The following is a 42,380-nucleotide window of genomic DNA, read 5'->3' as shown; positions in this document are numbered from 1 at the left end:
GCCAAGGCCCAGTTCGCCGTCTGGCGGACATCGCGCAGGCCGTCGGCGGCAAGCCGATAGAGGTCTGGTTCTGCGACGAGGCTCGTGTCGGCCAGAAGAACACCCTGACCCGGCGCTGGGCCGAGCGCGGAACGCGACCCTCGGCCCCCAAGGACCAGCGCACGGCCTCGGCCTACGTCTTCGGGGCGATCTGCCCGGCCCGGGGCGTCGGCGCAGGCTTGGTCACGCCCCGCTGCACCACGTCAGCCATGGCTCATCACCTCGAAGAAATCGCAACGACCATCGCTCCTGGCGCCCACGCCGTGCTCCTGCTCGACCAGGCCGGCTGGCACACCACCAGGAAGCTGCCGGTTCCCGACGACATCACCCTCCTGCCCCTGCCGGCGCGCTCACCCGAACTCAACCCGGTCGAGAACCTCCGGCAGTTCCTTCGCGACAACTGGCTCGGAAACCGGGTCTTCCCATCCTACGACGACATCATCGATCATGGCTGTGACGCCTGGAAAAAGCTCATCGCCCAACCCTGGCGCATCCTGCCCATCGGACTGCGCCAATGGGCCCATGCGTTCTGATCAATGAGAGTTGGTATCAAACCTGCGACGACGCGCACGGCCCGGCACGAAAAAGGCCCGGCTGCTGCAGCCGGGCCTCGATCGTGCCGTGGGTCTCTCGAAGCCCCTCGTCGCGCGGTTCCCTCGGGGACCGCGCGATGTCTCTGCCTGACTTAGAAGTCGCGCTGGACGCGGATACGGACCTGCGAGACGCCGTCGGAAGTCGCGGTGCGGACGAAGCCACCGGCGTTGATGGCGGCGATGCGAGCGGCCGAGTAGGCGGTCGGATCCTTGTCGTTGTCGATCACGCGGCCGTTCTTGACGCCGATCTGGGTGTAGAAGCCTTCCACACCGATATCGAGGTCCTTGACCGGCGACCAGATGATGCTTGCGCCGCCGACGAACTGGTAGGTGTCGCGGAGCGCCTGGCTGAGGTTGTAGAACCGGGTGCCGGGCGCACCAACGGCGTTGCTGCCGAAGGTGTTGGTACTACCGTTGACAAGCGAGAAGGCGTCGCCCTGCCCGGCGCGGGCGCCTGCCGAGAACGACTGCTCGCCGTAGGAGCCGAAGAAGGCCGAACGCCACTCGGGTGCCCAGTAGTGCAGATAGGCGCCGGAGACGGTGAAGCTCTCGGACAGGCTCAGCTGACCCGTGAACGGGTTGATCGTCGCGTCGGAGAAGTACTGCGAGAACTTCTGACCCTGGATCGTCGCCGCAGACTGAGCGTAGGAGCCCGAGTACGAGGAGTAGCCGGTGTAGAGCTGCGCGCCGACGCCGTAGGCGCCCTGGAGGTACAGCGTGTCGCCGGGGGCGATGAAGGGCATGTTGATCTTCAGGCCGCCCTGGACGGCGTAGCCGTACTCGCTGCTGGTGTGCGGAATGCTGACGTTGCTCCCTGTCGCAGCGGTAGCGGCCGTGACACCACCGACAGTGGCGAACGTACCGCTGCCGTTACCGTTGGCGACGTTGCCGACGTTGATCTCGTGCACGGCGGCGGAGATCTGTGCCGAACCCCAGGCGGCGTCGTAGCGCAGGGCACCGACGAAGTCGGGCATCCGGTTGCGCTCGATCGCGTCAATGTTCGAGAAGCGCGTCGGGAAACCAGCAGCGTTGACGCCGATGACGACGGGCACGGGCGATACGGTGAGGCCGAAGTTCGCGACGGCTCCGTTAACTGTCACGCCGGCCGCGTTGACGGTGGGCGAGAAGATCGGCGAGCGGCGGAAGGTCGGGTCTTCGGCCGAGATCGTGGCCGAGAAGCCGTTGCCGAGCGTTGCGGTGTAGGCGAGCAGGTTGGTCGAGGCGAGGTCGGAGCCGGCGGTGGCGCCGCCCATCTCGAAGTCGTGGGCGTAGAAGTCGAAGAACGACGAGGCGCGGCCCGCGGTGAAGCCGGCGAACTGCACGAACGCCTTGTCGGTGTTCACGTATTGCTGGGCGCGGCCGAACTGGTCGACGCCGAGGCCCGGGAAAGCCTGACCGATGCGCTGCTGCGTGCCGGAGGTGCCGCCGGCGTAGGCGCCGCCGGTGCGGGAGCCGGTCTCGAGGCGCAGGAAGGCGCGGAGCGTGCCGTAGCCGGTCTGGGTGCGGGCGTCGACGTTGATGCGTAGGCGGGTGCCGTAGCCGGTGGTATCACCGCCGTTGCCGCTCTGACGGGAGTAAGGGGTCTGGTAGCCGGCCTCGAGGCGGGCGCGGCCCGAGAGGCGGATGCAGGTGTCGGTGCCCGGGATGTAGAAGAAGCCGGCGCCGTAGGCGGTGCAGACGCGGACGTATTCGATCGGGGCGGCCTTCTTGACCGGCAGATCGGCAGCCTGGGCGCCGGCGACGGCGGCGAAGCCGGCGGCCGAAGCGAGCAGGGTGCTCTTCAAGAGCGACATAGATATCTCCAAAAGCTTCGAGACCCGAGGATCGTACGGTCGCGCGGCCGGGGCCGATCGCGACGTACGTTTCTTGTGCGGCCCGCTTTTTGGGTGCGGGCTCATCGGGCCCGCTTTTGCGATGCCCCCAGTGCCCGATCACTGTGTGCGAACCGGTTCCCCCGAGCAATGTCGAATCGTCCGCCAAGACCTTGTGCGACGCCGCTGTTGCATGACGGCAACGAATCGACTGGCCTTTAGCCAGCTTGCTGACGGATGTAGCAATCTGTTTCGCCCATCCCGTCGCGGAACGCGTCGAAACACAGATCCGGACGGCACTTCGCATTCCGATTGTGCGCAATGTCGTTCTTTCACTCTGCGGCATGCTTCGGATCGTGATCTTGCACGTCGCGTCGTGGCCTCACCGCGTTTGGCCCTCGTGGCGTATGGCGGCGAATACCTGATTTCAGCGAGTTAGATACCATAACTCAGGCATTTACTAATAATTAAGTTAACTTTATTGTCGAGTAAGAATTGACGATCATAGTCTAGGCCGGCATCTTGGATTCGGTTCAGATGGTGTTGCGTATGATGATTTCCTCTCAAGACATCCGCGAGACCCTCGGCGGGATCGAGTCCCTCTCCGGCCAAGTGGACCGGCTCTCGGACGACGACGATCTGTTCGACAAGGGGCTGTGCTCCTTCGGATCCGTGCAGCTGATGCTGGCGCTCGAGGAGCGCTTCAACATCGAGTTCCCCGATCATCTGCTGAACCGCACCTCGTTCGCGACGATCCGGGCGATCCGCAGCACCGTCACGACGATCGTCGAGCCGGTGGACGCATGAACGCGCTCGCCCAGATGAGCGCGCTCGCCGAACGCATCGCCGCCGACCCCGCCCCGGGCGAAACGATTCCTCCCGAGCCGATTCTCGCCGAATCGCGCCTTCCCGCGCCGACCTTCGCCGAGCGCATGCGCCGGGTGGCGCAGGTGGCGGCGCTCCATGCCGACGCGGTCGACCGCGACGGGCGGTTCCCCGCCGAGGCGGTGGCGGCCCTGCGCGCGGAGCGGCTGCTCGGGATCCAGATCCCCGAGGCCCTGGGCGGCGAGGGCGCCGACATGAGCCGGATGGCCGAGGTGTGCTTCAGCCTGGGGCAGGCCTGCGCCGCCACCGGGATGGTGTTCGCGATGCACCAGATCAAGGTCGCGAGCCTGGTCACCCACGGGGCCGAGAGCCCCTGGCACCGCGCGCTGATGCAGCGGGTGGCGGAGCGGCAGCTGCTCGTCGCCTCGGCGACCACCGAGGGCGGCATCGGCGGCGACCTGCGCAACAGCCTCTGCGCCGTCGAGGCCGAGGGCGACGTGTTCGCCTTCCGCAAGGACGCCACCGTGATCTCCTACGGCGCCCACGCCGACGTGATCCTCGCCACCGGCCGGCGCCATCCCGAGGCCGCCTCCTCCGACCAGGTCCTGGTCGCGTTGACGTCCGACCAGTTCACCCTGGAGCGCACCAGCCGCTGGGACACGCTCGGCATGCGCGGCACCTGCAGCGACGGCTTCGTGCTCGCCGCCCGCGACGTGCCGGTCGCCCAGATCCTGCCCAAGCCCTTCGCCGAGATCGCGGCCCAGTCGATGCTGGCCGCCTCGCACCTCCTGTGGAGCAGCGTCTGGTTCGGGATCGCGAGCCATGCGCTCGACCGGGCGCGGACCTTCGTGCAGGCCGAGGCCCGCCGCCGGCCGGGCACGGTGCCCCCCGGCGCCCTGCGCCTGGCCGAGGCGACGAGTTCGCTGCAGGCGATGAAGGGGACGATCCAGGGCGGCCTGCGCCACTACGAAGAGGCGCAAGGGTCGCCTGCGGCGCTCGGTTCGATCGGCTTCGCGATCGCCCTGAACAACGTCAAGACCACCGCCTCGACCATGGCGGTGTCCATCGTGCAGGTGGCGCTCGGGATCGTCGGCATCGCCGGCTACAAGAATGGCACCCCGTTCAGCCTCGGCCGGGCGCTGCGCGACGTGCTCTCGGCGCCGCTGATGATCAGCAACGACCGTATCCACAGCAACACGGCCAACCTTCTGCTGGTGCAGAAGGGCGGCGGCACATTCCTGGGCGCGTGATGGACAGCTTGGCCGATCCCACCTCCACGCCGTTCGAGGCGCTGCCGTCCGCCGGGGACGAGGCGGAACCGCGTTCCTTCCTCGACCGCCTGTTCGACCGGGGCCACCTGGTACGCACCGGGATCGACGGCCTCTATGGCCGCGGCGGCGACTTCGAGAGCGTGGTCGAGGCGCTGGACGCCCTCGTCTCCCGCCTCGGCGCGGCCGACGGGGCCGAGCGGATACGCTTCCCGCCGGGGATGAGCCGCCCGGCCTTCGAGCGCAGCGGCTACCTCAAGGGCTTCCCCAACCTGGCCGGCACCGTGCACAGCTTCTGCGGCGACGAGGCCGCCCATGCGCGCCTCCTCGCCTGCGTCGAGGCCGGAAAGGACTGGACCGAGGACCAGGCCTGCACCGACATCGTGCTGACGCCGGCCGCCTGCTACCCGCTCTATCCGGTGGCCGCCGCCCGCGGTCCCCTCCCCGCCGAAGGCCTGCTGTTCGACCTGCAATCCTACTGCTTCCGCCACGAGCCCTCGGTCGAGCCGACCCGGATGCAGATGTTCCGCATGCGCGAATACGTCCGCATGGGCTCGCCCGAGCAGGTGCTGGCCTTCCGCGAGGTCTGGCTGGAGCGCGGCACCGCGATGATGCGCGACCTCGGCCTGCCGCTGGCGGTCGACCCGGCCAACGACCCGTTCTTCGGGCGCGCCGGGCGGATGCTGGCCAACAACCAGCGCATGCAGGGGCTGAAGTTCGAGCTCAACGTGCCGGTCAACAGCACGGAGCAGCCCACCGCCTGCCTGAGCTTCAACTACCACCAGGACCATTTCGGCAGCACCTGGGAGATCGGCCAGGCCGACGGCGCGGTCGCCCACACGGCTTGCGTCGGGTTCGGCCTGGAGCGGATCACGCTGGCGCTGCTGCGCCACCACGGCCTCGACCTCGCCGCCTGGCCGGCGGACGTGCGCAAGCAGCTCTGGGGCTAGGATCGGTGTCGGCCGCCCTCGCCCTCGTCCACGATGCCGCCCCGGCGCCCGCCTCGCATCCGCTCCACGCCCAGGACCGGGCGTGGCCGGAGACCAACTGCTACGTCGACCTCTGGATCGAGCTGCTGCACGGGCGCGGGCTCGAGCCGGAGGCGATGCTCGGCTTCACCCTGCGGCAGGACTTCGAGGGCGACCAGTTCACCTTCTTCAAGCCGTCCATGGCCGACATCGAGGCGCTGTACGGCCTGCGCCTCGAGGAACTCGCCGTCTACGGCGGGCTCGAGCGCCACGCCGCAATCCAGGCCACCCGCGGCTGCCCGGTGCTCGTCGAGGTCGACGCGATCCACCTGCCCGACACCGCCGGCACCACCTACGGCCGCGACCACGCCAAGACGACGATCGCGATCCTCGCGCTCGATGCGCGGCGTCGCACCCTCGACTACCTTCACAATGCCGGCCGCTTCCAGCTCTCCGGCGCCGACTACGACGGGATCTTCGGCCCCACCCTGCTGCCGCCCTACGCCGAGTTCGTGAAGGTGGTGGCCCCGCCCCTGCCACCCGGCGCCCTGCGGACGGCCGCCCGCACGATGCTGAACGCGCACCGCGCGCGCGCGCCGAAGACGAACCCCGTGCGCGCCTTCCGCGACGCGCTGGCGGGGACCGGAGAGGATCTGGTGCGCCAGCCCCTGTCGGTGTTCCACAGCTACGCCTTCAACACCACGCGCCAGCTCGGGGCGAACTTCGAGCTCCTCGGCAGCCACCTCGCTTGGCTCGACGCCTCGGGCCTCGCCGAACTCGGCGCGACCGCCGAGGCGGCGACGCGCCTGGCGCAGGAGACCAAGGCGTTCCAGTTCCAGCTCGCCCGCGCCTTCGGCCGCCGCAACGCCGCGCCGCTCGCGGCCGCCCTCGAACGCCCGGCCGCGAGCTACGACGCCGTCTTCGCCGCCCTCGACCGCGCCCTGCGCTGAGGGCACGGCGCCGTGGCCCGCCTCCACGCCGTCGACGGCGTCCCGCCCCGCCGGGTCGACGGCCCGTGGCAGCTCGTCGTCACGGCGCCCGGCGCCTGCGCCGGTCCCGGCGACGCGGCGAGTCTTTCGGGCTGGATCCCGGCCGAGGTTCCCGGCACCGCGGCGGCGGCGCTCCGCGCGGCCGGCCTTTGGTCCGAGGCCGCGCCGACGCCGCTCCACGGGTCGGACGTCTGGTACCGCACGACGCTGTCGCTCGACGGCCGCGAATCCCTGCGCTTCGAGGGGCTGGCGACGCTCGCCGAGATCTGGGTCGACGGCACGCTCCGCCTAGAGACGCGCTCGATGTTCCTTGCCTACGCCGTCGAGGTGGACGGCGCCGGCACGGTCGAGCTGGCCCTGTGCTTTCGCGCCCTCCAGGTCGCGCTCGCCCGGCCCAACCGCCGCGGGCGCTGGCGACCGAGGCTGGCGACGCCCGGATCGCTGCGCCACGTCCGCACCAGCCTCCTCGGCTTCATGCCCGGCTGGTGCCCGGCGGTCGACGCCGTCGGCCCCTACCGCCCCGTCACCCGGACCGCGCTCGGCGCCGGCGTCCCGCGCGTGCTGTCGGCCGACCTGCGCGCCGAGCTCGACGGCGGGACCGGCCGGCTGCGGCTCCGCCTCGCCCTGGCCGACGTTCGAGGCTCCCGGCTGACGCTCCGCTGCGCCGGCGCCGCGGCGGTGATCGAGGCCGACGCCGCGGGCTGCTTCGCCGGCGAGGTCCTGATCCCGGATGTCGCCCCGTGGTGGCCGCACACGCACGGCGAGCCCCGGCTCCATCCGGTCGAGGCCGAGATCGACGGCCACGTGCTGGCGCTCGGCCGCGTCGGCTTTCGCACGATCGCGCTCGGCCGTCCGTTCGCCGAGGGCTTGAGCCTGACGGTCAACGGCGTGCCGGTGTTCTGCCGCGGCGCGTGCTGGACGCCGGCCGACCTCGTCGGCCATTCCGCCGAGGCTTGCCGCCCGCTGCTGGCGCTGGCGCAGGAAGCCGGCATGAACATGCTGCGGGTGTCCGGCATCACCCTCTACGAGGCGGACGCCTTCTACGACCTGTGCGACGAGCGCGGCATCCTGGTGTTCCAGGACCTGATGCTCGCCAACTTCGACTATCCGATCGACGACCCGGCCTTCCGGGACCGGCTGCTCGCCGAGATCGACGGCTTCCTCGACCGGACGCAGGCCTCGCCCGCGCTCTGCGTCCTGTGCGGCGGCAGCGAGGTCGCGCAGCAGGCGGCGATGCTGGGCTTCCCCCGCGACGCCTGGACCGGCGGGTTGTCGGACGACGTGCTCGCCGCCCGCGTCGCCCGCCTGCGGCCGGACCTCGTGGTGGTGCCGAACTCGCCGTCGGGCGGGGACCTGCCGTTCTCGACCGATGCCGGGCTCGCCCACTATTACGGCGTCGGCGCCTACCGCCGGCCGCTGGAGGATGCGCGCCGCGCCGAGGTCGGCTTCGCCTCGGAATGCCTGGCCTTCGCCAACGTCCCCGACGCCGCGACCCTGCGGGAGGCGGATCTCTGCGACCCCGCGAGCCCGGGCTGGGCCGCCACGGTCCCGCGCGACCGCGGCGCCGACTGGGAGTTCGAGCAGGTCCGCGACCACTACATCCAAGACCTGTTCGGGCTCGATCCCGAGACCCTGCGCCGCGACGACCCGGATCGCTACTGCGCGCTCGCCCGCGCGGCCAGCGCCGAGGTGATGGAGGCGGTGTTCGCCGAGTGGCGCCGGGCGCGCTCGCCCACCGCCGGCGGGCTGGTGTGGTTCTTCCGCGACCTCGCCCCCGGCATCGGCTGGGGCGTCGTCGACGCGGCCGGCCGGCCGAAGTCGGCGTGGTACGCCCTCAAGCGCGCCTTCCGCCCCGTCCAGGTGACGATCTCGGACGAGGGCCTGAACGGCCTCCATCTCCACGTCCACAACGAGACGGCCGCGCCGCTCTCCGCCGTCCTGCGCCTCGTCTTCAGCGACGCCGAGGGGCGCGCCGTGGCGAAGGCAGAGCGTGCGGTCGCAGTCGCGCCGCGCAGCTCCGGCACATGGTCGAGCGCGACGCTGCTCGGGCGCTTCTTCGACGCCACCGGGAGCTACCGCTTCGGCCCGATGGCGCACGCCCTCGCCCATGCGAGCCTGGTCGATGCGGACGCCGACGCCGTCCTCGCCGAGAGCTTCCACTTCCCGCAAGGGCGCGATCCCGCGCCGCGCCCAGTCGGCCTCGCCGCCGCGATCGAACCGGGTGCTGCCGGTCCCGTCCTCCGGGTCTCGGCGGACCGCCACGCGCTCTGCGTGCGCATCGAGACCGAGGCGGGCGCCCGGCCCGCCGACGACGGCTTCCACCTCGCCCCCGGCGCGTCCCGCCGCATCGCCCTCGTCGGCGGCGGGAATCCGCACGGGATCGTTCGCGCCGTGAACACAAACGAGATCGTGAAGTTCTAAGGCCTCGATGATGCACGCGCCGCCGCCCCCACATCCGTCGCCCGTCGAAGCGGAACCGGTCGTCGTCGACGGCCTGTTCGGCTGGTTCAGCCCGGGCACCGCCCGGCGCGGCGTGATCCTGTGCGGGGCGACCGGATTCGAGCAGCTTTCGGCGCACCGCCCGTGGCGGGACCTCGCCGGGCGGATCGCCGCCACCGGCTGCGCGACCCTGCGCTTCGACTATCCGGGCGAGGGCGATTCCACGGATGCCGGCGCCGGCACGCTGGAGGCGTGGCTCGGGGCGATCCGCCGGGCGGTGCGCGTCCTGCGCGAGGAGGCCGGTGCGACGGAGGTCGTCCTCGTCGGCCTGCGGCTCGGGGGAACCCTGGCGGCGCTCGCCGCCGAGGAGGGCGGGATCGACCGGCTCGCGCTGCTGGCGCCGTGCCGGACCGGGCGCGGCTACCTGCGCGAGATGAAGCTGCGGGCGCCCGCGGTGAACCAGCTCTCGGACGGCACCGTGCCGACCGAGCCGCCCGGACACCTGTCGCTCGGCGGCTTCCCGATCGGCCCCGACCTCGCGGCCGACCTCGCGCGGATCGACCTCGCTTCGGCGACGATGCGCCCGGCGCCCGAAATCCTGATCCTCGGCGCGGAGACCGACGCCCTCGCCAAGCGCTACGCCGCGCTCGGCGCGCATGTGACCTCGGGCGCCCTGCCCGGCCTGGCCCAGCTCGTCGGCAACCCGCTGTTCTCCGAGACGCCGGAGGCGGCTTTCGCCGACGTGGTCGGCTTCGCGACCGCCGGCGCCCTGCCCCGCCCGACGGCGGCGCCCCCGGTCGCGTCGCCGGCAAAGCTCGCCGGCGACGGCTGGCTGGAGGAGGCGGTCCGGTTCGGGCCGGGCCTGTTCGGCGTCCACGCCCGTCCGGCCGGCTCGGCGACCGGCGCGCCGACGATCCTGTTCGTCGCCGCCGGCCTCAGCGCGCATTCCGGCTGGGGCCGGCAGGCGACGCGGATGGCCCGCGCCCTCGCGGCCGAGGGCGTGCCGTCGCTGCGCATGGACCTCGCCGGCATCGGCGACAGCGCGGACCGGCCGGGCGGCGCCTCGCCGCTGTTCTCGCCCGACACCCTCCACGACTTCCGCCACGCCCTCGATTACCTGGAGGCGCGGGGCGCCGGACGGGTCGTCCTCGTCGGCAGTTGCAGCGGCGCCTACGCAGCGTTCCAAGCGGCCTGGCGCGACCCGCGCGTCGCCGGGGCGCTCCTGGCCAACCTCTACTGCTTCGACTGGCACCCGGAGGACGACGTCGACGCCGTGGTGCGCCAGACGGTGGGAAGCGCCGCGACCTATGCCGCCCTGCTCCGTCACGGCAGCACGTGGCGTCGCCTGCTCACGGGCCAGGTCGGCGTGCGGGCGATCGGCCGCGTGCTCCTGCGCCGCGGCCTCCGCCTGGCCGACCGCCGCTTGAAGGCCCTGTTTCGTCCGAGGCCCGCCGGCGGCAGCGTCCTGCGACGGATCGGGACGATGCGGAAACGGGGCGCGCATCTGCGCCTCGTCTACACCGCGGGCGATCCGGGCCTGCCCGCCCTGCGCCGCCATGTCGGGCGCACGCCCGAGCGCGCCGCCCGTCGCCTCGGCGCCCCGGTCGCGATCGTCGCGGGCACCGACCACAACCTGTCCACCCCCGCCGCGCAGGCGGAGCTGACCCAGATCCTGAACGACCTCGTCGCCGTCGTCGCGGGCCGCCCCTGACGCCCGATCGGCGTCGCGAAGGCGGCCGAGGAGCCTGCCACGGGGGGCGGCGAGACAACGCAGGCGGGGGGCTTCACAGGGGCCGTCCCGCCACCTACCTTGGGGATCCCAGCAACGAACGAAAGGAGGTGATCCAGTGTCTCATTGTCATCAGCCGCTGTCTTCGGCTTACCGGACCTGGACCGTCGCCTCCGGCGCCTCCTTCTAAGGGCGCCCGGGCACTCTCGGGACAGTTTCGGCCGGACCGCGGTTCGGCAATGGAAGGGCCGCCCTCACGGGCGGCCCTTCGGCTTTTCAAAAGGGGCCGGCTGCGAGGGCGGCCCTTCGTCGTGTCCGACGACCGCGGCTCGCCGCGATCGACGCGCCTCAGCGCTTCTGGAACAGCGGCTGGGCCAGCGCCTCGGTGCGGGCGCGCCAGAGGTCGCGCTCCTCGCGCATCGCATCGAGCTCGTCGCGGATCTGGTCGCGCTCGACCCGGAAGTGGTCGCGCTCGGCCCGGATTTCGTGAAGGGCGTTCATCTCGATCTGCACGTGGTTGCGCAGCTCGCGGATCTCCTGGGCGAGCAGGGTCTGCAACTCGCCGTGGCGGTCGGATTCGATCCGAAGCTTCGCCTTCAGCATCAGGTTTTCGGCCATCAGCTCGGAGATGTCCTCGGCCTCCGGGTTCGAACGCGGGGCCTCGACCGGCTGCTGCACGATCCGGGGCGACCACGCCGTCTCGGCGGCGCGGGGCTCGGGGCGCGGCGGCTGGCGCGTCTCGGCCTGCGGCTGGAAGGGGGCCTGAGCTTGGGCCTGGGCGGCGGGCGCCTGGGCCTTCATGGCGGCAAGCCAGTCGCGCAGCGGACCCGGGGTCGGGCGTCCACCGGACTCGTACGGGGGCAGGTTGCGGGCGGGGTCCGACATCGGTGTGTCCTCAACGATCGAGGCCATTCAGTGCCGAACATGCTTAACGATCGGTAAAAGTTAACGCTGCGTCTGCGTTCGATCGCGAGAATGTGGGCCGGATCCCGCCCTCCTCCGTCAGGCCTTGCCGGTGTCGACGCCTGGCTCGACCCCTGGCTCGACCTCGCGGTCGACGTTCTGCTCGCGCTCGTCGAAGGTGTAGCCTTCGAGCCAGTCGGCGCTGTCCTGGGAGCCGGCGGGATACGGGTCGGCCGAGAGCGGCGCGCCCTGCGTCTTGGCGGCCCTGCCCTCGTCCCTGATCTTGGCCGAGACGTATGCCATGCGGTCGTCCTCCTTCAAGCTTCGTCGGATCATCGAAGGTGGGAGAGGCAGGCGAAAAGGCGAGCCCGGCCGTAGGGGCGGCTGCCGGGGAAGCTGCCGGGGCGTGCAAAAATTGACTTTCGGCGCCGGCTTCCGTATCGCCCGGCGCATCCGACGTTCGTCGTCGATTCCGAAGCCGACCGGTCCATCGAGGCCGGAGGTCAACGCCCGACAGCGCGTTCGCGCCCTCGGGCGTGCTCGGCGTTGGCGGCAGGCGTCCTCACGAAGGCCGTCCTTGACCCACGCCATGACCTTTACGCCATGACACCATCCGCCGCCTTGCGCATCGAGGATGCCGTGAACGAGCTCTGCCCCTGGTCGGGCAAGCCGATCGCAGCCGATTCCCTGACGCTCTACAACGGCGCCGTGGTCGGCTTCTGCAATCCCGAGTGCCGGGACAAGTTCGCCCGCGCGCTCAGTGCCTTCGAGGACGCGTTCCAGGCGCGCCGCGCCGCCGCGTCCGGCCTGGACGAGTAGCGCCATGTTCGAGGGCCTTTCCGACCGCCTGTCCGGCATCCTCTCCGGCCTCACCCGTCGGGGCGCGCTGACCGAGGCCGACGTCACCGCCGCGATGCGCGAGGTCCGCCGCGCCCTGCTCGAGGCCGACGTGGCCCTCGAAGTGGTGCGCGGCTTCACCGACGCGGTGCGCGAGAAGGCCGTCGGCGCCGTCGTGCTGAAGTCGGTCACGCCCGGCCAGATGGTCGTGAAGATCGTCAACGACGAGCTCGTGGCCATGCTCGGCACCGACGCCGGCGTGATCGACCTGAACGCCCCCGCCCCGGTGCCGATCCTGATGGTCGGCCTGCAGGGCTCGGGCAAGACCACCACCACCGCCAAGATCGCCCGGCGCCTGTCCGACCGCGAGAAGCGCAAGGTGCTGCTCGCCTCCCTCGACACCCGCCGCCCGGCGGCGATGGAGCAGCTGGCGATCCTCGCGGCCCAGGTCGGCGTCGCCTGCCTGCCGATCGTCGCCGGCCAGTCGGCGGTGCAGATCGCCAAGCGCGCCATGGACGCCGCCCGGCTCGGCGGCTTCGACGTGGTGATGCTCGACACCGCCGGCCGCACCACGGTCGACGAGGCCCTGATGCAGGAAGCCGCCGAGGTGAAGGCGGCGACGAACCCCCACGAGGTGCTGCTCGTCGCCGACGCGCTCACCGGCCAGGACGCGGTCAACACCGCGCGCGCCTTCGACCAGCGGCTCGGCGTCACCGGCATCGTGCTCACCCGCATGGACGGCGATTCGCGCGGCGGCGCGGCGCTCTCGATGCGCGCCGTCACCGGCAAACCGATCAAGCTCGTCGGCACCGGCGAGAAGGTCGACGCGCTGGAGGAGTTCCATCCCTCCCGCGTCGCCAACCGCATCCTCGGCATGGGCGACATCGTCTCGCTCGTCGAGAAGGCGGCCGAGACCATCGACCACGAGCAGGCGCTCCGCACCGCGGAGAAGATGCGCAAGGGCAAGTTCGACCTCGACGACTTGTCGATGCAGCTCGGACAGATGGAGAAGATGGGCGGCATCGGCGGCCTGATGGGCATGCTGCCCGGCATGGGCGCGATGAAGAAGCAGGTCGAGGGCGCCAACCTCGACGAGAACATGTTCAAGCGCCAGCGCGCGATCATCTCCTCGATGACCGCGCAGGAGCGCAAGAACCCCGACCTGCTCAAGAACTCCCGCAAGAAGCGCATCGCGGCGGGTTCGGGCACCAAGGTCGAGGAGCTGAACAAGCTCCTGAAGATGCACCGGACCATGGCCGACATGATGAAGGCCATGGGTTCGGGCAAGCGCGGCATCGGCCAGGCTTTGGGCTCGATGTTCGGCCTCGGCGGCGGCGGGATGCCGGGCGGCATGGGCGGGATGCCCGGCCTGCCCCCGGGGATGCCCGAGCCGACGCCGGAGCAGATCGAGGCGATGCAGAAGCAGTTCGGCGGCAAGCTGCCGCCGATGCCCCCCGGCCTCGGGGGGGCTGGCAAGATGCCGAGCCTTCCGGGCCTCGGAGGCTCGAAGATGCCGGGTCTCGGCGGCTTCCCGTTCGGGAAGAAGAAGTAGGGCGAAGGGGGAGTAGCGAATAGCGAATGCGGCTTTCGGCCTTCCATTCGCTACTCACTACTCACCATTCGTTGATCGATCGAAGCACATCAGGAGTTGAAGACATGTCCCTCAAGATCCGCCTCACCCGTGGCGGCGCCAAGAAGCGCCCGTACTACCGCATCGTCGTCGCCGACGCCCGCGCCCCCCGCGACGGCCGTTTCATCGAGAAGGTCGGCGCCTACGACCCGATGAAGGCCAAGGACGACCCGGCCCGCATCGTGCTCGAGGCCGAGAAGATCACGGCCTGGCTCGCCAAGGGCGCGCAGCCGACCGACCGCGTGCTACGCTTCCTCGACGCCGCGGGGCTCGCCAAGCGCCCGACCCGCAACAACCCGCAGAAGGCGGAGCCGGGCGAGAAGGCCAAGGAGCGCGCCGCCAAGCGCGCCGAGAAGGCCGCCAAGCCCGCCGAGGACGCGGCCGCCTGAGGAGCCAGAGCATGCGTCGTCCCGCAGGCCCATCCCGCGGCGACGGCGCGCGCCGCGGCGCCATCGCGCCCGACACCCAGACTTCGCCGCGGCCCAAGCCCGCGGCGAAGCCGGCCCCCGTCTCGGTCGACCCGAACCTCGTCGTGATGGGCGAGTTCGGCCGGGCGCAGGGGCTCAACGGCGAGATCCGCCTGAAATCCTATACCGGCGACCCGCAGGCCATCGCCGGCTACGGCCCGCTCGTTTCGGCCGACGGCCGGACGTTCGAACTTACGAGCGTGCGCCCGGCTCCCGGGTCGTCGCCCGACCTCCTGGTCGCGCGCGTCCGCGGCGTCTCCGACCGGACCGGCGCCGAGGCCCTGAACCGCACCCTCCTCTACGTCCCCCGCGAGCGACTCGGCGAGCCGGATGCGGACGAGGTCTTCACCGCCGACCTCGTTGGGCTGCCGGCGATCGACGCCGCCGGCACGGTGATCGGGACCGTCGTCGCGGTGCCGAACTACGGCGGCGGCGACCTCCTGGAGATCAAGCCCGTACAGGGGGGCGCCACGGCGCTCCTGCCCTTCACAAAGGCCTTCGTCCCCGACCTCGACGTCGCGGCGCGGCGCGTCGTGGTGGCGCCGCCGGAGGATTTCTTCGCGCCCGCCGGGCCGAAGCCCGCGGACGATCCGGGCTGAGCGAGACCGGCGTCCAGCTTACGATTCGAGCAGCCCGCTCAAGGGGGCCGTGACCGTGCAGGTGACCCCGCTTTTTGGGTAGGCGAGCCTTACCGTGCCGCCGATCGCGCCGACGAGGCCGCGCTCGATCAGGCGGGTGCCGAACCCCTTGCGGGTCGGCTCGAGCACGGACGGACCGCCCTGCTCGCGCCAGAGCAGGTGGATGACGGCGCTCCCGTCCGCGCGGTCGCGGCCCTCGACCTCCCAGCGCAGGACGACGCTGCCGTCCGGCACCGAGAGCGCGCCGTACTTGACCGCGTTGGTGGCCAGCTCGTGCGCCATCAGCGCCAGCGACAGCGCCGCCTTCGGGCCGACCGCGAGGTCGGGCCCCGAGAGCCGGAACCGCTGCGGCCCGCCGTCGTCGTGGATGCTCAGGGCGCCGCGCAGCACCGCCTCCATGCCTGCGCTCTCGCTCTCGCCGGAGAGCAGGATGTCGTGGGCCTTGCCCATGGCCACGAGGCGGGCCGACAGGGCCTCGCGGGCGGCGTCGAGGTCGGTGACGTTGCGCAGGGTCTGCGTCGCGATCGCCTGCACCAGGGCGAGGGTGTTCTTCAGGCGGTGCCCGAGCTCGTGGTGGAGGATGTCCTGCTGCTGCGCGGCGCGCTTGCGGTCCTCTATGTCGCCGACCGCCACCACCGCGCCGATGGTGACGCCGTTGGAATCCTTCACGGCCTCGCCGATGATCTCGATCCAGCGACGCGACCCGTCGGGCCGCTGGTAATGCGCCTCCAGCTCGGCGTGGTCGACCTCGCCGGCGGTGATGCGGGCGAGCGGGTAGTCCCCGGGCGGCACCGGCGACCCGTCGGCCCGGTAGGCGCGGTAGGCGCCGTACCCGTCCCGGTCTTCGGCCTGCACGGTCGGGTGGCCGAGGATGCGCTCCAGGCGCGGGTTGCCGAACACGATCCGTCCGCTCGGCGCCTCCGCCAGCAGGATGCCCACCGGCATGGTCTGCAGGACGGTGTCCAGCTGCGCCTGGTTCTGGCGCAGGCGCCGCTCGGTCTCGTTGCGGCGGGTGATGTCGAGCATCGCCCCGATCATCCGCACCGCCCGGCCGGCGTCGTCGCGGATGATGTAGCCGCGGTCGATCACGGCGGCGTAGCTGTCGTCGCCGCGCCGGAAGCGGTACTCGTCGGTCCAGGTCTCCACGGTGCCGTCGATCGCCGCGTGGATGCTGCGGGCGATCCGGTCGCGGTCCTCCGAATGGATCTGGGCGAGCCACCACGCGCCCTGCGGCACCACCGCGCCGAGGTCATGGCCGTGGGCGAGCGTCAGCGCCTCGTTCCAGCGGACCTGGTCGGCGACGAGGTCCCAGTCCCAGATCGCGTCGGTGGTGGCGCGCGCCGCCAGGCGGTAGCGCTCCTCGGTCGCCTTCAGGGCGAGGTCGGCGGCCTTGTGCTCGGTGATGTCGCGGACCGAACCGATGAAGCGGACGGCGACGCCGTCCTCGACGATCGCCCGGCCGCGGGCCGCGAGCCAGCGCTCGACGCCGGTGTCGGCCGCGATCACCCGGTAGTCGGTGTCGAACACGCCGACGCCGTCCGCGTCCATGGCCGCCCGGACCGCCGCGTCCGCGCGCTCCCGGTCGTCGGGGTGGACGCCGCCGAGATAGGTCTCCGCGTAGGTGATCGGGCCGCGCGCCGGCACGCCGAACAGGGCGCGCACCCGCGCGTCCCAGCGCAGCTCGCCGGTGGCGAGGTCGAAGTCGAAGATGCCGATGCCGGTGGCCTCGACCGCGAGGCGCAGCTGCTCCTCGGCGCGGGCGCGGGCGGCGAGCGCCTGCTCGCGGTTCTCGATCGCCCGGCGCAATTCGAGCTGGACCATCACCTGGCGCGCCAGCGCGGTCAGGGTCGCCGTCTGCCGCGCCGTCAAGCCCTCGGGGCGCGGCACGGAGTCGATGACGCAGAGCGTGCCCAGCGCGAAGCCGTCCTGCGTGTGCAGCGGCGCCCCGGCATAGAACCGGATCTGCGGATCGCCGGTGACGAGGGCGTTGTCGCGGGTCCGCGGGTCGCGGGTCAGGTCGGGGATGACGAGGATGCCGTCGCGGCCGAGCGCGTGCGCGCAGACCGATTGGGTCAGCGGCGTCTCGCACGGGTCGAACCCGATCCGCGCCTTGAACCATTGCCGGTCCTTGGCGACGAAGCTGACGAGCGCCGTCGGGGTCTCGCAGGCCTGCGAGGCCAGGAGGACGATGTCCTCGAAGCCGCTCTCGGCGGGCGTGTCGAGGATGCCGTATTCGTCGAGGGCGGCGAGGCGCGCGCCGTCGAGCGGGTCCGGGGTCGGTGCGGCGGTCATGGCCTCAAGCCGCCTTTTCTCGCGAGGCCGAACCGCCTTGCGCGGCCGAACCCGCCGCGCCGGCCGCCGCCAGGTCGACGGCGACCAGCGTGCCGTCGTCGCGGTAGACCGCGCCGAGCACGTCCTCGAAATGGCGGCGCACGCGGTCGTGGCACTCGCAGGCCGCCCGCTCCAGGGCCGCCCGGTCGCGGATGGTGATGCGCCCGCGGGCCACTGCGATCATCCCGCGGTCGTGCAGGCCGCGCAGCACGCCCGACAGGTAGGTGCGGCGCACGCCGAGCATCTCGGCCAACACGTCCTGGGTGATCGGCAGGACGTCGGTCGAGAGCCGGTCGTGCAGGGTCAGCAGCCACTTGGCCGCGCGCTGCTCGATCGGGTGCAGGGCGTTGCAGGCGACCGATTGCAGGAGCTGGGCGATCAGGCAGTCGGAGTAGCGTGTGAACAGGTTGCGCAGGGTGCGCGAGGCCTGCTTGGCCGCCTGGAGGCGCCCGGCTTCCACGCGCAAGGCCGGGCCGCCGATCTGCACCACGGCGCGGCTGAAGGCCGGCAGGTAGCCCTGGCTGACCACGCCGCCGACGGCGCCCTCCCAGCCCACCGTCGCCGTCTCGGCCATGCGGCCGTCGAGCATGGTGATCGCCAGGGTGACCACCGTGTGGTCGCAGGGGAAGGTGACGTGCGAGACCGGGTCGCCCGAGCCGAACACGACGTCGCCGCGCACGAACTCCACCGGTTCGGCGTAGGGCGCGATCAGCGCCCGGTCGGCGGGCTGCAGGGCGCGCAGCAGGAGGTTCCTGCCGAAGGACGGGGCGGCGGTGACGGCCATGGCGGCAGCGGTTCGATCCTCACGTGCATCAAGGCCATAGCGCAGCGCGAGGCCGCCGTCTGTTCACAAGGCGAAGTTCGCGCCGATTTTCGCGGAGGCTGTCCCCGGTGCCAGTTCGCGACGACAGGGACGTCGGCTTGATTCCCAGGCGGCGCCGGCCATGTGATCACGGCATGAAACGGCGAAGCCTGCTCACGGCCGCGAGCGCGGCCACGGTGATGACCCTGGGCGGCGTCGGCTACGCCGTGCACCGGCGCGGGCGGAACCCGTATTACCGCGGGCCGACGAGCGACCACTTCGACGGGGTGCGGTTCTTCGCGCCCGGCCAGGTCGCCGACAATTGCCAAGTCGCCGACAAGGCACAAGTCGCCGATAAGGCTCAAGTCCCCGACAAGACGCAAGCCGCCGACAAGTCCCTGGGCGACGTCGTCCGCTGGAAGGCGGAGCGCGGCGGTACGGCGTGGCCGAAACGCCATCCGAGCCCGTTCCCGGCCGACCGGCCGCCGGAGCGCGTCTCGGACCTGCGCGTCGTGCTGATCGGGCATGCGAGCTACCTCGTGCAGGTCGCCGGCCGCAACATCCTGATCGACCCGGTCTTCGCAACGCGCGCGAGCCCGGTGCGCTTCGCCGGGCCGAAGCGGGTCAACCCGCCCGGCATCGCGATGGCCGACCTGCCGGCGATCGATTGCGTGCTGATCACCCACAACCACTACGACCATCTCGACGGGCCGAGCCTCGCGCGGATCTGGCAGGCGCACCAGCCGCTCGTCGTCGCGCCGCTCGGCAACGACGCGATCCTGCGCGGCTACGACGAGACGATGCACGTCGAGACCCGCGACTGGGGCGGCTCGGTCGACCTGGGCGATGGCGTGAGCGTGCACCTGACGCCGGCCTACCACTGGTCGGCACGAGGTCTGAACGACCGGCGCATGGCCCTGTGGTGCGCCTTCGTGATCACGTCGCCCGAGGGCGTCCACTACCATGTCGGCGACACCGGCTTCGGCGACGGCGCGATCTTCCGCGACGTGCGGAGGCGCTTCGGGGCTCCGCGGCTCGCGACCCTGCCGATCGGCGCCTACGAGCCGCGTTGGTTCATGCAGGCGCAGCACATGAACCCGGCCGACGCGGTCGCCGCCCTCGACCTGCTCGGCGCGCGCCAGGCGCTCGGGCATCATTGGGGCACCTTCAAGCTCACCGACGAGGGCATCGAGGCGCCGGCCGAGGCGCTGGACGCCGCGATGGACCAGGCCGGGCAACCGCGCGCGCGTTTTTTGGCGATGCGGCCCGGGCAGGTGTGGGAGAGCTGACCGCACTGGGGCCGCCCGCGCCCGCCTTCAAGGCGTCATCGCGGCCGCCTTCGCAGCCCTGCGACCGCCGGCAGTGATGCCGGCCGAGGCCGCGATCACGCAGCCGATCGCCAGCCATTGGAGCGGCGACAGGCGCTCGCCGAGGAGGATCAGCGCCGCAAGCGCGGCGATCGCCGGCTCCAGGCTCATCATCACCCCGAAGGCCTGACGCGTCAGGCGGCGCAAGGCCACCATCTCGAGGGAATACGGCAGCGCGCTCGACAGCACCGCGATCCCGAAGCCGAGGACCAGCGTCGCCGGGTCGAACAGGGCCGCACCGGAACTCGCCAAGCCGAACGGCGCCACCACCAGGGCCGCGGCCAGCATGCCCAGCGACACCGCCTGCCCGCCGTCGACCCGCCCGGCACGCTGCCCGAACACGATGTAGAGCGCCCAGGCCAGGGCCGCGACCAGGGCGTAGGCGACGCCGACCGGGTCGAGGCCGCCGGCGTCGCGCAGGGGCAGCAGCAGCCCGAGGCCGAGGATGGCGAGGCCGATCCAGGCGAAGTCGGCCGCCCGGCGCGAGTCCGAGAGCGCGACCGCGAGCGGCCCCAGGAACTCGATCGCCACCGCCGGCCCGAGCGGGATCGTGCGCAGCGCCAGGTAGAAAGTCAGGTTCATCATCCCGAGCGCTGCGCCGTAGAGCGCGATGATCCCGGCCTCGCGAAGCCCGAGGCTCCGCCGCCACGGCCGCCACACCGCGAGCAGGATCAGGGCCGAGAAGCCGACGCGCAGGCTCGACACCCCGGCGGCGCCGACGGCCGGGAACAGGCTCTTGGCCAGGGCCGCCCCGCTCTGGAGCGAGACCATGCCGGCGACGAGCGCGACGACGGGCAGGAGCGTCGCCGACGCCCCTGCCCGCTCGATGTGGCGCACCACGCTACAGGATGAAGCGGCTGAGGTCGGCGTTGGCCGCGAGGCTCTCGACCCGGTCGCGGACGTAGGCCGCGTCGATCGCCACCGTCTCCCCGGCCCGGTCGGTGGCGGTGAACGAGACCTCGTCGATGACGCGCTCCAGCACGGTCGAGAGGCGTCGCGCGCCGATGTTCTCGACCGAGCCGTTCACCTCCACGGCGACGCGGGCGAGCGCGTCCACCGCGTCGTCCGAGAAGGCCAGCGTCACGCCTTCCGTCTGCATCAGCGCCACCGTCTGCTTGAGCAGGCTCGCCTCGGTGGAGGTGAGGATCTGCTTGAAGTCCTCGACGGTGAGCGGCTGCAGCTCGACGCGGATCGGCAGGCGGCCCTGCAACTCCGGCAGCAGGTCGGCGGGCTTCGAGACGTGGAAGGCGCCCGACGCGATGAACAGCACGTGGTCGGTCTTCACCGGCCCGTGCTTCGTCGTCACCGTCGTGCCCTCGATCAGCGGCAGCAGGTCGCGCTGCACGCCCTCGCGGGAGACGTCGGCCGAGGAGCGGCCCTCGCGGGCGCAGATCTTGTCGATCTCGTCGAGGAAGACGATGCCGTTGTCCTCGACCTCGCGGATCGCCTCGCGGATCAGCGCGTCGTCGTCGACGAGCTTGTCGGATTCCTCCGCCAGCAAAGGCGCGTAGGCGTCGCGCACGCTCATCCGGCGCGGCTTGCCCTTGGTGGCGCCGAACGCCTTGCCGAACATGTCGCCCAAGTTGACCGCGCCCATGGACGCGCCCGGCATGCCGGGGATCTCGAACATCGGCATGCCCGAGGACGGGTTGCCGGCAAGCTCGATCTCGACCTCCTTGTCGTCGAGCTGGCTGTCGCGGAGCTTCTTGCGGAAGCTGTCGCGGGTGGGCTGGCTCGCGGTCGGGCCGACCAGGGCGTCGAGGATGCGGTTCTCGGCCGCCGCCTCGGCCTTGGCCTTAACCGCCTTGCGCTTCTCCTCGCGCACGAGCCCGATCGCCACCTCGACGAGGTCGCGCACGATCTGCTCGACGTCGCGGCCGACATAGCCGACCTCGGTGAACTTGGTGGCCTCGATCTTGAGGAACGGCGCGCCGGCGAGCCGCGCCAGGCGGCGGGCGATCTCGGTCTTGCCGCAACCGGTCGGGCCGATCATCAGGATGTTCTTCGGCGCGACCTCCTCGCGCAGCGGCCCGGTGAGCTGCTGCCGGCGCCAGCGGTTGCGCAGCGCGATGGCGACGGCGCGCTTGGCGTCGTGTTGGCCGACGATGAAGCGGTCGAGTTCCGAGACGATCTCGCGGGGGGAAAACGTGGTCATCGGGCTCCGATCGGGTGCGGCAGCCGGGCTGCCAGGCGCGCGGGCAGGCCGCGCAGGACGAGGCCCCGCATCGCGTGCCAGCCGGCGCTGAGAAGCAGGACGAAGGCGCCGAGCGCGAGGAAGCTCAGCGGGGCGGCCCGGCTGGTGAATCCGGCATCGCGGATCAGGGTTCCGAACGCGATCCCGGCATAGGTCAGGCCGGCGACCAGGATCGCGCGCCGGTCGGTGACCAGGGCCACCAGCGCCAGCAGCAGGACGACCCCGAGCACCAGGATCGCCGAGACCGTCGTCGGCGCGTCGCCGCTCCGGAGGACCGTGGTCAGCATCGGATGCACGATCAGCGGGGCGGCGAGCAGGTGCAGCCAGAACGCGATGTCGGTGCGTCGGGTCTGGCGCTGCCGGTCCGCGAGGTCGAAGCGCATCGCGAGCGCGAAGACCGCGAGGCCCGCCGCGACCAGCAACGCGCTGAAGGCGCCGGCATCGAGGCTCGGCACGAGGGCGAAGGCCAGCGCCAGCAGCGTGCCCGCGAGCGCGGCCGCGCCCGCCGCGATGGTGATCGGCACGGAAAAGCGCCGGTAATGCAGGGCGCACAGCGCCAGCGTCGCGAGCGCCGCCCCGGCATAGGGGAGCGGCGCCGGCGCGCCCGAACCGCTCGGTCCCGGCAGGGCGCTGCCCCAGCCGACGGCGATGCCCGCCATCGACGAGACGGCGAGAAAGGATTCCACCGCGAAGATCGCGAGCAGCGCGATGCTCGGCAGCGCCATCCTGCGGCGGCGGGTGAAGAACTCGGCGAGCCCCCAGGCCAGGGCCGCCACGAGCGCCCGGCTTCCGGTCTCGCCGAGGGTGTCGCCGGCCAGCCACCACGCCGCGCCAAGGAACAGGGCGATGCCGAGGGTGACGAAGATGTCGGCGAAGCCCGTGATGAAGCGCAGGCGCTCGTCGTCGTCCACCCGCTCCGGCTCGGGAGCCGCCACTTCGCGGGCGAGCCGGTCGAGGGCTTCGACCTGCGCCGCGGTGAGGATGCCGCGGGAGACCGCACGCGACAGGAGCGCGTGGTCGATCACCGGACGGACGGCGGGCAGGAGGATTGCGGGCACGAGGGGGGATGGCGCATCGCCCCGATCTAAGCGCAGGGCGGCACGCTTACCAGGGCCGATGCCGAGGGTGATCCCAAGAGCTGTTTCCGGCCTGCCTTCAGGCGGCGCGGATCTCGCGGACGAACCCGTCGACCTCGCCGCCGAGGCCCGCGGAGCGGCGCGCGAGGTCTCCGGCCGCAGCCAGGACCTGCCCGGCGGCGTCGCCCGCCTGGAGGGCGGCGGCCTGGACCTCGGCCATGGTCTCGCTCACCGCACGCGTCCCCTCGGCGGCGTCGCTCACGCTGCGGGCGATCTCCTGGGTGGCGAGCTGCTGCTCCTCCACCGCCGCGGAGACGCCCATCGCGATCTCGTGGACGGAGCCGATGGTGCCGCCGATCTCCTCGATCGCCGCCACGGCGTCGGCGGTGGCGTCGCGGATCTTGGCGATCTCGGCGGTGATCCGGTCGGTGGCGAGGGCGGTCTGGCCGGCGAGGCTCTTCACCTCGGCAGCCACCACTGCGAAGCCGCGGCCGGCCTCGCCGGCGCGCGCCGCCTCGATCGTGGCGTTGAGCGCCAGCAGGTTGGTCTGGCCGGCGATACCCGAGATCAGCGAGACGACCTCGCCGATGCTGGCGGCGCTGCGGGCGAGCCGCTGCACGGACTGCTCGGTGCGCCGCGCGTTCTCGACGGCGCCGGCGGCGGCGATCGAGGTCTGAGAGACCTGCGCGCCGATCTCGTTGGCGGTCGCGGCCAGCTCCTCGGTGGCCGCGGCCACCGCCTGGACGTTCATCGAGGCGGTGCCGGCGGCGTCCATCACCGCCTGCGACTGCAGGCTGGTGCGCTCGGCGTTGCGCGCCATGGCGCGGGCGGTCTCCTCCATCGTGCCGGCGGAGGCGGCGAGATGGCCGACGAGGCCGCCGACGCTGACCTGGAAGCGGTCGGCGAGGGTGTCCATCTCGGCCCGCTTGATCGCCCCGGCTTCGAGGCCGGCCTGCGCCTGGCTGCGGCGCAGGGCGTCCGCCTCCCCCATCGCGTCGGCAAACGTGCGCATGCTCGCCCAGATCGCGCCGATCTCGTCGCGCGACGGCTTGACCGGGGGCAGGTCGCGGTCGCCCTGCGCGAGGCGACGGATCGCCGTGGAGACGGCCCGCAGGGGCTTGGCGATCATCCGATGGCCGACGAGGCCGCCGACGAGCAGGCCGCCGAGGGTTCCGCCGAACGCCAGCGCCAGGAGGAGCCGCAGGCGCTCGACGTAGAGCGCTTCGGCGGCGGCGTTCAGGGTCTCGATGCGCTCGCGGCTCCGCTTCACGAAGGTTTCGATGCCGGTCTGGAAGGCGACGCGGTTGTCGCGGTTCGCGTCGGTGAAACCCTGCTCGGCGGCGGCCTTCGGCGAAACCTCCGTGCCGAGGCGGGCGGTCTCGGTGCGGTGCCGGCGGAACTCCGCGGCGTCCTTGGCCACGCGCTCGAACAGCGGCCGGTCCGCCTCCGGCACCGCCGGGCGCCACTCGGTCAGCAGCGCATCGATCGCCGAGAGGTCGCGGACGATGCCGGCGGCGTATTTCCGCGCGGCCTGGGTGTCGGCGGCGGCATAGATTCCGCGCGATTCCAGCGCCGTGTCGGTGGCGAGCCTAGTGAGCTCGGCGGCGAACAGCGCGTTCTCGGTGGCGTTCCGCGCCGCGCCGACCGATCGGTCGAACGTGCGCAGGGTGTCGAGGCCCACGCCTGCGACCACGAGGGTCACGAGACTGGAGGCGCCGACCAGTCCGAGAAGTTTGCCGCCGATCGTCATGCGCGTCAGGCCCTGTGCTTGCGCAGCGGACCATATCCACAGGTTGTCAAGGACCCGTTACCCATACAATCTGTTCGACGCGGCGCGGTCTCAGGGCGTAAGCAGGACATCGCCCTGTTCGTCGCCGCGTTCCGACCGAAACCGTGAGGTCGTCTGCATAAATCCGGGGGCGGCGCCGGTACAACCTTGACCGTCGTTTCGTCAGACCGGATGAGAGTTCGAGCGCCGGATCGATGTTCGAGCCCGGTTCGGGGGTGACGCACATGAAACGTTGGATCGTGGGGGCCGCCCTCTTCATCGGGCTGGCCGCGCCGGCCTTCGCCAAGGACATCGTCCTGCCGGCGAAGGAGCCCGCCGTCACCGCGACGATGCCGGACGACTGGGACACCAGCGTCTACGAGACCGAGATCGCCTCCGTCTCGGCGGACGGCGACATCGTCGTCAACATCGCCACCGACAGCAAGTCGCGCCTCGATTCGCTGATCAAGGACAGCAAGGCCTACCTGACGAAGAACAAGGTCAAGCTCGTCGGCAAGCCGACGGAGCAGACCATCGACTTCAACGGCACCCCGGGCCAGGTGCAGCGCTACCAGGCGACGGACAAGAACGGCAAGGCGATCATCGACTTCGTCACCCTCGACGCGAGCCGCAACCGGGCGGTCCTGGTCACCGTGTGGGGCTCCGAGGACGACCGCGCGACCAACGAGACCGCGCTGTCGGCGATCATGAAGAGCGTGACGATCCCGGCCGGCGGCGGTGGCGGCGGGTTCTGGTCGGGCGGCTCCGTGCAGTCCGGCAAGGTCGGGGCGGGCAAATCGGAAGCGAGCAGGGCGGAAGCCCCCGCGGCGGCCAAGCCGCCGGCTCCCGCCGCCGTAGCCTCTCCTCCGGCCGCAGCCCCGGTCGCCAGCCAGAGCCTCGGCGTGCGCCGGGTGCTGTTCGTGACGCGCCCGTCGGAGGGGTTCGGCGACGTCGACCCGCGCGCCGTGGGCGCCTTCCTGCCGAGCGAGAAGGTCATCACCTACATGGAGCCGGTCGGCGAGACGCTGGTGCCGGTGGCCGGCGGCGACGTCCGGTTCGGCCTGGTCGTCGACTACGTGCTGCAGAGCAAGGGCGGTGCGATCCTCGGCGGCCAGAAGGCCGTGATCGACAAGGAGTTCACAGCTGGGAAGGACGGCATCCTGGACGGCTACCCGAAGTTCTCCTTCCACTTCACGCTGGGCATCGCCGGCGTCGACCCGGGCGACTACGTCCTCGCCTTCACCCTGCGGGACAAGTTCAGCGACCGCACCACCCAGGTCGAGCGGCCGTTCACGGTGCTGGCAGCGGCTCCGGCGCCCGCTCCGACGGCTGCAGCGCCTGCGCCCGCGCCGACGACGCCCGCTCCGGCCCCAGTCGTCGCGGCGGCTCCGCCCGCCCCCGCGAGTGGGCTCTGCGCGCAGGACGCGGTGCGCACGGATTTGATGGCCTCAGTCAACGGCGCCCCCGACTTCAAGGACGGCAAGCGCCGGCTCAAGGCGCTGGTCGAGCCCGAGACGGTCTTCGAGGATCGCAAGGGCAAGCGGATGACCTGCCGCTACACCTCGGTCTGGGACGAGACCCAGGACACGGGCACGACCGAGAAGCGCATGAAGATGACCTTCAAGGCCAGCGACGACGGCAAGGACGGCATCGACCTCGATTACAGCTTCGACAAGTAGCGGCCGCGCGGCCTCCCGGCGGCCTCAAAGCCGTCGGGACGGACCGGGTGAGGGTCAGACCGAGTCCGCGTCGAGGGATTCGAGGACGAGGCTGCCGTTGGTGTAGACGCAGATCTCGGCGGCGATCCGCATCGCCTTGCGCACGATCGCCTCGGCGTCGAGGTCGGTGTCCTCCAGGGCGCGCGCGGCCGAAAGGGCGTAGTTGCCCCCTGAGCCGATCGCCATCACGCCGCCCTCCGGCTCCAGCACGTCGCCCGCGCCCGAGAGCAGCAGGCTGACGTCCTTGTCGGCCACCAGCATCATCGCCTCGAGGCGGCGGAGGTAGCGATCGGTGCGCCAATCCTTGGTCAGCTCGACGCAGGCGCGGGTGAGCTGCCCGGGATACTGTTCGAGCTTGGCCTCAAGCCGCTCGAACAGGGTGAAGGCGTCGGCCGTCGCGCCTGCGAAGCCGCCGATCACCGCGCCCTTGGCCAGCCGCCGGACCTTGCGGGCGTTGCCCTTCACGATGGTCTGGCCGAGGCTGACCTGGCCGTCGCCGCCGATGACGACGCGGCCCGCCTTGCGCACCATCAGGATGGTGGTGGCGTGCATCTGAGCGGGGCCTGAATCGTCGTGTGCCAAGGGTGTCTCCGGGGTGTCGCCCGGCGACAGGTAGGGGCTCGCCCCCCGGATTGCCAAGCGGGCGCCCGGGCGGGCGCGATCCGAGCGGACGCCCGGAGGGGCGCGATCAGTGGTCGCCGCCGAGATAGGCCGCCCGCACCGCCGGATCGCTCTTGAGCTGGGCGGCCGGCCCCTGGAACCGGATGCGGCCGTTCTCGAGGACGTAGCCGTAGTCGGCCACGCCCAGAGCCGCCATGGCGAACTGCTCGACGAGCAGCATCGTCACCTGCTCCTCCTTGAGCTGGCGGATGATGCGGAACACCTCCTCGACGAGCTTCGGCGCCAAGCCCATCGAGGGCTCGTCCAGCAGCAGGATGTCGGGGCGCAGCATCAGGGCGCGGCCCATGGCGAGCATCTGCTGCTCGCCGCCCGACAGCGTGCCGGCGAGTTGCAGCCGGCGCTCCTTGAGCCGCGGGAACAGCGCGTAGGCGCGTTCGCGGTCGGCGGCGACGTCGCCCTTCGGCCGCGAGCCGGTGAGCCGCGGGAAGGCGCCGAGCGTCAGGTTGTCCTCGACCGACAGCGTCGGGAACACCCGGCGTCCCTCCGGCGAGTGGGCGAGGCCAGCCCGCGCCACGTCGTGGCTGTCGAGGCCCGAGATCTCTCGGCCGGCGAGCTTGATCGAGCCCGAACGCGGCTGGATCATGCCCGAGAGCGCCCGCATCGTCGTGGTCTTGCCGGCCCCGTTCGAGCCGATCAGCGTCACGACCTTGCCCTTCGGCACCTGGAACGAGAGCCCGTGCAGGACCTCGATCTGGCCGTAGCCGGCCGACAGGTTGGCGACCTCAAGCATGGGCTGGCTCCCTGCCGGCATCTTTACCGGCGTCCTTGCCAGCATCACTGGCCGTGCCGCCCATGTCGTCGGGGGCGCCGAGATAGGCCTCGATCACCTTCGGGTCGGCCTGCACCTCGCGGGCGCCGCCCTCGGCGATCTTATGCCCGAAATCGAGCACGCTGACGCGGTCGCACAGGCCCATCACCACGTCCATGTGGTGCTCGATCAGGATGACGGTGATGCCGGCGTCGCGGATCTTGCGGATGATCGCGGTAAGGTCCGCGATGTCGGGAGCGGTCAGGCCGGCGGCGGGTTCGTCGAGCAACAACAGCACGGGATCGAGCGCCAGCGCGCGGCCGATCTCGAGCAGGCGCTGCTTACCGTAGGGCAGGTTGCGGGCCTCGACCTGCGCGAGGCTCGCCAGCCCCATGAAGTCGAGGATCGCCATGGCGCGGGTGCGGGCCTCGCGTTCCTCGCGCTTGCGCCGCGGCGTGCCGAGGATCGCGTCGAAGATCGTGCCGTGGAAAGCGTGGTGCAGGCCGACGAGTACGTTCTCCAGGGCCGTCATCTCGCGGAAGAGCTGGACGTTCTGGAAGGTGCGGGCGACGCCGGATAGCGCGATCTCTGAGGGCGTGCGCCCGTCGAGGCGCTTGGCGGCGCTGCCGGCGGCGGCCAGGGTCACCGATCCGGCGGTGGGTTTGTAGATGCCGGTGAGCACGTTCATCATCGTGCTCTTGCCCGAGCCGTTCGGGCCGATCAGCCCGTGGATCGTGCCGGGCTTCACCGACAGGTCGATGCCGGCCAGCGCCTTTAGGCCGCCGAACTGCATCAGGGCCTGCTCGACCTTGAGCAGCGCCTCGGTCCCGGCGGCCTTGCCGCGCTGCGCGATGAGCGCGTCGCCGTCGGCCGAGAGCGCCTTGCCCTCCGCGGTGTGGGCCGGGCGGAGCGCCGGGATCTTCTCGCGCAGGAAGCCGACGATGCCGTCGGGCAGGTAGTAGACGACGAACAGGATCAGCAGGCCGAACACGCTGAGCCGGAAGTCGGTGACCGATTGCAGCGCCAGCGTCGCCGGCAGGAACAGGATGCAGAGCACCACCGGCACGAGGATGGCGAAGCGGTTCTCGGCCTTCCGCACGAAGGCCTGGATGCCGACGACGACGGCCACCGCGGCGATGAGACCGGCCATGATCCGCACGAGGTCGATGTCGGCCAGGATATTGGGCATCATCACGATGATGGCCGACCCGATCAGGGGTCCTGCCCGCGACTTCCGGCCGCCCATCGTCACCGCGAGCAGGAACAGCACGGTGAGCTCGAAGCCGTAGGAGTTCGGCGCGACGTAACGCTCCGACCAGGCGAACAGCGCGCCGGCGAGGCCCGCGAGCGCCGCCGAGACCACGAAGGCGTAGACCTTGTAGCGGTAGACGCTGACGCCCATGCAGTCGCAGGCGATCGGCGAGTCGCGCAGCGCCTCGAAGGCGCGCCCGAACGGCGAGCGCACGATGCGGTTCACCACCGCGATCGTCACCAGCAGGCAGGCGCAGACGAGATAGTAGAATTCGAGCTTGCGGCCGGCCGCGCCCCAGGGTGGGGTGATGCCGAACATCGCGAAGTCGATGACGCGGGCCGGCGGCAGGGTGATGCCGAGCGGCCCGTTGGTGATCGGCGTCAGCTCGTTGATGAAGATCTGGACGATGGTGCCGAAGGCGAGCGTCACCATGGCGAGGTACGGGCCGGTGACCCGCAAGGCCGGCACCGCGAGCAGCAGGCCGAAGGCGGAGGTGACGCCGATTCCGGCGAGGAGCCCCCACCAAATCCCGAGCTTGAAATGCAGGAACAGCACGGCCGCCGCGTAGGCGCCGACGCCGAACAGGCCGGCATGGCCGAGGCTGACCTGGCCGGTATAGCCGACGACGATGTCGAGCCCGAGGATCAGGATCGCGTAGATCGCGATCACCAGCAGCAGGTGGATGTAGTAGCTGCTCGTGACCACGTGCGGGAAGGCGGCGAGGAACACCACGAGGAGCACGGCGCCGAGCGCGCCGACATGCCGGCCGATCCCGGCGGAGGCCGAGGGCGCCGGGGCCGCGGCGGGCGCGAAGGTGGATTGCGCCATCGGCTCAGACTTTCTTGATCACGGCCTTGCCGAACAGCCCCACGGGGCGGATCGACAGCACGACGAGGAGCAGGATCAGGCCCGGCACGTCCTTGTAGCCGGTGGAGATGTAGAAGCCGGTCAGCGTCTCGGCGACGCCGAGGATCAGGCCGCCGACGATGACGCCGAGGCCGGATTCGAGGCCGCCGATGATCGCCACCGCGAAGGCCTTGAGCGCCAGCACCGCGCCCATGGTGGCGCCGGTGAGGGTGACCGGGGCGACGAGCACGCCGGCGAATGCCGCCGTCATCGCGCTGATCGAGTAGGACAGCGTGATGACGCGCTTGGTGTTGATGCCCATCAGGCCGGCGGCGTCGATGTCGTTCGAGGTGGCGATCACCGCCTTGCCCCAGATCGACTTGCGATTGAAGATCTCGACCGCGAGCATCATCAGCAGCGCGCCGGCGATGATCAGCAGCTCCATCGGCAGCATGCGGATGCCGCCGAGCTGGAGCGCCTCCTCGGGCAGCGGCGAGGGGAACTTGAGGTCGTCGCGGCCCCAGATGTTCTCGGCGAGGTTCCGGAAGATGATGCCGAGCGCGATGGTGGCCATGATCCACCCGTACTCGGACTTGATCTTCACCGCCGGGCGCACGCCGAGGCACTCGACGACGGCGCCGAGCGCGAAGCCGAAGACCAGCACCAGCGGGATCATCAGCCAGTAGCCGGTGAACGGCGCCAGCGTGAGGCCGAACAGGGCGCCGAGCGCCAGCGCCTCGCCCTGCCCGAAGTTCAGCGTCTTCGAGGTGGCGAAGGTGAGCTGGTAGCCGAAGGCGATGGCGGCGTAGATCATGCCGACCGCGACGCCGGAGGCGACGAGCTGCAGGAAGATGGTCATCGTGTCACCCGCGCCCGTCCGTGAAGGTCTTTTCGTTCATGCCGCCCGGTTCCGGTTCCGTGCCGGCGCGGGTCCCCTCCCCCGTGCGGGAGGCGCGCGCCGCGACCGCTCGCGATCGCGGCGAGGACCGGCCCGAAGGCCGCGCGCCGCCGGACGCTTGGGGTCAGCGTTCCGGCGGCTTTGGTTCATCCCGCGCAAGCGGCGGGATTCGTCAGTTGGAAGACTTTTCCTTCACGCGCACGACGCCCGCGTTCTTGGCGTCCGCGTCCTTGGCGTAGACGATCTTGCCGTCCTGAACCTTCCCGAACACGACCATGTTGCGCGAGATCGCGTTGTGGTCGGCGGCGGTGAAGGGCTTGTCGTAGGTCGTCACCACGCCCTCGACCTTCTCCTTCAGGTTTTCCAGCGCCTCGCGGATCTTCGGCCCGTCGGTTGAGCCGGCCTGCTTGATCGCGGCGGCGATCAGGAACACCGAGTCGTAGCCCTGCGCGCCGGCGACCGGGGTCGGGATCTTCGTCACGCCGTAGGTCTTGTAGTATTCCTCGAGGAAGGCCTTGCGCTTGGGCAGCGTCTTGTCCTCGATGAAGGTCTGCGGCATCACCACGCCGTTGCCGTTGGCGCCGGCGATGTCGATGAAGCTCTGCATCGAGGCCGGCCACGAGGTGATCATCGGCACCTTCCAGCCGAGCTTGGCCATGCCGTTGGCGATCTGCGCCAGCTCCGGCCCGATGCCGTAGGCGAGGATCACGTCGGCGCCGGCCTGCTGGGCCTTCAGCAGCTGGGCCGTCATGTCGACGTCCTTGATGTTGAACTTCTCGACCACGACCGGCTTCACGCCCTTGGCGCCGAGGTACTTCTCGATGTCCTCGCGGCCGAGCTGGCCGTAATTGGTCGAGTCGGCGAGGATGGCGATCTTCTTGTGGCCCTGCGCGACGGCCTCGTCGACCATCATGCCGGCCTGGAGCACGTCGTAGGCCGAGTTCCGGAAGACGTAGTTGCTGTCGTAGTCCGGCGCCTTGAACTGGTTGGTGATGATCGTGCCGGTGGCGACGTTGTTGAACACCGGGATCTCGGCTTCCTGGTAGAAGCGCTGCGCGGCGAGCGCCACGCCGGTGTTGACGAAGCCCAGGGTCGCGACGACCTTCTCCTTGCTGATGAGCTCCTGCGCCACCTGGGCGCCGACCTCGTTCTTGGCCTCGTCGTCGCGCTCGACGAGCTGGATCTGCCGGCCGAGCACGCCGCCGGCCTTGTTGATCTCGGCGGCCGCCAGGCGCGCGCCGTCGCGCATCGAGACTCCCATCGCCGACGAGCCGCCGGTATAGGGGCCGGTCACGCCGATCTTGATCGGGTCTGCGGCCTGGGACGGCAGGGCGCCGAGCGTGGCCAGTGCGGTCGCGCCGAGCAGGGCGCCGACGAACGCGCGCGTCGTCAGTCTCATGGCTGTTTCCTCCGTGTCCCGATCCGGGCGTTTCTTCTGTCGCGGCGCCTTGTGGCGCCGTCGCGGGCTCTGCGGCCCGAAGTGTCGGGCCCCGGCCCGGGCGCTGGAATATTGTCGAACGTGCGCACGAACGCAACGCGCCGCGCCGGGGCAAACCTACAAATCCAAAGGGTTGTGGGATTTCGCGGCGATCCTCGCACCGCCGCGCCGGCGGATGGGGCCGAGCCGGAATCGCGAAAGCGCGGCCGAACCCTGTTGACCGATCCGCGCTTTCCCCTTAACGGGAGCGCTCCCGAACGACGGACCCCTCCCGAGCGGTCGCCGGCTTCTAGCCGGCCCGGATCGCAGGCGGCCTCCGTCCCTTCGGTGGGGGATAGTTTAACGGTAGAACGGTGGACTCTGACTCCTCTGGTCCTGGTTCGAATCCAGGTCCCCCAGCCACTTGAAATCTCTAAGCTTTTCGCGTTTTCTGACTAGAACATAACGGCACGGTTGGACGCTCAGTTGGGAACTTTCGTTCTCGCTTCGAGCTTCCGGATCGCGCTCTCACCCAACCTAGGATCTCGGTTGAGGTAGTGAGCGTCGAGGATCGAGCGGACGTCCCGGAGCGCATGCCCGGTGATCGTCTCGATCTCGGCCTCGGTGCATTCGGCAAGTGCCAGCCGCGTCACGGCGGTGCCCCGCAGGTCATTGAACGTCACGCCCACGACCCCTGCCCGCTTGCACGCCTTTCGCCAGGACGTGTGAAACCCGTCCGCTGTCCAAGCGTCACCCTTCATGGTGGCGAGGATCGTGGGATGGCGCGGCGCCCGATTGAGAGCCGCCTTCAAAGGGGCGCCGACAGGGACGACGACACGTGTCCCTGTCTTCGATTGCTGCAGCCGAATCACCCGGCCGTCGTAGGCGTGCCACGTGAGCCGCAGGAGGTCGCCTTGCCGCTGGCCGGTCCACAGAGCGAGCGTAAGCGCGAGATGGAGGTGCGCGGGGGCCTCCGCGAGGAAGGCGGCTTCATCGGCCTCAGTCCATACCTTGTCGGCGCGCGTGACCCGGTACAGCCGCCCACCTTTCTCGCACGGGTTTGTGTCGATCAGGCCGCGCTTGACCGACCATGACAGAATCCGCGCGAGCACCGTCCACGCATAGTCAGCCTGTCGGCGCGAACGCTGCGCGAGCTGATCGCGCCATTCGAGGAATTTGGCTCGTGCGCGTCGATCGCTGAGTGCGCCCAACGGAAAGTCGGCGAACTCGCTCTCGATGATCTTGATCTGCCGGACGTAGTCGGCCTTCGTCTGCGCCGATCGGCTCTGAAAATCCTCGCTCGCTTGATAACCCTGCATCAGGGAAAGCAGGACGCCGCGTGGCGGCTGTCGGCGAGCTGAGACGGCTTCGTGGTAGGATGCGAGAAACTCGGGCGTTCCCGGCTCGCCCTTGAGCCTCGGCCCGCCCTTCCAAGCATAATAGTAAGTGGCCGAGGTCCCATCCGCGAGCTTCTTGCGGACAGCGTTCAGGCCTTTAAGGCGTACGCGCATTGCGCCGACCCTTCCAAGCGTCAAAGTCGGATGCGGGCGTGCTCGATACGGCTTGTTCGAAGCTCAAGACGATCTGTCCCTCGACGGTGATCTCTGCCCGCGTTGGCTTCATGCCAGCCGCGAGCGCGCCCTTGAGGGCACGGCTCACATCGGCTTGGCGGAAGCACTGTCGACGGGTTGTCATCGGTGGGTCGGATCTCTTCGAATGCAAGCAATGCGGAAATTGGTGCGGCCTTGTCCGATTGTCCCCCAATTTCCAGTGCGGGCAGGGATCGGACTGTTCGTTTTTGGACTGGCCGCGTCGCCCTCAGCTGCGCCCGCAAACCTTGAATTACTGAATGAAACCGTTGAGGCGGATGCGGGCTACTGCGGCATCACCGAGCGCGGGCATGGCGGCGACGCCAATCAGCGTGTTTCCGCCGGCCGAGGTGGAGACGGCTTTGGTGCCGTCATTCCAGTACAGCTTGCCTCCGATGGCGGGCGTATCACCTGCAGCCTTGGGGAGGTCGAACACGCCTCCGGTGGCGATCTCGACAGGCGTGCCCTGCGCCGCGCTGTAGGCCGCTACGCCGAACAGCGAGCCGACGAGAACGCCGGCGCCGGACATTACTGAATAGGGGGCGGGCACAGTCATCACGTGTCCGTCCTGAACGAAGTTCTTCATCGTCAAAAGCCTTTCGAGGCATGGAGCCGGATCGTCGTGATCCGGCCGGTTGATTGAATGGAGATTCGCCGCTCAACGTCAGCGATGGCAGAGGCAAGTTCAGCGTCGGACTTGAACTTGGTTTCCTGGCCTTCGATCGAAACGCTGAACGTGCCGTTGCTTCGAATGCGACGCAGCTTAGCAAGCTGCGTTTGAAGTTCAGAGATCTCTTCCACGGATCAGGCGCCCGCGTTGCGATACCAGCCGCGGTGGTCGACGAAGCCGCCACCGAAGTCCAAGCGGACCCGGATGCGCATGCCATCGACGGTAAAGCCGAGTTCGCTGGTGAGCTGCGGGCCGGCCTCGCCTTCGAGGTAGGCGTATTCGAGCCCGTCGATCTCTGCCGGATCGGCGACGATATGCCAGGAGCCATCGTCGATCCGAGGGTCGACCACGACCGAGAGGAAGGTGAAGGCGTTACTTCGCACGCTGGCGCGACGACGGGCTGTTCGGCCGGATCAACCACACGCTCGTCATGGCCGACCGCGAGCGGGTCGGTCGAAGCGCTTCACCCACAGCCGCGGTGCTCGATAGCCAGAGCGTGAAGACCACCGAGAGCGGTGGCCCGCGGGGCTACGACGCTGGAAAGAAGGTCAAGGGCCGCAAGCGTCAGGCACTGATCGACACGGACGGGCGCGCTCTCGTGCTCGATCCGCAGGCCGCCGACGTACAGGATCGCGATGGGGCCGGACCGGTGCTGCGCCTGTCGCGGCGGACCTTCCCGTTCATCGCCAAGGCCTTCGCCGATGCAGGCTATGCGGGCGACAAGCCCGCGATGGCCACGATCATCAACGTCGACATCGTGCGCAAACCCAAGGATCAAGTCGGCTTTGCCGTGCACCCTGACCCGGCGTTGGGCAGCACGCGGAACGCGCCCCTCGGCTCCCAAGGATCAGCGCACGCAGTCAGCCTACATCTTTGGGGCGATCTGCCCGGCCCGAGGCGTCGGCGCGGGCCTGGTCATGCCCCGTTGCACCACGTCGGCCATGACCCATCACCTCGAAGAAATCTCCGCAACCGTCACGCCCGGCGCCAACGCTGTCCTCCTGCTCGACCAGGCCGGCTGGCACACCACCAGGAAACTGGCCGTCCCGGACAACATCACCCTGCTGCCTCTTCTGGCTCGTTCGCCCGAACTCAACCCGGTCGAGAACCTCTGGCAGTTCATGCGCGAGAACTGGCTCGGCAACCGGATCTTCCAATCCTACGCCGACATCCTCGACCACTGCTGCGACGCCTGGAACAAGATCGTCGCCCAGCCCTGGCGCATCATGTCCATCGGAATGCGCCGATGGACCCATGGGTTCTGATCAACGAGGGTTGGTATAAGTTCGCGATAGCCCGCATCTCGGGTGCACCCTCACGCAGCACGTAGCCACGGCCCCAGATCGTCTCGATGTAGTTCTTGCCGCCTGATGCGTTGGCGAGCTTCCTGAGCAGCTTGCAGATGAACACGTCGATGATCTTCAACTCGGGCTCGTCTATGCCGCCTTAGAGATGGTTGAGGAACATCTCCTTGGTGATCGTCGTGCCCTTCCGCAGGGCAAGGAGTTCCAGCATCTGGTACTCCTTGCCGGTAAGCGGGACCCGCGTTCCAGCAATCTCGACGACCTTCTGATCGAGATTGATGACCATGCCTTCGATATCGATCACCGACTCGGCGTGCCCTTGCGAGCGGCGGACAATCGCGTGGATGCGGGCGACGAGTTCGTCCCTGTGAAACGGCTTGGTCAGGTAGCCGTCGGCACCGAAGCCGAGCCCCTTCACCTTGTCCTCAATCGTGCTCAAGCCCGAGAGGATCAGGATGGGAGTCTGGATTTTCGCGACGCGAAGGCTGCGCAGCACATCGTAGCCGGACATGTCGGGAAGCGTCAGGTCGAGCAGGATGATGTCGTAGTCGTAGAGCTTGCCGAGACCGATCCCTTCCTCACCGAGGTCGGTGGTGTAGGTCACGAACCGCTCGGATTTGAGCATCAGCTCAACGCTTTGCGCGACAGCCGCATCGTCCTCGACTAGAAGAATACGCATTGCCAACCCCAGAAAATCTAAAAATCTCCTAGAGGCTGTTATGAACTGAAAGGGTGTGGTTTGCGTTTTTGGGCATGAGCGCAGGTCGTGCCGGCTATCCCTCTGACGTGTCCGATGAGGAATGGGCGCTGGTTGCGCCGTATCTGGCGTTGTTGCGGGAGAGTTCAGGTCAGCGCGACCACGAGTTGCGGGAGGTGTTCAACGGCTTGCGGTTCATCGTGAAGACGGGGGCGCCGTGGCGGTTCATGCCGCACGACCTGCCGCCGTGGGCGGCGGTGTACCAGCAGACGCAGCGCTGGCTGGCTGCGGAGTGCTTCACCGATGTGGCCGGGGACCTGCGGGCGGTTCTACGGATAGCGGGGGACCGGGAGCCGGAGCCGTCGGCGGTGATCCTGGACAGCCGAACGCTGCGGTCCTCGCCCGAGAGCGGCGAGCGGGCGGGCTACGACGGGGCCAAGCGCAAGCGGGGTTCGAAGGTGCATCTGGCGGTAGACACGCCCGGCCACGTGGTGGCGCTGCATGTCACCCCGGCCGATGCCGACGATCGCGGCGAGGTCGATCGCCTGACCGGCGCGGTGCAAACGGAGACGGGCGGAAGCGTCGAGACGGGCTTCGTCGATCAGGGCTACACCGGCGCGCGGGCGGCGGACGCGGCCCAGGAACACGGTATCGCCCTGGAGGTGGTCAAGGCGCCCGAGGCCAAACGCGGGTTTGTCCTGCTGCCGCGTCGCTGGGTGGTGGAGCGGTCCTTCGCCTGGGCGACGCGCTGTCGGCGCCTGGTCAAGGATTACGAACGTTATGCCAGCACGCTGGCAGGACTTCATATGGTCGCCTTCGTCTGTCTCATGCTGAAACAGGCAGAACGACTGATGACAGGTTCATAACACGCGCTAAGGCGAAATTTCTGACAAAAGCTTGACGATTAATTCCGGAAATCGTTATGCAAAGCTGGAGATCTTTTAAAGGTAGTACTATGCATGACAGCGCAATTTTCGTCTCGGGGCGAGACGAATTTGAAATGACGGCCGACCTCGTGTCCGCCTTCGTGTCGAACAACAACTTACCCATGTCTGAGTTGCCCGCTCTGATCGCCAGCGTACATGCCGCCTTGGCTGGTCTTGGCAACGAGGCCGCAGCCGAGACCGCTGGCCCTGAGAAGCCGACGCCGGCTCAGATCAGGAAGTCGATCACGCCTGACGCCTTGATCAGCTTCGAGGATGGGAAGTCCTACAAGACACTGAAGCGCCACCTGACGCTGCGCGGCCTGACCCCCGAGGGCTACCGCGCGAAATATGGCTTGGCGTCCGATTACCCGATGACGACGGCCAACTACTCCGCCCAGCGCTCAGCACTCGCTCATGCGCTTGGTCTCGGTCAGCAGCGCCGTAAGATCGCCCCGGAAGCGACAGACGCCCCTGAGGCAGCCCCGAAGGCGCGTGGACGGAAGAAGGTCGCAGAGGCGGCCTGAAGCCGTTCAGCGCCCCGTTCCGGCAAACCGCGGCACCTTCAAGTTCGAGGCGGACTTGATCGTGTCACGGTCGAACCGCCGTCAGGCAGCGGACGGCTTGATCGAACTCTCGTCAGTGCACGCGGTCGAAGTCGCTCGATCCGATACTACTGGCCAGGATCGTTCCGAGTTCAAGCAGCATGACGTTGATCAAGGTCGGCAGGATTGGCGAACCTAGCTCCTTTGTCAAAGATCGAAGCGCCATGAGCGCATCGACCACCCGGTCGATCGTTTGCATCGTATGATCGGTTGCAGCCTCGCCATCCCGGCGCGCTTCCGTCAAGTCCGTCATCAGCCCAATGCAGCGCAAGCCCCGGCCGGTGGGATCAGTCTCGACACGGCCACGTGCGGCGATCCAGTGAACACCGCCCTCTCGGTCGCAGGTTCGAAACTCGGCTTCAAACCGCCCTGCGGTGTTGTGAGCCTTGTGCATGAGCTGAGCGATACGCTCGCGATCTGCCAAATGGACGCCTTTCAGAAGCAATGAGACGGGTACTCCCGATGCACCTTGCGTCTCATCGACGGCAAGCACCCGGGGGAGCGCACCTGTCAGCTCGACGATCTGCGTATCAAGATCCGTTTCCCATGTACCGAGATAGCCCGATGCATCGAGGATGGATTGCAAAGATGCTGGCATGGGCTGCCTCCATAAAAGATTGCGTCGCACATCACAGCCCAGACCCTCAATTAATGCAATCCTCGGGCACGATAGGATTTGTAATACAGCCCCGGGCTGTAGCTACCTTAGAACCCGTCTGGGCGAGGCGTAACGAGAGGGTGAGTACGGGTTCGGGTCAGATGACCGAGGATCGTACACGAAAAAGTTATGCGGTTTTTGCAACCCAGAATTGATCTTTTCCTTGAAACTCAATCGCGCGCAATGCGTATTAGGTTGTGTTCGGGATGGCAGCGACGCCGGCTCGGCTTCCTCCAACCCGAAAGAGACTGCCGAGATGACCCTCACCCATGCGCCGAAGCTCACTACTGATGGCGACCGCTCGATCGGCAGCCGCATCGCGGCGTATCGAACGGCCCAGCGACTGAGCCAGACCGCGCTCGCTCAGGCCCTTGGGGTCACGTTCCAGCAGGTCCAGAAATACGAGAAGGGCCGCAACCGCGTGGGCGCCGCACGTCTTCAGGCCATCGCGGACTTCCTCGGCGTACCGGTCTCGACCTTCTTCGACGATCCGGCTGAGGCCGTCGACGGCCGCGCGTCGATCCAGCACCTGCTGCAGGACCCGGAGGTGATGGAACTGGTCCAGACCTTCGCTACCATCTCCGACAAGGTGACGCGCAGCAGCGTGCTCTCCATCGTCAAGGCTGCTGCCAGCCTGCAGACGGTATCAAGCGACGCCATGAATTGAACGATGACGCCCCGTGCAGGGTCTGTACGACCTCAGGCGCCCTGCTTGCTTGCCCTCACGCGCTCCAGGGCACGAGCGCTCTCGCGTTCGAACTGGCGCGGCGTCATCGCGCCTGCATCCACGCGTCGGGCCAGCTGCGTCCGGTAGGTGATCGCGGCTTCCTGATCGGGGCTGAGCGTCACGTTTGCCCGCACAGCAGCCCCCGTGCGCTCCGCCCACTCCGTATACGAGATGCGCTTTGTGTCACGATCGGCGCGAAGGCGTGCGATGTCCTCTTGGAACACAGCTGTCTGCTGCGGGCCCGGCGTAGCAGTTTGGCAGGCGGCCAAACTGATCGAGGCGATAAGAACAGCAGTAATTTTTCGATACATCGTAGTCCCCTCTAAATCAGGGACTTGAACGCTTGTCGATAATTAAGCGATGCCCACAATGCAACACTCCAAAAAAATCGGCGGACACCTTGGAAGAGCTTAGCTTGATAGGCGAAAACACCAAAGATCCGTGGCCTGCCTCCACTCGGTAACCTGGGTTCGCAGTTGGTGCATCTTCGGTCGTGTGACGATGGCAGGGCGAGCGGACGGCACTGATCCGCTCGGTTCTCTTGGCCAGATGACGACCTCCGGCGCAAGCGACATGTAGTCGAACGACAAGTGCGGCCGGAGAGTGTTATATTATCTCCACTATTAATCGATCTCGATAATAGATTTATTAATGGTTTATAACACCTAGCCGTGGAGAATTTCTTTCCGAAGCTTCGCATTACAGATTTTGCAGTGATCGATCTCCCGCGAAATGCCCGGCTCTATGTAGGCGCTCTACGATTGATTGATTTCGAAGCGTACAACGATATCGCGTTCGTCGCGGGATGTCCGCGTCGGGCTCAAAGGCCAGGGTACGCTGTCGACCCCGAACCGAAGTTGCCTCACGCCCGACGAATGGCTGCTTTCGGGCATCGTCGATGCGGGCCTGGACGGCGAGGTTGGGTCGAGACCCGTCCGTCTTCTCTATGGCCGGGTTGGGTGGCTTTTTGCCGGTCCGCTTTTGGATGAGATAGAATGTGAAGCGGACATTTGTGCGAGAGGTGGCATCCTGAACGCAGTCGTGGACTATCCCGACGAGTGTAGCCGGTCGCATCACGTGAAAGGAGGATGGTTCCGTGTCATGGCGCTACGTGCGGTCAAATTTTAGTTAAGATATCGAGTTGGCTGTGTGCTGTGCTGGATACAATGAATCTCTCGTCCAGCATTTTCATCAAGAAGCGCAGATCAGCTTCGTTCTGACCGGTTGGCGTCAGTTCCTGGTCGGCGGCCGCTACATCGATGTACCGGCTGGAAGCTCCTGCATCATGCCTGCGGGTGTCCCACACCAGGGGATTGATTGTGCTCCAGACACGGTATCCCTCAATCTCTACGTTCTCTCTGACCACTCCATAGCCCTGATGAGCATGACGAGGCCGCTGGCGGAACTCTTCCCAGATATGCCTTCCTCTACCAGGGATGCGTCAATCGCTTGCGTCGCAGCCCAGGCTGGCTTGAGCCGAGAGGGTTTCACGCGCCGCTTCTCGCGCCACCACGGCATGCCACCTCATGCTTTCAGACGCATGCTCCGCCTCAATAATGCCCGTCAGATGCTACGGACGGGTACGCCCCCCGCAGAGGTGGCTGCGGCGACAGATTTTGCTGACCAAAGCCATTTCGGCCCCTGGTTCAGGCATGCCTTTGGGACCACCCCCTCCCGCTACCAGCTTGCCTGAGAGCGGTCACAAACGTTCCAGACATCTCGTCTCGCAGCCATCACAACCGGTGCTGGAGGTGCGTGATGGATTGGATGACGACACTGTTTCTGATGGGGGCAGGAGCGGTTGGCGGCGTGATCAACGCGGTAGCGGGCGGCGCGACGCTGATCACGTTTCCAGCTATGCTCCAAGTCGGCCTGCCTCCCGTGATCGCCAATGCTTCGAATGCCGTGGTCATCATGCCGGGTCATCTTATCGCTGTCCTCGCGGACCCTGGTCGATGGCCGCCCTTTGACCGCCGCCTCGGGTGGCTGACCGCCGCATCCCTCCTCGGAGGCGCGTCAGGTGCACTTCTCCTGCTCTGGCTTCCCGAAGCCCTGTTCACCGGCCCTGTGCCGGTGCTCATCGCGTTCGCCACGATCTTGTTTGCGTTCGCACCAACGATACAGGCCCACCAGGCGGAATTTGGCCCGAGACCCGTCGATACGATGACTGGTCCTGCGATGATCGGAGTGTCTTCCATCTATGGCGGCTTCTTCGGTGCGGGGCTCGGTGTCATCCTGACTGCACTTTTGTCGATCAGTGTCAGCCAGGATATTCGCACGGTTAATACCAATCCTCACTGATTAGAACTCATGGGCCCAGGCGCGCAGTCCGATCGACATGATGCGCCAGAGGCGGTCGATGAGGGTATTCCAGGCGTCGCAGCAGTGGTCGAGGATGTCGGCGTAGGATGTGAAGACGCGGTTGCCGAGCCAGTCGTCACGCATGAACTGCCACAGGTTCTCCACGGGGCTGAGTTCGGGGTTGAGTTCGGGGGAGCGGGCGGGCAGGGGCAGCAGCGTGATGTTGGCGGGCACAGCGAGCTTCGTGGTCGTGTGCCAGCCGGCTTGATCGAGCCGCAGGACGGCATGCGCGCCGGGGGCGACAGCCTGGGCGATCTCTTCGAGGTGCAGAGCCATCGCTTCGGTGGTGCAGCGAGGCATGACGAGGCCGGCCCCGGTGCCTCTGGCCGGGCAGATCGCCCCGAATAGGTAGGCCGGGTGCGTTGGTCCTTGGGTGCCGCGGGGCGCGTGCCGCGTTTGGCCCAGCGCCGGGTGATCGTGTTCTTCTGGCCGACCCGGGCCTCGTCGGCGAACCAGATCTCCATCGGCTTGCCGCCGACGGCCTGCGCGATCGCCTCCAGGCGGGCGGGGAAGCTTTTTTAAAAACCGGGATGGCGTCCGGATCCTGGGCGTGGTGGCGCGGGCGGGCCGAGAGTTTGCGGTAGCCCATGGCGGGACTGTCAGGAATTTCGT

General features: G+C 69.0%; 39 protein-coding genes, 1 tRNA gene and 4 pseudogenes. 21 read left to right on the top strand and 23 right to left on the bottom strand.

Translation table 11 applies throughout. From position 1 onward, the window contains the following. A partial coding sequence (locus tag MFF13_RS19600; protein ID WP_238272777.1) for an IS630 family transposase occupies positions 1-572 on the top strand: 572 nt, incomplete at its 5' end. Positions 573-724: 152 nt separating this feature from the next. Here MFF13_RS19600 and MFF13_RS19595 read toward each other — a convergent pair. After that, positions 725-2,425, bottom strand: a complete 1,701-nt coding sequence (locus MFF13_RS19595; RefSeq protein WP_238272776.1) for a porin — start codon at positions 2,423-2,425, stop codon at positions 725-727. Positions 2,426-2,995: 570 nt separating this feature from the next. On the opposite strand from MFF13_RS19595, the gene MFF13_RS19590 reads away from it, so the two are divergent. The 6 genes from MFF13_RS19590 (at position 2,996) to MFF13_RS19565 (ending at position 10,643) form a co-directional block, all read left to right on the top strand. Next, positions 2,996-3,250, top strand: coding sequence for an acyl carrier protein (locus MFF13_RS19590; RefSeq protein ID WP_147754112.1), 255 nt, complete (start codon positions 2,996-2,998; stop codon positions 3,248-3,250). Positions 3,251-3,375: 125 nt separating this feature from the next. After that, the gene (locus MFF13_RS19585; RefSeq protein ID WP_147754113.1) at positions 3,376-4,518 is read left to right on the top strand and encodes an acyl-CoA dehydrogenase family protein; all 1,143 of its coding nucleotides are present in this window, start codon (positions 3,376-3,378) and stop codon (positions 4,516-4,518) included. Between the two features lie 41 nt (positions 4,519-4,559). Continuing rightward, positions 4,560-5,486 (top strand): amino acid--[acyl-carrier-protein] ligase, encoded by a 927-nt coding sequence (locus MFF13_RS19580; RefSeq protein ID WP_238272780.1) that lies wholly within the window; start codon positions 4,560-4,562, stop codon positions 5,484-5,486. Positions 5,487-5,491: 5 nt separating this feature from the next. After that, the gene (locus tag MFF13_RS19575) at positions 5,492-6,454 is read left to right on the top strand and encodes a DUF1839 family protein (protein ID WP_238272775.1); all 963 of its coding nucleotides are present in this window, start codon (positions 5,492-5,494) and stop codon (positions 6,452-6,454) included. A 12-nt stretch (positions 6,455-6,466) separates the two neighbouring features. After that, positions 6,467-8,914, top strand: coding sequence for a glycoside hydrolase family 2 protein (locus tag MFF13_RS19570; protein ID WP_238272774.1), 2,448 nt, complete (start codon positions 6,467-6,469; stop codon positions 8,912-8,914). Between the two features lie 7 nt (positions 8,915-8,921). Next, positions 8,922-10,643 (top strand): thioesterase, encoded by a 1,722-nt coding sequence (locus MFF13_RS19565; RefSeq protein ID WP_238272773.1) that lies wholly within the window; start codon positions 8,922-8,924, stop codon positions 10,641-10,643. A gap of 366 nt (positions 10,644-11,009) precedes the next feature. On the opposite strand, the gene MFF13_RS19560 is transcribed toward MFF13_RS19565, so the two are convergent. Both MFF13_RS19560 and MFF13_RS19555 read right to left on the bottom strand, forming a co-directional pair. Beyond that, on the bottom strand, positions 11,010-11,546 hold the full coding sequence (locus MFF13_RS19560; protein ID WP_147815420.1) for an ATPase: 537 nt from the start codon (positions 11,544-11,546) through the stop codon (positions 11,010-11,012). Positions 11,547-11,663: 117 nt separating this feature from the next. After that, a complete protein-coding gene (locus MFF13_RS19555; protein WP_147815421.1) occupies positions 11,664-11,867 on the bottom strand; it encodes a hypothetical protein in 204 nt (67 codons plus the stop codon). A gap of 300 nt (positions 11,868-12,167) precedes the next feature. On the opposite strand from MFF13_RS19555, the gene MFF13_RS19550 reads away from it, so the two are divergent. The 4 genes from MFF13_RS19550 to rimM all read left to right on the top strand — a co-directional run bounded on the left by MFF13_RS19550 (position 12,168) and on the right by rimM (position 15,097). Next, positions 12,168-12,383, top strand: coding sequence for an eL24 family ribosomal protein (locus tag MFF13_RS19550; RefSeq protein WP_147830548.1), 216 nt, complete (start codon positions 12,168-12,170; stop codon positions 12,381-12,383). A gap of 4 nt (positions 12,384-12,387) precedes the next feature. Continuing rightward, positions 12,388-13,953, top strand: coding sequence for a signal recognition particle protein (gene ffh, locus MFF13_RS19545; protein ID WP_147830546.1), 1,566 nt, complete (start codon positions 12,388-12,390; stop codon positions 13,951-13,953). 104 nt (positions 13,954-14,057) lie between these two features. Beyond that, on the top strand, positions 14,058-14,420 hold the full coding sequence (rpsP, locus tag MFF13_RS19540) for a 30S ribosomal protein S16 (protein ID WP_147728730.1): 363 nt from the start codon (positions 14,058-14,060) through the stop codon (positions 14,418-14,420). An 11-nt stretch (positions 14,421-14,431) separates the two neighbouring features. Further along, entirely contained in the window at positions 14,432-15,097 is a 666-nt protein-coding gene (gene rimM, locus MFF13_RS19535) for a ribosome maturation factor RimM (protein WP_147830544.1), read from the top strand. 18 nt (positions 15,098-15,115) lie between these two features. Here the strand turns inward: rimM and MFF13_RS19530 are convergent, their stop codons facing one another. Further along, entirely contained in the window at positions 15,116-17,428 is a 2,313-nt protein-coding gene (locus tag MFF13_RS19530; RefSeq protein WP_147830541.1) for a PAS domain-containing protein, read from the bottom strand. Between the two features lie 4 nt (positions 17,429-17,432). Next, positions 17,433-18,251: a Crp/Fnr family transcriptional regulator gene (locus MFF13_RS19525; protein ID WP_238272772.1), complete on the bottom strand. Its 819-nt coding sequence runs from the start codon at positions 18,249-18,251 to the stop codon at positions 17,433-17,435. Between the two features lie 173 nt (positions 18,252-18,424). Here MFF13_RS19525 and MFF13_RS19520 point away from each other — a divergent pair, with 173 nt between their 5' ends. After that, a complete protein-coding gene (locus tag MFF13_RS19520) occupies positions 18,425-19,558 on the top strand; it encodes an MBL fold metallo-hydrolase (protein WP_147830537.1) in 1,134 nt (377 codons plus the stop codon). Positions 19,559-19,585: 27 nt separating this feature from the next. Here the strand turns inward: MFF13_RS19520 and MFF13_RS19515 are convergent, their stop codons facing one another. The 4 genes from MFF13_RS19515 to MFF13_RS19500 form a co-directional block, all read right to left on the bottom strand. Next, positions 19,586-20,407, bottom strand: coding sequence for an EamA family transporter (locus MFF13_RS19515; protein ID WP_147830557.1), 822 nt, complete (start codon positions 20,405-20,407; stop codon positions 19,586-19,588). Positions 20,408-20,477: 70 nt separating this feature from the next. Beyond that, on the bottom strand, positions 20,478-21,791 hold the full coding sequence (gene hslU, locus MFF13_RS19510; RefSeq protein ID WP_147814156.1) for an ATP-dependent protease ATPase subunit HslU: 1,314 nt from the start codon (positions 21,789-21,791) through the stop codon (positions 20,478-20,480). Continuing rightward, positions 21,788-22,888 carry a hypothetical protein gene (locus MFF13_RS19505; protein ID WP_238272771.1) on the bottom strand — a complete coding sequence of 367 codons (1,101 nt, stop codon included), beginning with the start codon at positions 22,886-22,888 and terminating at the stop codon, positions 21,788-21,790. The genes hslU and MFF13_RS19505 overlap by 4 nt, the downstream gene beginning before the upstream one ends. Before the next feature lie 97 nt (positions 22,889-22,985). After that, on the bottom strand, positions 22,986-24,656 hold the full coding sequence (locus MFF13_RS19500; protein ID WP_147830535.1) for a methyl-accepting chemotaxis protein: 1,671 nt from the start codon (positions 24,654-24,656) through the stop codon (positions 22,986-22,988). Positions 24,657-24,919: 263 nt separating this feature from the next. Between MFF13_RS19500 and MFF13_RS19495 the strand changes: the two genes are divergently transcribed. Further along, entirely contained in the window at positions 24,920-26,353 is a 1,434-nt protein-coding gene (locus MFF13_RS19495) for a hypothetical protein (RefSeq protein ID WP_147830533.1), read from the top strand. A gap of 54 nt (positions 26,354-26,407) precedes the next feature. On the opposite strand, the gene hslV is transcribed toward MFF13_RS19495, so the two are convergent. From hslV to MFF13_RS19470, 5 genes are all read right to left on the bottom strand, one after another. Next, positions 26,408-26,944, bottom strand: coding sequence for an ATP-dependent protease subunit HslV (gene hslV / locus MFF13_RS19490; RefSeq protein WP_147751489.1), 537 nt, complete (start codon positions 26,942-26,944; stop codon positions 26,408-26,410). Between the two features lie 136 nt (positions 26,945-27,080). After that, entirely contained in the window at positions 27,081-27,803 is a 723-nt protein-coding gene (locus tag MFF13_RS19485) for an ABC transporter ATP-binding protein (RefSeq protein ID WP_147814519.1), read from the bottom strand. Next, positions 27,796-29,901 carry a branched-chain amino acid ABC transporter ATP-binding protein/permease gene (locus MFF13_RS19480; protein ID WP_147830531.1) on the bottom strand — a complete coding sequence of 702 codons (2,106 nt, stop codon included), beginning with the start codon at positions 29,899-29,901 and terminating at the stop codon, positions 27,796-27,798. The genes MFF13_RS19485 and MFF13_RS19480 overlap by 8 nt, the downstream gene beginning before the upstream one ends. 4 nt (positions 29,902-29,905) lie before the next feature. Further along, complete coding sequence (locus MFF13_RS19475; RefSeq protein ID WP_147830529.1) at positions 29,906-30,778, bottom strand: branched-chain amino acid ABC transporter permease; 873 nt, start codon at positions 30,776-30,778, stop codon at positions 29,906-29,908. Positions 30,779-30,989: 211 nt separating this feature from the next. Continuing rightward, entirely contained in the window at positions 30,990-32,216 is a 1,227-nt protein-coding gene (locus tag MFF13_RS19470; protein ID WP_147751474.1) for an ABC transporter substrate-binding protein, read from the bottom strand. Between the two features lie 367 nt (positions 32,217-32,583). On the opposite strand from MFF13_RS19470, the gene MFF13_RS19465 reads away from it, so the two are divergent. After that, positions 32,584-32,657 (top strand) — tRNA-Gln (locus tag MFF13_RS19465). Positions 32,658-32,716: 59 nt separating this feature from the next. Here the strand turns inward: MFF13_RS19465 and MFF13_RS19460 are convergent. The 4 genes from MFF13_RS19460 to MFF13_RS19445 all read right to left on the bottom strand — a co-directional run bounded on the left by MFF13_RS19460 (position 32,717) and on the right by MFF13_RS19445 (position 34,843). Further along, complete coding sequence (locus MFF13_RS19460) at positions 32,717-33,745, bottom strand: tyrosine-type recombinase/integrase (protein WP_147830526.1); 1,029 nt, start codon at positions 33,743-33,745, stop codon at positions 32,717-32,719. Between the two features lie 331 nt (positions 33,746-34,076). Then, positions 34,077-34,409 carry a DUF2190 family protein gene (locus tag MFF13_RS19455; RefSeq protein WP_238272770.1) on the bottom strand — a complete coding sequence of 111 codons (333 nt, stop codon included), beginning with the start codon at positions 34,407-34,409 and terminating at the stop codon, positions 34,077-34,079. Positions 34,410-34,411: 2 nt separating this feature from the next. After that, positions 34,412-34,624: a phage head-tail joining protein gene (locus MFF13_RS19450; RefSeq protein WP_147830520.1), complete on the bottom strand. Its 213-nt coding sequence runs from the start codon at positions 34,622-34,624 to the stop codon at positions 34,412-34,414. 3 nt (positions 34,625-34,627) lie between these two features. Then, positions 34,628-34,843, bottom strand: coding sequence for a phage major capsid protein (locus MFF13_RS19445; RefSeq protein ID WP_444543557.1), 216 nt, complete (start codon positions 34,841-34,843; stop codon positions 34,628-34,630). Between the two features lie 23 nt (positions 34,844-34,866). Between MFF13_RS19445 and MFF13_RS19440 the strand changes: the two are divergent. Continuing rightward, positions 34,867-35,292: pseudogene (locus MFF13_RS19440) on the top strand (transposase); the annotation flags it as partial. Beyond that, a pseudogene (locus MFF13_RS19435) lies at positions 35,288-35,758 on the top strand (IS630 family transposase); the annotation flags it as partial. The pseudogenes MFF13_RS19440 and MFF13_RS19435, both read left to right, overlap by 5 nt. Positions 35,759-35,807: 49 nt before the next feature. On the opposite strand, the pseudogene ctrA reads toward MFF13_RS19435, so the two are convergent. Continuing rightward, positions 35,808-36,476, bottom strand: a pseudogene (ctrA, locus tag MFF13_RS19430) (response regulator transcription factor CtrA); the annotation flags it as partial. A 74-nt stretch (positions 36,477-36,550) separates the two neighbouring features. Here ctrA and MFF13_RS19425 point away from each other — a divergent pair. Further along, positions 36,551-37,360, top strand: coding sequence for an IS5 family transposase (locus MFF13_RS19425; protein WP_238272769.1), 810 nt, complete (start codon positions 36,551-36,553; stop codon positions 37,358-37,360). Positions 37,361-37,494: 134 nt separating this feature from the next. Continuing rightward, the gene (locus MFF13_RS19420; protein WP_238272768.1) at positions 37,495-37,944 is read left to right on the top strand and encodes a Ros/MucR family transcriptional regulator; all 450 of its coding nucleotides are present in this window, start codon (positions 37,495-37,497) and stop codon (positions 37,942-37,944) included. A gap of 112 nt (positions 37,945-38,056) precedes the next feature. On the opposite strand, the gene MFF13_RS19415 is transcribed toward MFF13_RS19420, so the two are convergent. Then, positions 38,057-38,620 (bottom strand): PAS domain-containing protein, encoded by a 564-nt coding sequence (locus tag MFF13_RS19415; protein WP_147832293.1) that lies wholly within the window; start codon positions 38,618-38,620, stop codon positions 38,057-38,059. A gap of 316 nt (positions 38,621-38,936) precedes the next feature. On the opposite strand from MFF13_RS19415, the gene MFF13_RS19410 reads away from it, so the two are divergent. After that, complete coding sequence (locus MFF13_RS19410) at positions 38,937-39,347, top strand: helix-turn-helix domain-containing protein (RefSeq protein WP_147832291.1); 411 nt, start codon at positions 38,937-38,939, stop codon at positions 39,345-39,347. 32 nt (positions 39,348-39,379) lie between these two features. Here MFF13_RS19410 and MFF13_RS19405 read toward each other — a convergent pair whose 3' ends face one another. Beyond that, on the bottom strand, positions 39,380-39,718 hold the full coding sequence (locus MFF13_RS19405; protein WP_147832289.1) for a hypothetical protein: 339 nt from the start codon (positions 39,716-39,718) through the stop codon (positions 39,380-39,382). Between the two features lie 806 nt (positions 39,719-40,524). Next, complete coding sequence (locus tag MFF13_RS19400) at positions 40,525-40,713, bottom strand: hypothetical protein (RefSeq protein ID WP_238272781.1); 189 nt, start codon at positions 40,711-40,713, stop codon at positions 40,525-40,527. On the opposite strand from MFF13_RS19400, the gene MFF13_RS19395 reads away from it, so the two are divergent. Both MFF13_RS19395 and MFF13_RS19390 read left to right on the top strand, forming a co-directional pair. Next, positions 40,624-41,100 (top strand): AraC family transcriptional regulator, encoded by a 477-nt coding sequence (locus tag MFF13_RS19395; RefSeq protein ID WP_373322583.1) that lies wholly within the window; start codon positions 40,624-40,626, stop codon positions 41,098-41,100. The genes MFF13_RS19400 and MFF13_RS19395 overlap by 90 nt on opposite strands. 65 nt (positions 41,101-41,165) lie before the next feature. After that, positions 41,166-41,708: a sulfite exporter TauE/SafE family protein gene (locus MFF13_RS19390; RefSeq protein WP_238272767.1), complete on the top strand. Its 543-nt coding sequence runs from the start codon at positions 41,166-41,168 to the stop codon at positions 41,706-41,708. Here MFF13_RS19390 and MFF13_RS19385 read toward each other — a convergent pair. Continuing rightward, a pseudogene (locus tag MFF13_RS19385) lies at positions 41,709-42,380 on the bottom strand (IS630 family transposase); the annotation flags it as partial.

The sequence above is a fragment of the Methylobacterium cerastii genome (assembly GCF_022179125.1).
Lineage (GTDB): Bacteria > Pseudomonadota > Alphaproteobacteria > Rhizobiales > Beijerinckiaceae > Methylobacterium > Methylobacterium cerastii.
Note: the sequence above shows the minus strand (reverse complement) of the source record. Positions and strands in the feature narration are given on the sequence as shown.

What these genes read in the sequence shown, in the direction of transcription:
- MFF13_RS19590 (WP_147754112.1), top strand. Translation starts at nt 2,996, where the DNA reads ATGATTTCCTCTCAAGACATCCGCGAGACCCTCGGCGGGATCGAGTCC.
- MFF13_RS19460 (WP_147830526.1), bottom strand. Translation starts at nt 33,745, where the DNA reads ATGCGCGTACGCCTTAAAGGCCTGAACGCTGTCCGCAAGAAGCTCGCG.
- MFF13_RS19455 (WP_238272770.1), bottom strand. Translation starts at nt 34,409, where the DNA reads ATGAAGAACTTCGTTCAGGACGGACACGTGATGACTGTGCCCGCCCCC.
- hslU (WP_147814156.1), bottom strand. Translation starts at nt 21,791, where the DNA reads ATGACCACGTTTTCCCCCCGCGAGATCGTCTCGGAACTCGACCGCTTC.
- MFF13_RS19500 (WP_147830535.1), bottom strand. Translation starts at nt 24,656, where the DNA reads ATGACGATCGGCGGCAAACTTCTCGGACTGGTCGGCGCCTCCAGTCTC.
- MFF13_RS19480 (WP_147830531.1), bottom strand. Translation starts at nt 29,901, where the DNA reads ATGGCGCAATCCACCTTCGCGCCCGCCGCGGCCCCGGCGCCCTCGGCC.
- MFF13_RS19515 (WP_147830557.1), bottom strand. Translation starts at nt 20,407, where the DNA reads ATGGTCTCGCTCCAGAGCGGGGCGGCCCTGGCCAAGAGCCTGTTCCCG.
- MFF13_RS19495 (WP_147830533.1), top strand. Translation starts at nt 24,920, where the DNA reads ATGAAACGTTGGATCGTGGGGGCCGCCCTCTTCATCGGGCTGGCCGCG.
- ffh (WP_147830546.1), top strand. Translation starts at nt 12,388, where the DNA reads ATGTTCGAGGGCCTTTCCGACCGCCTGTCCGGCATCCTCTCCGGCCTC.
- MFF13_RS19565 (WP_238272773.1), top strand. Translation starts at nt 8,922, where the DNA reads ATGATGCACGCGCCGCCGCCCCCACATCCGTCGCCCGTCGAAGCGGAA.
- MFF13_RS19560 (WP_147815420.1), bottom strand. Translation starts at nt 11,546, where the DNA reads ATGTCGGACCCCGCCCGCAACCTGCCCCCGTACGAGTCCGGTGGACGC.
- MFF13_RS19420 (WP_238272768.1), top strand. Translation starts at nt 37,495, where the DNA reads ATGACGGCCGACCTCGTGTCCGCCTTCGTGTCGAACAACAACTTACCC.
- MFF13_RS19595 (WP_238272776.1), bottom strand. Translation starts at nt 2,425, where the DNA reads ATGTCGCTCTTGAAGAGCACCCTGCTCGCTTCGGCCGCCGGCTTCGCC.
- MFF13_RS19390 (WP_238272767.1), top strand. Translation starts at nt 41,166, where the DNA reads ATGGATTGGATGACGACACTGTTTCTGATGGGGGCAGGAGCGGTTGGC.
- MFF13_RS19555 (WP_147815421.1), bottom strand. Translation starts at nt 11,867, where the DNA reads ATGGCATACGTCTCGGCCAAGATCAGGGACGAGGGCAGGGCCGCCAAG.
- MFF13_RS19485 (WP_147814519.1), bottom strand. Translation starts at nt 27,803, where the DNA reads ATGCTTGAGGTCGCCAACCTGTCGGCCGGCTACGGCCAGATCGAGGTC.
- MFF13_RS19475 (WP_147830529.1), bottom strand. Translation starts at nt 30,778, where the DNA reads ATGACCATCTTCCTGCAGCTCGTCGCCTCCGGCGTCGCGGTCGGCATG.
- MFF13_RS19425 (WP_238272769.1), top strand. Translation starts at nt 36,551, where the DNA reads ATGAGCGCAGGTCGTGCCGGCTATCCCTCTGACGTGTCCGATGAGGAA.
- MFF13_RS19470 (WP_147751474.1), bottom strand. Translation starts at nt 32,216, where the DNA reads ATGAGACTGACGACGCGCGCGTTCGTCGGCGCCCTGCTCGGCGCGACC.
- rpsP (WP_147728730.1), top strand. Translation starts at nt 14,058, where the DNA reads ATGTCCCTCAAGATCCGCCTCACCCGTGGCGGCGCCAAGAAGCGCCCG.
- MFF13_RS19415 (WP_147832293.1), bottom strand. Translation starts at nt 38,620, where the DNA reads ATGCCAGCATCTTTGCAATCCATCCTCGATGCATCGGGCTATCTCGGT.
- MFF13_RS19530 (WP_147830541.1), bottom strand. Translation starts at nt 17,428, where the DNA reads ATGACCGCCGCACCGACCCCGGACCCGCTCGACGGCGCGCGCCTCGCC.
- MFF13_RS19585 (WP_147754113.1), top strand. Translation starts at nt 3,376, where the DNA reads ATGCGCCGGGTGGCGCAGGTGGCGGCGCTCCATGCCGACGCGGTCGAC.
- MFF13_RS19520 (WP_147830537.1), top strand. Translation starts at nt 18,425, where the DNA reads ATGAAACGGCGAAGCCTGCTCACGGCCGCGAGCGCGGCCACGGTGATG.
- rimM (WP_147830544.1), top strand. Translation starts at nt 14,432, where the DNA reads ATGCGTCGTCCCGCAGGCCCATCCCGCGGCGACGGCGCGCGCCGCGGC.
- MFF13_RS19525 (WP_238272772.1), bottom strand. Translation starts at nt 18,251, where the DNA reads ATGGCCGTCACCGCCGCCCCGTCCTTCGGCAGGAACCTCCTGCTGCGC.
- MFF13_RS19405 (WP_147832289.1), bottom strand. Translation starts at nt 39,718, where the DNA reads ATGTATCGAAAAATTACTGCTGTTCTTATCGCCTCGATCAGTTTGGCC.
- hslV (WP_147751489.1), bottom strand. Translation starts at nt 26,944, where the DNA reads ATGCACGCCACCACCATCCTGATGGTGCGCAAGGCGGGCCGCGTCGTC.
- MFF13_RS19410 (WP_147832291.1), top strand. Translation starts at nt 38,937, where the DNA reads ATGACCCTCACCCATGCGCCGAAGCTCACTACTGATGGCGACCGCTCG.
- MFF13_RS19550 (WP_147830548.1), top strand. Translation starts at nt 12,168, where the DNA reads ATGACACCATCCGCCGCCTTGCGCATCGAGGATGCCGTGAACGAGCTC.